The sequence below is a fragment of the Polaribacter sp. IC066 genome (assembly GCF_007997085.1).
Taxonomy (GTDB): Bacteria; Bacteroidota; Bacteroidia; order Flavobacteriales; family Flavobacteriaceae; genus Polaribacter.
This window is the reverse complement of the sequence record NZ_VORR01000023.1, coordinates 1-57,671: the sequence shown is the minus strand read 5'-3', so window position 1 is coordinate 57,671 and position 57,671 is coordinate 1. Positions and strand designations below refer to the sequence as shown.

The window sequence follows — 57,671 nt, the reverse complement described above, 5'->3', positions numbered from 1 at the left end:
TTTATACTAGAGAATTCCCCCCCTATGTTTACGGCGGTGCTGGTGTTCATGTAGAATATCTTGCAGCTGAATTATCTAAATTGATGGATGTTGAAGTTAGGTGCTTTGGCGATCAAGAATCAAAAGAAGGGAGTTTAAGTGTAAAAGGATTTCCTTACGACAATTCGGTTTTTGAAAATGCCGACGATCAATTAAAAGCTGTATTTAAAACTTTAAGTACAGGACTGCATATGAATGCAGATGTTATTGATGCAGATGTTATTCATTGCCACACTTGGTACGCACATTTTGCCGGAATCATGGCTAAACTTTGCTATGGAATTCCTCTTGTAATTACAACACATTCTTTAGAACCACTTCGCCCTTGGAAAAGAGAACAATTGGGTCGTGGTTATGACGCATCTTCTTGGATTGAAAAAACAGCTATTGAAATGGCAGATGCGCTAATAGCAGTATCTCAAGAAACCAAACAAGATGTTTTAAAACATTTTAATGTTGATGAAAAGAAAGTAAAAGTTATTTACAACGGCATCAATCTTCAACAATACATAACCACCCCAGCATCTAATACTTTAGATGACTATAAGATAGATAAAACAAAACCTTACGTACTTTTTGTTGGCAGAATAACCAGACAAAAAGGTATTATTCATTTGGTAAATGCTATACAATATATTGATTTAGATACTCAAATAGTGCTTTGTGCAGGTGCGCCAGATACCAAAGAAATTGGGTTAGAAATGGAAGTAGCTGTTCATGAAGTTCAAAAAACACGTAAAAATGTTATTTGGATTGATAAAATGGTTACCAAAGAAGAAATTATTCAGCTATATTCTCATGCGGATGTTTTTTGTTGCCCATCTATATATGAGCCATTCGGAATTATAAATATTGAAGCAATGGCCTGTGATACAGCGGTTGTTGCAAGTGCTGTTGGTGGTATAAAAGAAGTCGTTGTTCATGGCGAAACTGGTATCTTAGTTCCGGTAGCACAGCAAGAAACTGCTCCTTTTGAACCTGTACATCCAGATAAATTTGCTAGAGATTTAGCAGATGGTATTAATACCTTAATTAAAGATCCAGTTTTAAGAAAATCGATGGCAAAAAAAGGAAGAAAAAGAGTCGAAGATCATTTTGATTGGATTGCAATTGCAAAGCAAGTAGAAGAATTATATAAATCAGTAAAAAACTAATTAAATGATAAACGACAAAGCACTAGGAATTATTTTAGGAGGCGGCCAGGGGTCAAGATTATACCCACTAACCAAAGACAGGTCTAAACCTGCCGTGCCCATTGCTGGTAAATATAGATTGGTAGATATTCCTATTTCTAACTGTATTAATTCTGATATCAAAAGAATGTATGTTTTAACGCAATTTAATTCGGCTTCTTTAAATAAACATATTAAAAATACCTACCATTTTAGTTTTTTTAGTGATGCTTTTGTAGATGTATTAGCAGCAGAACAAACCATACAAAGTGACCAATGGTTTCAAGGAACTGCAGATGCTGTAAGACAGAGTATGCATCATTTTCTGCAAAATGACTTTGAATATGCTTTAATTCTTTCTGGTGACCAATTATACCAGATGGATTTTAATGATATGATTAAGAGACATGAAGAAAGTGGCGCAGAAATATCGATTGCAACCTATCCTGTTAATGCAAAAGATGCCACTTCATTTGGTTTATTAAAAACCAATGATCAAGATATAATTACTTCTTTTATTGAAAAACCAGCTGCAGAACTTTTACCAAATTGGACGTCTGATGTTGGTGATGAAATGAAAGCTCAAGGTAGAGACTATTTAGCCTCTATGGGTATTTATATTTTTAACAGAGATTTACTCATTAAGTTGATGAAAAACCCAGATACCAATGATTTTGGTAAAGAAATTATACCACAAGCAATTGGTAAACATAAAACATTAAGCTACCAATATGATGGTTATTGGACAGATATTGGTAATATAGATTCTTTCTTTGAGGCTAATTTAGGTCTTACAGATGATGTTCCTAAATTTAATTTATATGATAACAAAGGCATCTATACAAGAGCGAGAATTTTACCTACTTCAAAAATTTCTGGAACTATTTTAAACAAAGCTGTTATTGGTGATGGATGCATTATTCATGCAGAAAAAATAGAAAGATCTGTAATTGGTATTCGTTCTAGAATTGGTACCAACTCTTTAATTTCTAATACTTATATGATGGGTAATGATTCTTATGAATCTCTTGATTTTATCCATAAAAACAACGTAGATATTGTTATGGGAATTGGCAATAGATGTTACATTCATAATTGTATCGTTGATAAAAACTGTAGAATTGGAGACGATGTTAGAATTAATGGTGGCAGACATATAGATGATGTAGAAACAGATACTTATTTGGTTAAAGATGGTATTGTAGTTATTAAGAAAGATGCAACAATACCGAGAGGAACCAGTATTGGATAAATAAAAATATCTTACTTTATTAGTATAAAAATTAACGTAATAGAATGCAAAATCAAAGTAGAATTGTTATCGAAAATATTGCTCCACAATTAAACCAAGGAACAGTATCTATAAAACGTATTGTAGACGAAATTGTGCATGTAACCGCAGATGTTTTGGTTGATGGTCATGATGTACTGCAAGCAAGTTTACATTACAAACACGAATCAGAAAAATCTTGGTCAGAAACACGCATGCATCCAACTTCTAATGACGGATATATGGCGAGCTTTCAAACTACCAAGCAAGGTTCTTATTCTTATAAAATAGAAGGTTGGGTAGATTATGCTTTAAACTGGCAACACGGAATTGGCCGAAAAATTGATGATTACCAGCATGTAAATTCAGAATTATTAGAAGGCGCAGAACTTTTATCGACCTTATTAGACAGGGTTCATACAGAAGAAAAAGAGTATTTAGCTCATCTTATTCTTATTTTTAAAGATAAAGAAAAGTATGCCGAAGCAGTAAAAGAAGCTGTTTCAGAAAAACTTACCAGCATCCTTAAAAATAACCCAGAGAAATTATTAACTCAAACTTCAGCAGACTATAAAGTATATGTAGATAGGTTAAAGGCGAGATTTTCTACTTGGTATGAATTCTTTCCGCGTTCTGCATCAGAACAAGAGGGCAAACATGGTACGTTTAATGACTGCCATAGATTATTACCAAGAATTGCCCAAATGGGATTCGATACTTTATACTTCCCTCCTATTCATCCTATTGGTGAAGTAAACAGAAAGGGCAAAAATAATACGACAGTTGCCCAAGATGGCGATGTGGGCTCAACTTGGGGAATTGGCTCTAAACATGGCGGTCATAAAGACATTCATCCAGAATTGGGTTCTTTAAACGACTTTAAACATCTTGTTGCAACAGCAAAAGAATTAGGGATTGAAGTTGCTATGGATTATGCGTTGCAAGCTGCTCCAGACCATCCTTGGGTAAAAGAACATCCGGATTGGTTTAAATGGAGACCCGATGGAACGGTACAATATGCAGAAAATCCGCCAAAAAAATACCAAGATATTTTACCTATTTACTGGGAATCTGAAGATTATAAAAATCTTTGGCAAGAGTGTTTAGATACTTTTTTATATTGGATTGATTGCGGAATTAATGTTTTTAGAGTAGATAATCCGCATACAAAACCCTACTATTTTTGGGGTTGGGTAATCGCTGAAATAAAAAGACAACATCCTGATGTTTTATTTTTAGCAGAAGCATTTACCAGACCAAAAATAATGCATCAACTAGCAAAACAGGGCTACACACAATCGTATACCTATTTTACTTGGCGAGATTCTAAACATGAATTAATTGAATACATGAATGAATTGACTCAAACCAATCAAAAAGAATATATGCGACCTAATTTCTGGCCAAACACACCAGATATTAATCCGTATCATTTACAAGGCGCACCTGAAAGTAAATACCTACAACGATATGCTTTAGCAGCAACATTAAGTTCTAATATAGGAATTTATGGTCCTGTTTTTGAGCAAATGATCGATACACCCATTGCCGGTAAGGAAGAATATTACATGTCAGAAAAGTTTCAGTTATGCAATTATGACTGGTTTAAAGAAAACAAAGTTACCTTTCTAATAAGTAGAATCAATCAAATTAGAAAAGAAAACGAGTCGTATCAACAAACCAATAATATTCGCTTTTTAGAAACTGGCAACGAAAAATTAATCGCTTTTTATAAATGGAATGATGATCGATCTAATGAAACCTTAACAGTAATTAGTTTAGATTCTTATCACTCACAAGCGGGTTCTGTTCAAGTACCCTTAAATGAATTAAGAGTTGCCCACGGTCATAAAGTAGAAGTTGTAGATTTAATTACAAAAAATTCTTATAACTGGTATAATGAGTGGAATTATGTAGAATTACATGCTACTTTACCGTTCCATATTTTTAAAATTAATAAATAATGACAACCAAAACATTTACAAATTCTGATGCTGTTATCTTCTCATCCAATAAAAAATGGGAAGAATTAATAGACGATAAAGTGTTTGTAAATGTATTATTGTCTGATGTTTTAGAAAAATATATTCAAAAACAACGCTGGTTTGCAGGCAAATCTAGCCAACTAAAGTATATCGAATTAAGCGAGTATTTTAAAATTCAGCAAGATGGCGAAATCTACTTTGGCTTACTTCTAGAAGTAAACTTTAAAGAAGCTTTTTATCACCATTACTTTATACCCATTGCATTTACTTCTGATGCTAGTATTACTCCAGAAAGTAAAATTCTTTCAATTTCCTTGAACAACCAAAAAGGATTTATTGTAGACGCAATTTATTTAGCATCTTTTAGAAAAGTAGTTTACGACAGAATTAGTACAGCTTTGCCCGTTGATAAAACGCCTGTTCAATATCATAAAACAGAAAGTTTTAACTTTCCTTTGTATGAATCTTCAAAATTTATAGGCGTAGAACAAAGCAATACCTCCATTATTTATAATGATGCTTTTATTCTCAAATTTTTTAGAAGAATTTATGCTGATAAAAATCCAGATTATGAAATGAGTCGTTTTTTATCAGATAAAACAGCCTTTAAAAACACGCCTCCTTATTTAGGTAGTATTAATATTATTGATTCAGACAACATCAACATTACGATTGGTTTAATGCAAAAGTTAGTACCTAATAACGGTGATGCTTGGGAATATTTTTTAAAAGAAATTCATAAAATATTTTTAAATATTGATTTAAAAAAAATTTCTCTTAAAGATTTACCTGACGTAGAAATGTTTGAACGCTTAAAAATTGAAGAAATTTCTCCTCAAATTATCGATTGGGTGGGACTTCATTTATTGAATAAAGTAAAACTACTCGCTAAAAGAACTGCAGAAATGCATGCGGCTTTGGGTTCTGAATTTGCCGAAACTTCTTTTACACCCACTCGGTTTAATGGCGATTATTCCGTTTGGTTAAAAAATAGATTAACGTATCAGTTTCAAAATAGATTAAGCCTCGCAGAAAATAATTTGCATACATTAGAGGGATACTCTTTACAGTTGGCAAAAGAGTTTTTAGAACAAAAAAATGAGATTAGAAAACGCTTGGTAAATTTTGATTGGACAAAATTTAAAGGAGAAAGAATCCGAATTCATGGGGATTATCATCTGGGACAAATTTTGGTGCAAGATGACGATTTTTGTATTTTAGATTTTGAAGGCGAACCAGAAAGTAGTATTCGTGATCGTAAAGTAAAACAGCCACCGCTAAAAGATGTTGCCGGTTTGTTTAGATCTTTTCATTACGCAATTTATGCTACTATTTTTAATCATCAAAAAGAATACGAAAAAAATCAAGAAGCGGTATTCGATTACGGCGAACTCCTCTATAAATACATGATTGCCGTTTTTATGGAAACCTATGTAGAAACTACCAAAAATGCAAACCTACATATTGGCTATAGAAACGAAAGAATATTTTTATTGAAATATTGCTTATTAGAAAAAGCAATTTACGAGTTAGGATACGAACTTAATTCAAGACCTAAATGGACAATCATTCCATTAAAAGGCATTGCAAACATTATGAATTCATAAAATTATGGCACAAACACAAGCACACACGCTCTTTACAGAGTTTGATATTAATTTATTTAAAGCTGGCAAACATTATCGATTATACGAAAAATTTGGCTCGCATATTACAACCGTAAACGGTATTGCAGGAACTTATTTTTCAGTTTGGGCTCCTGGTGCAAAATCGGTTTCTGTTATTGGAGATTTTAATTTTTGGATAGAAGGAGAACATCACTTAAATGTGCGTTGGGATGGCAGCGGAATTTGGGAAGGTTTTATTCCAGCAGTTGCTAAAGGTGCTATTTACAAATATAAAATACGCAGTTCTAATAGTGATATTACTACTGAAAAAGCTGATCCTTTTGCAAGAAGATGTGAACATCCACCAAAAACAGCTTCGCAAGTTTGGGAAGATAATTACCAGTGGAAAGATAAAAAATGGATGAAAAATAGAAAGAAGCATAATGCGTTAGATGCGCCTTTTTCTGTTTATGAAGTTCATTTAGGTTCTTGGAAAAAACAAACCGAAGAAAATAGGTTTTTAAGCTATTATGAATTGGCAGACGAACTGGTGAATTATGTAGCCGATATGAATTTTACACATGTAGAGTTTATGCCCATCATGGAGTATCCGTATGACCCAAGTTGGGGATATCAATTAACCGGTTATTTTGCACCCACATCTCGTTTTGGGTATCCTGATGAATTCAAATTTTTGGTTGATAAATTTCACGAAGCAGGTATTGGCGTATTACTAGATTGGGTTCCTTCGCATTTCCCGTCAGACGATCATGGTTTAGGGTTCTTTGATGGTTCACATTTATATGAACATCCAGATAGAAGAAAAGGCTACCATCAAGACTGGAAAAGTTTAATTTTTAATTATGGCAGAAATGAAATTAAAGCATTTTTAATTAGTAACGCTATCTTTTGGTTAGACCAATACCATGCAGATGGTTTAAGAGTAGATGCCGTTGCATCGATGTTATTTTTAGATTATTCTAGAGAAGAAGGTGAATGGGAACCAAATATGTTTGGTAGTAACGAATATTTAGAAGCCATCGATTTTATTAAAGAAATGAATGCTGCTGTTTATGAGTCGTTTCCTGATGTGCAAACCATTGCAGAAGAATCTACTTCTTTTCCGAAAGTTTCTAAACCAATCTATGATGGTGGTTTAGGTTTTGGTATGAAATGGATGATGGGCTGGATGCACGACACTTTGGGTTATTTTGCAAAAGACCCCATGTATAGAAAACATCATCAAAACGATTTAACATTTAGTTTAAACTATGCGTTTACAGAAAACTTTATGCTGCCGTTATCTCATGATGAAGTGGTGTATGGTAAAAAATCTATCGTTGCTAAAATGCCTGGTGATGAATGGCAAAAATTCGGAAACTTAAGACTTCTGTATAGTTTGATGTACACGCATCCAGGAACAAAATTACTATTTCAAGGTGGCGAATTTGGGCAAACTTCTGAATGGGATTTTGACGGAAGTTTAGATTGGCATTTATTAGCCTACGATTATCATAAGGGCGCACAAAGTTTAGTAAGAGACTTAAATAAATTATATAAAGGTGAACCTGCGCTGCATCAAAAGCAATTTTCTCATGAAGGTTTTGAGTGGATAGATCATGGAGATCACCAAAACTCGGTAATGACCTATATTAGAAAAGGAGAACATGAAAAAGAGAATATAATTGTTATTTTAAACCTTACACCAGTTCCTAGAAATGAGTATAGAATAGGGCTGCCTAAAGCGGGTTCTTTAAAAGAAATATTTAACAGCGATAGCAAGCAATATAATGGCACAGGCGGTTTTACGAATAAAAACTTAAAATCAGATACAAAGGTATGGAACAATAGAGAACACTCAATTGAACTAAACTTGCCACCTTTAGGCATGTTAGCCTTTAAATTCAAATAAAAAATGCGCTCTTTTGTTATGGTATTCCTAAAAAAAGAGTGTGTTTTTTTTACACTTTATAAAAAAAGACTTTCAATTTATGGCTTTCCAAATTCTTTATAGATGCATAAAAATGAACGTATTTATCAATTAATTATACATAAATAAGCAATACTTTTACCCAATATTAAGACTATTACCGAATTGTAAAGAAAATTTTAAAATTGATTTTTTAGGATTTCTTTACAGTTTTCATAAGCAAAAAATCAAACAAATCATGATTGTTAATACAGAGTTAGAACAAAAAGGAAATTTATTTCCTTCAGAAATAATAGATTATAAGAAAGATGTAGATACCCTATATTTTACTACCAAAAACAATGTTGTTTTACAAGTTACCGTTGTTAGAGATAGTGTTATTAGATTTAGGTATGCTACGTCTGGTAAATTTGAAAAAGATTTTTCTTATGGTGTAACGATACACGCATCACGAGGTTATAATTTTTTAGATGTCAGTGAAGACAAAACACATTATAGTATAAAAACGTCTAAACTAATTTGTAAAGTAGAAAAATTAAGCTTGCAAGTAAGCTTATACGATGCCATCGATTTAAAGCTAATTAATCAAGATGAGATTGGTTTTCATTGGGAAGAAAGTTACGAATATGGTGGCGATATTGTAAAAATGAGTAAAACTTGCCAAAAATCTGAAAGTTTTTACGGTTTAGGCGATAAACCTGTAGAAGTGAACTTAAAAGGAAAACGCTTTGAAAACTGGGCAACAGATTCTTACGCGTTTGGTAAAAATACAGATCCTATTTATAAAGCCATTCCGTTTTATACAGCAATTCAAGATAACAAAGCATACGGTATTTTCTTTGACAATACTTTTAAAACACATTTCGATTTTGCACATGAAAGAAGAAATGTAACTAGTTTCTGGGCACAAGGAGGCGAAATGAATTACTATTTCATTTACGGTCCGCAAATGGAAGACGTTGTAAAAAACTATACAGATTTAACGGGGAAGCCTCATGCTTTACCTCCTTTATGGGCTTTGGGGTTTCATCAATGTAAATGGAGTTATTACCCAGAAAGCAATGTAAAAGAAATTACAAAAACCTTTAGAGACTTACAAATTCCTTGTGATGCTATCTATTTAGATATAGATTACATGGATGGTTTCCGTTGTTTTACTTGGGATAAAAAATACTTTCCTGACCCAAAAAGGATGGTAAAAGAATTAGAAGATGATGGTTTTAAAACGGTTGTAATTATAGATCCAGGAATTAAAATAGATTTAGAATACGATGTTTTTAAAGAAGGTTTAGAGAAAGATTATTTCTGTAAACGTGCAGATGGTCCTTATATGAAAGGTAAAGTTTGGCCTGGAGAATGTTATTTTCCTGATTATACAAAACCAGAAGTTAGAGAGTGGTGGTCTGGTTTGTTTCAAGAATTAATAGAAGATATTGGCGTAAAAGGTGTTTGGAATGATATGAATGAGCCTGCGGTGATGGATGTTCCTAACAAAACTTTTCCGGATGATGTTCGTCATGATTATGATGGAAATCCTTGTTCACACAGAAAAGCACACAATATTTACGGAACGCAAATGGCGCGTGCCACCTACCATGGTTTAAAGAAATATGCATATCCAAAAAGACCTTTTGTAATTACAAGATCTGCTTATTCTGGCGCACAACGTTATACCTCTACTTGGATGGGAGACAATGTTGCCACTTGGGAACATTTAGCCATAGCAAATAACCAAGCACAAAGAATGGCCATGTCTGGTTTCTCTTTTGCAGGATCTGATATTGGTGGCTTTGCAGAGCAACCTCAAGGAGAACTTTTTGCAAGGTGGATTCAATTAGGCGTTTTTCATGCTTTTTGTAGAGTTCATTCTTCTGGAGATCACGGAAATCAAGAACCCTGGGTTTTTGGTGAAGAAATTACCGATATTGTTAGAAAGTTTGTAGAAATTAGATACCAACTTTTACCGTATTTATACACTGCTTTTTGGAATCATATCGATAAAGGAACGCCAATTTTAAAGTCTTTGGTCTTATTTGATCAAGAAGATGTACATACACATTATAGAAGTGACGAATTTATTTATGGTGAACACCTTTTAATTTGTCCTATTCTAGAGCCAAACGCTAAAGGAAGAAGAATGTATGTTCCTAGAGGTAATTGGTATAATTTCTGGACTGATGAAATTGTACAAGGCGGAAAAGAAATGTGGGTAGATGCAGATTTAGATAGCATGCCAATCTTTGTAAAAGAAGGTGCTGTAATTCCTAAATATCCTGTGCAACAATATGTAGACCAAAAGAAGTTTGATGAAGTTACTTTAGATGTTTATTACAAACTTGGTAAAGAAAAATCTCAATTATATGATGATGCTCACGATGGATATGATTATAAGAAAGGAAGATATAGTTTACGTAATTTTAAATTAACTGGAAAAAAGAAAGAATTTATTTTGCAGCAATTTAAAGAAGGTACATTCGATGCAGCCTACAGTAAATTTAATATTGTTTTGCACAATTTACCTTTTACGATTACTTCTGTGCAAATAGACAACGTAGAAGTAGAAATAAATCAATCTGAAACGAGTACATCTCAATCTATCACTGTAAATAAAGAATTTACAGAATTGCATTTATTTGGTAAATAATCAGCTTTATGTATTAAAAGTTTTAGAGACGTCTCCTTGTAAACAGGGAGGCGTCTCCCTGTTTACAAGGAAACGTAAATATCATGGTAAACAGGGATTATGTAGTATTAAAATGTAGTGTAGCTTTGTTATATAATTATTAATCCCCCAATAATTTAATTGTTTTTAGAATTGTATTTTAATTATTTGATTTAAAAAGAAGCAACTTATAGTTCCCTAAACTAGGGTTGCTTTTTTTTCGGTTTACAATTGCCTCCACAAAAATTATCATTTATTTGGTACTCTTTGTATTTTAAAAATCCGATTTTAATTTTCGTCTCTTAATAATTTTAATGCCTTTTGGTAGCTATCAATTCATCAAAAGTTTTCTAAAGATCACCTTTCATCATATATAGATTTTGTCACGACGAACTAATACCAATTTAGTTTTATAGTGACGTGCAACTAAATTGAATTATTTTTTGATTAATTGAAATGAAAAGTAATTAGCATAGCATCGTTACGGTAATTATTTTTGATGAAGGGTAAGCGAAAAAGAAACGATTTATTACGGCATTATTAGCCTAATTTGGTATAAATTATAGTATCAGAACAATCTCTATTCTTAAGCATCCTTAAAATTGCTCTAACCCTTTACATCTATAGCTGCCAAAAAGCAACCAAGCTTACACTATCTTCTATATTCTTCTAAAATTAATAGTGTTTTACAGCCTTCATCTTTTAGACTTACGTCTACTCAAAATAATAAAGTAAAAAGTAAATCAATCTAAAATACGTTAACCTCTGCCAAAACTTAAAAAAACTAGTTACAGAGCCACATTTGGTTCATAAATAAAAACCTTTATTTATTAAATTTTTAGAGGCGTCTCCCTGTTTACATGGAGGTGTCTCCTTGTTTACATGGAGAGGCAAATATCATGGTAAACAGGGATTGTGTACTTCTAAAATGTAGTGTAAATTTGTATTATAATTATGTACCCCCAGTAATTATGCTTTGAAAAAGAAGCGACCTCTAGTTCTAGAACTATGGTCGCTTTTTTTTTATTTTAAAATATGATTGTCAGATAAAAGACTCAAGAGTGCTCCGCTTCTAGAACCGAGAAGCAATACTTGATCCTAACTATCTGACAAAAACACATAATTTGAAATAAAACCATTTACTTTATCCTTATGAAGTTATTTTCAAAAAAGTAAGGTATCTTTAAAAAATTCGTTGAACCCTTTATTTCAGCAAGGTTTATTAAACTCATAAATATTTTTAATCAGGCATTAATGATTTTAAAATTTTACCCATAAAAAAACCTCAATACAAGTTTTGAGGTTTTTTTATGGGTAAAGACAAGAACTTAAATTCCGTCTGCTAATGACTTTAATTTTTCTGTATTTTCTGCTAGCATCAATTCGTCAATAATTCTCTGAATATCACCATTTACAATATTAGGTAAATCATATAATGATAATCCAATTCTATGGTCTGTAACTCTTCCTTGTGCATAATTATACGTTCTAATCTTTGCACTTCTATCTCCTGAAGAAACCATAGAACCACGCTTTAAAGCGTCTTCTGCATTTTTCTTTGCTAACTCCATATCATATAAACGAGAACGCAATACTTTAAAAGCTTTCTCTTTATTTTTATGCTGACTTTTCTGATCTTGACACTGCGCAACCAATCCGGTTGGTGTGTGTGTTAAGCGAACTGCAGAATACGTTGTATTTACAGACTGACCTCCTGGTCCTGAAGAACAGAAAAAATCAATTCTTACGTCTTTCGGATTTATTTCTACATCAAACTCTTCTGCTTCCGGAAAAACCATACAAGTTGCTGCAGATGTATGCACACGTCCTTGTGTTTCTGTTTGCGGTACTCTTTGTACACGATGCACACCGGCTTCAAACTTCAAAGTTCCGTAAACATCCGCTCCATTTACTTCAAACTGAATTTCTTTAAAACCACCATTTGTTCCTTCAGAATAATCTACTGTAGAAACTTTCCAACCTCTACTCTCACAATATTTAGAATACATTCTAAACAAATCTCCTGCAAAAATACTTGCTTCATCTCCTCCGGTTCCTGCCCGTAATTCTACCACGGCATTTTTAGAATCTTCTGGATCTGTTGGTATTAATAAAAACTTAATTTCATTTTCTAGTTCTGGAATTCTATTGTTGGCCTCATCGATTTCCATCTTTGCCATCTCGTTCATTTCTGCATCCGAGCCATCTGCAAGAATTTCTTTTGCCTCTTCTATATTGTTTATTAAAGTTTGATATTCATCGCCCTTTCTAACAACCTTGCCTAAATCTTTGTACTCCTTCATCAGTTGCGCATAACGCTTCTGATCCATGATAATTTCTGGTTGAATAATTAAATCAGAAACTTCATCATAACGTTGCTTAACAATTCTTAATTTATCTAACATTTTCTACGCATTTCTTGGTTTGCGAATTTACAAATTTTATGGGTATATTTATAAAAACATTCTTTTTTATGAGAGCGGCACTTTTAGTATGTTGTTTTATATTTTTCTTGTCTTGCCAAAACGAAAAAAATAAAACTCAAAAACCTTCTTTTTTAATTGGACATTGGATGCGTTTAGATGACAAACCTGAAAATAAAACCTTTGAAACGTGGAACTCCAATTTTAAGGGTTTAAGCTACACAAAGCAAGGAACCAAAACTAATATTAAAGAAATATTGAGTATTGTTTCTATAAATGACACCTTACATCTAACCGTAGAAAGGGCTAATGAAGAACCAACTTTATTTAAGTTTATACAACAAACAGCAACTTCTTTTGTTTGTGTAAATGCGGAAAACGAATTCCCGAAAAAAATAAAATACTCTCTAGAAGATGAACAATTAAAAGCTATTATTTCTGCAGATGCTTTTAGAATTGATTTTGTTTTTGAGAAATTACCACTACTTCAATAGTAACATCATACCCGATAAAAAAAGTAACGCTAAAACACCTCTTTTTAAAACGACCTCGTTTAATTTAGCGTATGCTTTTTTTCCTAAATAAATAGCTACTATAAAAAACGGCATTATATACAATGAATAGTATACTTGGTTCATATTTAAAATACCCGCTGTATAAAGCGAAGGAATTCTAATAGCCGTTATTAAGCCCAATATGCCAAACATTGTTGCCCTAAAACTTTTCATTGTTACCGCTGAATTCTTAACAACTATAACATATAAAGGACCGCCTGTTGAAAATAAACCTGAAAAAAAACCACCTGCAAGTCCAAATAAAAACTCGAGTTTAGGCTGTTTAAATACTTTATCTTTTGCGTAAACGCTATACATAACATACGCTAAAATAAAAACACCCAAACCCTTTTTTAAAAACATGGGTTTGCCATGTGCTAAAACCCAGGTACCTAAACCTACTCCTAAAATTGTAGCTAAAGTTAGTTTTAAAATAATTTTTCTATCGATATGTTTCCATTCTTGCGCAATTAAATAAACACTCGAAAAAAAATAAAATATAGAAATATAAGCGATGGCATCTTGCAAACCCAAAACAAGGAGCAAAATAGGCAAAGCGATTAAAGCGCCTGCAAAACCGCTTAACGTTTGAATAAAAAAACCTGCAAAAATACCCAAACCCACAACTAATAAAATCATCAAACTCATTCTTACTCCTATTTACGTTTCTATACGCGTCAAAATTACCCATTGCTTTACGATTTATAAAATTGATTCCGTGAAGTAAGTGGATTTATTATATTAAAAAAATGTATTTTTACAATAAAAATAATTGAATCAATGGTAGATGGAATAGATCACAAAATAATCAATGAATTAAAACAAAATTCTAGGGCTTCTTTTGCTGATATTGGCAGAAAAATACACCTTTCACCATCTTCGGTAAGAGAGCGTATTCAAAAATTAGAAGATGCTAAAATTATTAAGGCCTATTCATTGCACGTAGATTATGCTAAATTAGGTTTTGCACTAGAGGTAATTATTATTTTGAAATTGTTTAGCGGAAAAATTAAGTTATTTATTGCAGATGTGAATCAGTATTCAGAAATAAAGGAAGCCTACAGAATAACAGGCTCGCAAAATATACACATTCGAGCTGTTTTAAAAGACCAATTGCATTTGCAACAATTTATAGATAAATTGATAGAGTATGGAGATACGATGACCCACCTTATTTTATCAGAAATAAAAAAAGACAAAACTTTATAGTTTGCTTTAAATAAAAATGGTGAATAAAATAGCAGTTTATAAAATTACCAATCCTTTATTTTACATCAATCTAAAAAAAGAACTTCCTGCTTCGGAATTGTAAAATAAAAAGTAGTTCCTATTCCTTCCTCGCTTTCTAACCAGATAACACCTTTATAAAATTGGATAATTTTTTTCACAATAGAAAGCCCGATTCCTGACGAAGAACTAATACTTTCTAATTTGGTAAAAACCTTAAAGATCTTTTCAAAATAGTCTGAATGAATCCCTATTCCGTTATCTTTTATAAAGAACTCAAAATATTCTCCTTTTTCAGAGGCACCAATTTCAATGACACCTTCTTCTTTATCACTATACTTAATAGCATTTTGAATTAAATTCTGAAAAACTTGTTTAAATTTCAACGCATTTCCGAACAAAACGGGTAAGTTTTCTTGAACCGTAATTTTTATATGAAAAGGAATTAAAATCGTTTTTAAAACCTCCTCCATCATTGCATTCAAATCGTTTTCTCTGTCTTTTGATTCTAACCTGTCTACGGTTGAGTAATCAAGAATTCCTTTTATCAAAAAATCCATTTTTTCAACATTAAATAATACTTGGTCTAAAGGTGCTAAAAGGCTTTCTCCCATTGCCTCTTTATTGTCATCGATAAACCAATTAATTAGCGTGTGAATATTTACTAATGGTGCTTTTAAATCGTGAGATACAACTTGAGCATATTCATTTAACTCTTCATTTTGAAGCGATAAATCTCTTAATAATTCTTCTTTTTTCTGTTCTTGTTGTTTTATTCGTTCTTCATGTTCTTTTCTTTGAATAACATTTACAAACATATTTGCAAAGACAAAAAGAATATCTTTTTCATTTTTAGTGTATTTGTGAATTTTTTTAACGGAATCAAAACCAATAAAGCCAATTAATTCGTTGTTTTTTATTTTTGGTATGGTCATTAAGCTTTGAATTCCTTGCGCTTCTAAAATAGCCCGCAAACCAAACTCACCACCCTCGGGCAAAAGACTTACATCTTCGCAATAAAAAGCCTTCCCATTTTTATGAGCATCTAGCCATTGCGTAACAAAACCATCTAAATTTAAATGTTGTAAACTATCTATTTCTGGCTGTATACCTTCGGCACACCATTCAAAGGTGTTGCTCGTGGTATAATTTATAAAATCATAAGAAAAAATATAACTTCTGTCTGCTTTTACGAATTCGCCTACCTGTTTTAGAGACTTTTGAACAAGTTCATCAATATCTGATAAATCTGCATTGATAAATGTTGTAGAAATACTAATTAATAAATCTTGTAAACGCAGCTGCTGTTTAATGATTTCATCTTTTTCCATATGTTTAAAATTTAGGTCAGAGACCAAAGGGGGGTTTTGTTAAAAGATTATAATAATTCTTTTAATAAAAGGTTTAAACAGGTTTAATTTTAACACGCAAACACTTTTTTAAGCTCTAAAGATATGATAAAACTATTTAAATTAATTTACTTTTTTAAAAATTGCTATTGATCAGAAATATTTTAGAAATCTAATTATTATTCTAAACCATAGCAACAAAACGCTTTGCTATTAGAACCTACCTGCCGGCAAACAAAGAAACTAAACTAGATTATAACTACTTTTAAATCAGTTAAACAAAGCACTAATTTTTTATTTTTAAATTAATGCTAAAAACAAATGAAATCTCTAACTTTTAAAACGATTTATGAACCTAAACTATTTTTAATCAGACACCACTAAAATATACTGTTTCTTATAATTTTCTGTCTCCTTTAAAAAAAATATCTTTTTTTAAAGCGATAGCATCTGAAGATATCGTTAAAAAATATTACGTGTATTTAAAAATTCAGAGCCCTGTTCGTTAAGTAGTTTCTCTTTTTTTCTAAATTAATATTCAAATACGCCAAACTCACTTTTAATCGTTAGCTTCTTATCCTTTTTTAAATGCGCCTCTAACGCCTCTACCCTCCCAACAATTTTGGCAGCCACATTAAAAGATTTAGAAATGGCAATAATAGCTGCTGCAACTTCTGGAGAAACATAAATTTCCATTCTATGTCCGCAATTAAAAACTTGATACATTTCTTTCCAGTCTGTATTTGATTGTTCTTGTATCAGTTTAAATAATGGCGGAATTGGAAACATATTATCTTTTACAATATGTAAATTGTCTATAAAATGTAAAATTTTAGTTTGAGCGCCGCCAGAGCAATGAATCATTCCGTGAATTGTGTCTGAAGTATATTTCGATAAAATTTCTTTTATAATTGGTGCATAGGTTCTTGTTGGTGATAACACTAGTTTACCGGCATCAATAGGAGAATTCTCTACTTTATCAGTCAGTTTTGTAGTGCCTGCATACACTAATTCTTCAGGAACAGCGGCATCAAAACTTTCTGGATATTTTTCTGCTAAATATTTATGAAACACATCATGTCTTGCAGATGTTAATCCGTTAGAACCCATTCCGCCGTTATATTCAGTTTCATAGGTTGCTTGTCCAAAAGACTCTAAACCAACAATTACATCGCCAGGTTTTATGTTTGCATTATCAATCACTTCAGAGCGTTTCATTCTTGCAGTTACGGTAGAATCTACAATAATAGTTCTTACCAAATCGCCAACATCTGCAGTTTCGCCTCCTGTAGAATGAATGGTAACACCAAAACCTTTTAAATCTGCGATAATTTCTTCTGTCCCGTTTATAATTGCAGATAACACTTCGCCAGGAATTTTACTTTTATTTCTACCAATAGTAGAGGATAACATAATATTATTGGTTGCGCCAACACATAATAAATCGTCAATATTCATTATTAAAGCGTCTTGTGCAATGCCTTTCCACACAGAAATATCGCCAGTTTCTCTCCAATACATATACGCTAAAGAAGACTTTGTTCCTGCACCATCTGCGTGCATAATCAAACAATAATCAGCATCATTTGTTAAATAATCTGGTACAATTTTACAAAATGCTTTTGGAAATAAACCTTTGTCTATATTTTTAATGGCATTATGAACATCTTCTTTAGATGCCGAAACGCCTCTTTGTGCGTATCTTTTAGAAACTTCTTGACTCATGTTGTTGTGTTGTCTGGCAAATTTAGGCTTTTGATTAAAAAAAACAGTAGAAAACAAAATGAATTTGTTTGAAGGAAACCTGACCACACAGAAACAAACATCTTCTTGTACTTTTAAATGCACTAAATCATGGGCAGTCAGCGGAAAAAAATTTATTTTTAGTTTGATGAAAGTCAGTATTTTAAAAATTTTCTCTTGACCACCGATGCATCGCGTAAGGGGAATTCTATCGCTTAAAAGACCTCACCGGCTTTTGATACTGAATCGAGTTCAGCACAAGAGCCGGTGAGGTCTAAAAATTCTATAACTTCTTTTGATGTACTTTCTTTGTAAGCTTGCCATATGCGTTAGGGATTGAAACGGCATCCTTTTTTGTTTTTCACAAAAAAGATACAGTGAAAAGCCCGTTAAAACGCCCATATTTCGAAAAACTCAGTATTCACTGTTATTTACCTCGTAAACAACAACTCCCTATACTTTGTTAATGGCCACAAATTATCATCGACCAGGGTTTCTAGTTTATCGCAATGATATCTAATTTCCTCAAAAAACGGTTTTACTTTATCGCAATAACACTGTGCTGCTTTTAAGCCGATCAGTTTGTTTGCTTTTCTGCGTTCACCGATCATTTTTAATGTTAGCGCATTTATTTCGGTAATATGATTAGAAATTACCATGATAAATTCTATCTGCTCTTTTGCAATACTTTTATATTCCTCGCCAAAAATTTCTTTTAAATTCTTGGTATTTTCTAGTAATGTATTTTGATAAATAATAGCGGTAGGCACTACATGATTTCTTGCAATATCGCCTAAAACTCTGCTTTCTATTTGAATTCGCTTGGTATATTCTTCTAAATCAATCTCATAGCGAGCCTCTAACTCAATCTTATTCATCACATCCATTTCCTCAAACAAATCAATAGTTTTTTTAGAAACTTTTACTTTAAGTGCCTCGGGAGTTTCTTTGTTATTGCTTAAACCTCTCTTTTTTGCTTCCTTTTCCCAAGAGCCGCCATAACCATCACCTTCAAAACGAATTTTTTTAGAGTCTTTAATATACTCTCTTAATACATTAAAAATAGCTTCGTCTTTTTTAAGATTTTTATCGTCGACCAAAGCATCTACTTCAATCTTAAATTCCTTTAATTGTTTGGCAACAATCGTATTTAAAACGGTCATTGGCTTTGCACAATTGGCCCAAGAGCCCACCGCTCTGAACTCAAATTTATTTCCTGTAAAAGCAAATGCAGAGGTTCTGTTTCTGTCTGTGTTGTCCAATAAAATTTCAGGAATTTTACCGATGATATTTAATTTTAAATCCGTTTTTTCTTGCGGTGATAATTTGCCTTTTGTAACGTTTTCTAACTCATCTAAAACAGCTGATAATTGACTACCAATAAATACAGAAATAATTGCAGGTGGCGCTTCGTTTGCTCCTAGCCTATGATCATTGCTTGCAGATGCAATTGAGGCTCTTAACAATTCTTCATATTCATACACCGCTTTTATGGTATTGATAAAAAAAGTTAAAAACTGTAAATTTTTCATAGGGGTTTTTCCTGGACTCAATAAATTTGTTTCATTAGCAGTAGCCAAAGACCAATTATTATGTTTCCCAGAGCCATTGATGCCTGCAAATGGTTTTTCGTGAAATAATACTTTAAAATGATGACGTCTTGCTACTTTTTCCATCACATCCATGAGCAGTGAATTATGATCTACTGCTAAATTTGCCTCTTCGAAAATAGGTGCTAATTCAAACTGATTTGGCGCAACTTCATTATGTCTTGTTTTTAAAGGAATGCCTAATAACATACATTCTTGCTCTAAATCTTGCATAAAACTCATGGCTCTTGCAGGAATACTTCCAAAATAATGATCGTCTAATTGTTGCCCTTTTGCAGAAGAATGCCCTAATAAAGTTCTGCCAGTCATTAAAATATCGGGTCTAGAAAGTGCTAAAGCATCATCAATTAAAAAATATTCTTGCTCCCAACCTAAAGTTGCGTTTACTTTTGAGGCGTTTTTATCAAAATATTTACAAACTGCAGTTGCATGCGTATCAATAGCTTGCAAAGCTCTTAATAAAGGTGTTTTATTGTCTAGAGCTTCTCCCGTATACGCCACAAAAATTGTAGGTATACACAAAGTTGTCTCATATATAAATGCGGGTGATGTAGGATCCCAAGCGGTGTAACCTCTTGCTTCAAACGTGTTTCTAATGCCGCCATTAGGAAAACTAGAAGCATCGGGCTCTTGTTGCACTAACTGTTCGCCGTCAAACTTTTCCATGGCCAAACCGCCGTTGATTGATTCGAAAAAAGCATCGTGTTTTTCTGCGGTAGCTCCCGTAAGTGGCTGAAACCAATGTGTATAGTGCGTTGCGCCTTTAGAGATTGCCCAATCTTTCATACTTACGGCAACCTGATCTGCAATTTTTCGATCAATTTTAGTTCCTTTACCAATCGCATTCATCACACTTTCGTATGCAGCTCTGGTAAGGTACTGTTGCATAGCGTATTTATTAAAAACGTTTTTAGCAAATAAAGCAGATCTTTTTTCAGTTTCGATCACCTTTATCGGTTTTCTGTTTAAGGTTTCTTGTAATGCCGAGAATCTAATTGTTGACATAATATGATTTTTAATAGGTTATTTTAGTATTACCACAAATATACCCTATATAAATTAGGGATAAAACTATTTTTAAGTAACAATCAAAATTTAACCCCTCATTTTTTTGATATGTTAGGAAAATATTACATTTTTGTATTCTCAACATTACTATAAGATACTATGGCAAAAATTAAATTAGAATACATTTGGTTAGATGGATATTTTCCAACTCAAAACATGAGAAGTAAAACCAAGGTTGAAGAACATGAAGACTTTAAAGGAACAGTAGAAGAACTAGACCTGTGGTCTTTTGATGGATCCTCTACAAAACAGGCTTCAGGCGGTGCTTCTGACTGTTTACTAAAACCAGTTGCTATTTACCCCGATCCTACAAGAATAAATGGGTATCTTGTAATGACAGAGGTTTTAAAGGCAGATGGAACTCCACACATTTCTAACGGAAGAGCTACTATAGATGACGATGACAATGATTTCTGGTTCGGTTTTGAGCAAGAATATTTTATTATGGACACCAAAACACAATTGCCTTTAGGCTTCCCTATTGGTGGTTATCCGGCACCACAAGGAATGTATTACTGTTCTGTTGGTGGTAAAAATACACATGGTAGATTAATTGTAGAAAAGCACGCTGACCTGTGTATTGATGCAGGTTTAAACTTTGAAGGAATTAACCAAGAGGTTGCTTCTGGGCAATGGGAATACCAATTATTTGCAAAAGGAGCAAAACAAGCTGGTGATGAAATTTGGGTTTCTCGCTACTTATTAGATAGATTAACAGAACAACACGGTTATTATATTGAATACCACCCAAAACCATTAGGTAAAGATATGGACTGGAATGGTTCTGGTATGCACGCAAACTTCTCTAACAATGTTTTAAGAACTTGTGGTTCTCAAGAAACATATGAGAAAATTTGTGAAGCTTTTAGACCTTTGGTCAAAGAACATATGGCGGTTTATGGTGAGTTTAACGATCAGCGTTTAACTGGTGATCATGAAACAGCTTCTATTCACGATTTTTCTTACGGAGTTTCTGATAGAGGAGCTTCTATTAGAATTCCGATTATTACAGTAGAAAGAGGTTGGAAAGGTTGGTTAGAAGACAGAAGACCAGCTTCTAATGGAGATCCATACAAGATTGCAGGTAGAATTATTAAAACTGTAAAATCTGCAAATATTAGCTAGATTTTAAATTTATATTCAAAATTTGAAAACTCCGAAGTTTACGTTTCGGAGTTTTTTATTTTTTAAGTTTCAAATAGGTTATTTAGCAAAAGAGTATGTAGTTATTGTATTTTATCCTACATACTTCAAATAAAGTTGATTTTTTGAAGTCCAAAATAGCTAGCTCATTAAACTCTTTGATTATTTTTTTATGGAATTCAAATCATCAAAATAACATTTTCATTAGCCAAAAAATATTTCTATAAGAAAATAAAATAGTAACTTTTCATTTGAGATCATAAATACGAAATATAATTGTTTGATAAATTATTAATTACTTCAAAAAAACTTTAATCTGTCTAAAAAATGAGTGTTAAGAAATGGATTTTACTAATTATTAATAGTTTAGTAATTTTAGTTGTGATCATACTTTCTTTAATTTTTTACTTTGAATTTTCGAAGGTTTTAGACAAACGTATCTTATTTCACTTAAACTCAATTAAAACACTTAAAAAAATTCAAGTAGAAGATCTAATTCAGAAAGAATGGAACACTTTCAAGTATTCTAATGATCGGTTTATTGATAGCAGTGAAATTAAATTACCAAAAGACAAGTACTTACATGCTGGTATTTACGACTTAACGCATTTACACCCCACAAAAAAAACTTCGATTAGTTTAATTCGAATTAGAAATAACCAAAGAGAGTTAAAGGTAATTCCATATCCAAAAATAAAACAAATTCTATTAGAACGAACAGGAATGGGCGCTAGCGGAGAATCTTATATTGTTGGTAATGATTATAGACTTCGCTCTCAATCTAGATTTTTTCCAGAAACCACCCCTTATAAAATAAAAGCAAAAACAATAGGTGTATTAGATGCACTAAACCAAAAAGAGGGAGAAGGTCTTTTTTTTGACTATAGAAAAGTTGATGTGTATAGTGCTTATAGTTCTTTAAAAATAGATTATTTACACTGGGTTATTTTGTCAGAAATCGATGTTAATGAAGTTACGATTCCGCTAAAAGAAATGCGTCATAAGCTATTTTTATTCACGCTAATAATCATTTCATTATCAAGTATACTTTCTTTATTCTTAACCAAAATTATTACAAACCCTATTAAAAAGATACAAGAAAGTTTGCTTACAATGGCTAAAGGAAATTATAATCAAAAGTTGATTTTAAAAAAAAGTCCGACTGAAATAATGGAAATGTTTCATGCTTTAGAAAACTTAAGAATCGCTATCGATGGTGCTGTTAATTTCTCTGTTGATATAGGAAAACTAAATCTCTCTACCTCTTATACACCAAAAAGCAAGAACGACTTACTTGGCAAAAGTTTGATAAAAATGCGCGGCAAACTAGAAGCGTATAGAACTGCAGAAAACAAAATAAATTTAACGAATAAGCGCTTATTAGTAGGTAATTTAGAAAACGAAAGAAGAAGACTAGCAAGAGAACTTCATGATGGCGTTGGCCCTTTATTAACAACTATAAAGCTTTACGTTCAAAACAAAATTGATTCTGGCGAACATAAAGAAAGTTTAAAAGAAATGATTGATACAACAATTAATGAAATTAGACAGATGACGAATGTTTTAATGCCTACAAGTTTAGATAAATTCGGAATTGGCGCTACCTTACATAGCTATGTAGAAAATATTCAAAAATCTATTAAAGCCTCTATTCGTTTTGAAGATTTAACAAAAGAAGAAGCATCTCTAATAAGTAAAGAACAAGAAATAAATATCTTTAGAATTGTTCAAGAATTAATTAACAACTCAATTAAACACTCAAAAGCAACGAAAATAAGAATCTCATTAACCGAATTTGATAATTTTTTGTCCTTATATTATTTTGATAATGGCACTGGCTTCGATTTAAAAAAAGTAAACCTAGGTTCTGGTATTAAAAACATTAAAGAACGTGTAGAAATTTTTGATGGTACTTTACAAATTGAGTCTGCAAAAAAAACAATTATTGAAATTGAAATGCCAATAAAATTATGATTAAAATTGTGATTACTGATGACCATAAGCTATTTAGAATTGGACTATCTGAATTACTAAAAAAGCAAAAAGACATAGAAGTTGTGGCAGAACTATCTAACGGAAGAGAGTTTTTAGATTTCATATTAAAAAATTCTGATATTGATATTGTTTTGCTAGACATAACCATGCCCGAACTAGATGGTTTTGAAGTTTTAGATAAACTCGCTGAATTAAAAAGCTCTATAAAACCAATTATAATTTCTATGTTTGATGACGGTAACTATATTGCAAAATGCGCAAAAAGTGGTGCCTTTAGTTATCTTTTAAAAAATACGGATGAATATGAGTTGATAAAAGCGATAAGAATTGTAGCCCAAGGGAAAAAGTATTTTAATCAGGTAATTTCTGAAAAAATGATTAATTTTATGTCTACACAACACACAAGTGTTAAAAAGCTTTCTAATAAAGAATCAGAAATTTTAATCTTAATAAGTAAAGGATTCACGACAAAAGATATTGCTTTAAAATTATTCATTAGCACGCGTACCGTTGAAACACATCGTGCAAATATTCTAAAAAAATTAGAAGTTAAAAATACTGCATCTCTCATAAAAAAAGCAACAGAAAACAAACTTATATAAACATAAATACGTATAAATACGGATACAAAATACCAAATTTCTTATAAGAGCAAAACCTTCTTTAAAGGTGTAACTTTGTGATAGCTAATTAATAGTATTTAGCTAAACTTAAAAACATCTATTATGAAAAACTTAATTTTAGTTTTCGCATTTATTTTTATCACTACGGCTGCTTTTGCTCAAAAAAGAAATGATTTACAAGGGCCAGAATTTAAAAATTACAAACCTTGGATGCATAAAATAGAAGCTATTGTAATATATACAAATACTACTAAAAATAAATTAATTGGTTCTGAATTTAAGAATTACAAAATCTGGGAAAATAAAAAAGAAGATACAGAATTGGTTACTATTGTAAAATCAAAAAGATCTAAATTAACAGGCCCAAAATACAAGAACTTCAAACATTAAATATACAGTGCAATTTTAAAGTAAACTATAAAAATAAAACTCCGAAATGTAAATTTCGGAGTTTTTTGTATGCACACAACCTCAATAATAAGTGCCTCCAAGTAAAAAATTAAAAAAAAATTAGAAACTAAATAATTTCAAATTCCATTCGTATCCGATTAAAAATAGTGTAAGGTCATAAAGCGCTTTAAAATAAAGGGATTACGATTGTTTTAAGAAGATACCTTGTTCTTGAAATTAATTTTGAAATAAAAAACTATCCTTATTTTTATCTGGCTTTAAGTTAGTGATAATCTAGTCTTGTTTCTTGTTTCTTGGTTCTTGTTTCCTGTTTCTTGCCTTTTGACTCTAAAAGCAAAGCGCTCTTATTTCTCTTTTCCGAAAACAATGTTTAAATTCAGTTATTTTTTACTTTTTTCTGGCGGAAATCGAGAAATAATTTCTTTTACAAATTCTTTAATTCTAGCTTCTTTTTTCTCTCTATCCTCAATTTTTAAAGCTCCTGTGCCTATTCCCTGCCAAACTAATTCTTTTTTCTCTCTGTCAATAAAATCGACAAACAAGGTACCTTCTGTAAATTGCGAAACATTTACGTTGTTGTTATTCATTCCTCCCATCATCCAAGGATTCCAGCCCATGCCCCAACCAAAACCAAAACCCATATTGTTTTGATTTTGATTCACGTTTACACGTTCTCTAGACTTTGTAAAAAAACTAACTAACATATCTGGATTATCTGACTTTACAAAACCTTGTAACAATAATTCTGCTTCAATAGCTCTTAAAACTCTTTTTTTATCCAAATTAGAAATATCGGCTTTGTCTATTCCTGGTTTGTAAAAAGCGAATGTGTTAAATCTCGAAAAATCTACTTGAGTATCATAATCTGTGGTAACTTTTATAGCGCTGCAAGAGGTTAACATTAACGCAAATACAACAATTATAAATTTAAAATATTTCATAAAAAAGTTTTATAGGTTTTTTAATAACACATCATCTACTAGGTTAGGAATGGTAACTTTTAGATTTTTTTCTGATTTCATAGCTCTTTTAATGGCAAAAATAGCTTCCTTATTTCTTGCCCAATTTCTTCTTGAAATTCCGTTGTTTACATCCCAGAAAAGCATTGATTCTAAACGTTTTGCCGCTGACTTACTACCATCAATAAGCATGCCGAAACCTCCGTTAACAACTTCTCCCCAACCAACGCCACCGCCATTATGTATAGAAACCCACGTTGCACCTCTAAAACTATCTCCTATTACATTCTGTATCGCCATATCTGCCGTAAATTTAGAACCGTCATAAATATTTGATGTTTCTCGATAAGGAGAATCCGTACCAGAAACATCATGATGATCTCTTCCTAGAATCACGTTTCCTATTTTTCCTTTTTTGATGGCTTTGTTAAATGCCTTGGCAATTTTTATACGTCCTTCTGCATCTGCATATAAAATTCTTGCTTGAGAACCGACCACCAGCTTGTTTTCTTTCGCGCCTTTTATCCATTGAATATTATCGGCCATTTGTTGCTGAATTTCTTTTGGAGAATGTTTCTTTATTTTCTCTAAAACTTTACAAGCAATTTTGTCTGTTTTTGCTAAATCATCTGGCTTCCCTGAAGCACAAACCCATCGAAACGGACCAAAACCATAATCAAAACACATGGGTCCCATAATATCTTGTACATAACTGTTATATTTAAAATCGATATTATTTTCTGCCATTACAGCTGCTCCTGCTCTGCTTGCTTCTAATAAAAAAGCATTTCCATAATCGAAAAAATACGTTCCTTTTGCCGTATGTTTATTAATTGCAGTTGCATGCCTTCTTAAGGTTTCTTGTACTTTTTCTTTAAATAAATTCGGATTTTCTGCCATCATTATATTGGCTTCCTCAAAAGAAATTCCTGTAGGATAATACCCTCCAGCCCAAGGATTGTGCAACGAAGTTTGATCTGATCCTAAATCTATATGAACGTTTTCTTCGTCAAACTTTTCCCAAACATCCACAATATTTCCTAAATACGCTAGCGAAACAATTTCTTTATGCTCTTTTGCTAATTTTACTCTAGCAATTAATGCAGCTACATCTGTAATTTTTTCATCGATCCATCCTTGCTCTAAACGAACTTGTGTAATTTTCGGATTTACCTCTGCACAAACCGTAATACAACCAGCTATATTTCCTGCTTTTGGTTGCGCGCCAGACATTCCGCCTAGTCCGGCCGTTACAAATAAATTCCCTGCTGGTTCTTTGTTTATTTTTCTAAAAGCATTTAACACCGTGATTGTTGTTCCGTGAACAATTCCTTGCGGACCAATATACATATAACTACCTGCCGTCATTTGTCCGTATTGTGAAACACCCAACGCATTCATTTTCTCCCAATCATCTGGTTTTGAATAATTCGGAATTACCATTCCGTTGGTAACCACAACTCTTGGTGCATTTTTGTTAGATGGAAATAATCCCATAGGGTGACCAGAATACATTGTTAGTGTCTGTTTATCTGTCATTTCTGATAAATATTGCATCGTTAATAGGTATTGTGCCCAATTCTGAAAAACGGCGCCATTTCCTCCATAGGTAATTAATTCATAAGGATGTTGCGCTACAGCATCATCTAAATTATTCTGAATCATTAACATAATCGATTTTGCTTGTTCAGATTTCCCTGGATATGCGGTAATAGCTCTTGCGTATATTTTATAATCTGGTTTAAAGCGATACATATATATACGACCATACTTTTTTAACTCATCAGCAAATTCAGGCAATAATTCTGCATGTTGTTTTGTATCAAAATAACGCAGGGCATTTTTAAGTGCCAACTTCTTTTCATCCGCAGATAATATTTCTTTTCTTTTTGGCGCATGATTTATAGCGACATCGTATTCCTTTTTTAAAGGTAAAATAGTAGGAATTCCTTGTTGAATTTGTTCTTTAAAAGTCATATGTTCAGCTTAAAAAAGTGATCGAAAAACAAATATATTTCTTTTTTAGAAATCATATTTTAAAAATGCTAAAGATTTACGGTATTTTTTAAGATTTTCGTAAATTGCACTCTTAAAACCTAACATTTATTACGAATGAAACAAATACCACCTTATAAACCTACCCATAAAGTTAGAATTGTAACTGCAGCTGCTCTTTTTGATGGCCATGATGCTTCCATTAATATTATGCGAAGAATTATACAGTCTACAGGAGTTGAAGTGATTCATTTAGGCCATGATAGATCTGTAGAAGAAGTCGTTAATTGTGCCATTCAAGAAGATGTAAATGCCATTGCAATTACTTCTTATCAAGGAGGACACAATGAGTACTTTAAGTATATGTACGATTTGTTAAAAGAAAAAAATGCAACGCATATCAAGATTTTTGGTGGCGGTGGTGGCGTAATCCTTCCTGAAGAAATTAAGGAATTAATGGAGTATGGGGTAACGAGAATTTATGCACCAGATGATGGGCGCTCTATGGGTTTACAAGGAATGATTAATGATTTGGTACAAACAGCTGAAAAAGCCCAACCCGAGATTAAGAAAGGACAAAAGCAAGTATCTGACCCAAAAGTTTGTAATGAAGACGGTTCCTGGTTGTTCGAGTTAGGAGATGATAAAGTTTTAGAAAACTTAAAAAATAAAGATGCAAAAACAATTGCCCGATTGATATCACTTGCAGAAAATAACCATATAGATTTTCAGCAAATATTCCATAAAGATTGGAGTTCCTCCCATTCAGGGAAGCTAGAAGGGGCTTCTACTCCTGTTTTAGGAATTACAGGAACTGGTGGTTCTGGTAAATCTTCTTTAGTTGATGAATTAGTTCGTCGTTTTTTAGTTGATTTTCCTGAAAAAACTGTAGGTTTAATTTCTGTTGATCCTTCTAAAAGAAAAACTGGTGGCGCACTTTTAGGCGATAGAATTCGAATGAATGCCATTAATAATGAACGTGTTTATATGCGTTCTTTGGCAACGCGTCAATCTAATTTAGCATTATCTAAATATGTAAATGAAGCGGTACAAGTTTTAAAAGCGGCTGAATTCGATTTAATTATTTTAGAAACTTCGGGAATTGGACAATCAGATACCGAAATTATCGAACATTCTGATACTTCTTTGTATGTAATGACACCCGAGTTTGGTGCTGCAACACAGTTAGAAAAAATTGATATGCTTGATTTTGCCGATTTGGTTGCCATTAACAAATTTGATAAAAGAGGTGCTTTAGATGCTGTTAGAGATGTAAAAAAGCAATATATGCGGAACAATAATTTGTGGCATATTCATATGGATGATATGCCTATTTATGGCACCATTGCATCGCAATTTAACGACCCAGGAATGAATACTTTGTACAAAGGTATTATGGATAAGTTGGTCGAAAAAACTGGCGTTGATTTAAAATCGACCCTAGAAATTACGAAAGAAATGTCTGAAAAGATTTTTGTAATTCCGCCAGCAAGAGTTCGTTATTTATCTGAAATCGCAGAAAGTAATAGAGCCTATGACAAAAACGTTGATACACAAGTTGTTGTTGCTCAAAAATTATATGGAATTTATCAAACGATTTTATCAATACTAGAAGATCCTATTTCATTGCAAGGAGCAGAGCACTCTTATATTATAAAAACAGGACTTGACGAAGAAGAAATTCTTGCCTATTTTAAAAATATCGAACCTAGTACCATTCAGACAAATGGAGAAAAAATTGATCAAGAATCTCAACTATTTTTCTTAAAATTACTGCTAGCGCAGTTCGAAAAAATAAAACTAAATTTTGATCCTTACAATTGGGAAATTATTTTAAACTGGAAAGAAAAGGTTCAGAAATATAAGGATCCTATTTATACCTTTAAAGTTCGTGATAAAGAAATAAAAATAGAAACACACTCAGAATCTTTATCGCATTCTCAAATTCCGAAAATAGCCTTACCAAAATACAAAGCTTGGGGAGATTTATTGCGCTGGAATTTACAAGAAAATGTTCCTGGAGAATTTCCTTTTACAGCAGGTTTGTATCCGTTTAAAAGAACAGGTGAAGACCCAACAAGAATGTTTGCTGGTGAAGGCGGCCCAGAAAGAACGAATCGTAGATTTCATTATGTGAGTTTAGGAATGGACGCAAAACGTTTGTCTACTGCGTTTGATTCGGTTACTTTATATGGAAATGATCCTGGACACAGACCCGACATTTACGGTAAAATTGGAAATGCAGGTGTATCTATCTGTTGTTTAGATGATGCTAAAAAATTATATTCTGGTTTTGATTTAAGTCATCATATGACTTCTGTTTCAATGACAATTAATGGGCCCGCGCCAATGCTCTTGGGTTTCTTTATGAATGCGGCTATTGATCAGAATTGTGAGAAATACATTACAGAACATCAACTAGAAAAAGAAGTTGAAACGAAATTTAAAGAAATTTACGATTCAAAAGATTTAGAAAGACCCTTATATCAAGGAAAATTACCAGAAGGAAACAATGGTTTAGGATTGATGCTTTTAGGGTTGACGGGAGATTTAATTTTACCGCAAGAAGTTTATCAACAGATAAAAAAGGAAACTTTAGCGCAAGTTAGAGGAACAGTACAAGCAGATATTTTAAAAGAAGATCAGGCACAAAATACCTGTATTTTTTCTACGGAATTTGCGATACGTTTAATGGGTGATGTACAAGAATATTTCATTGAAAAGCAAGTTAGAAACTTTTATTCGGTTTCTATTTCTGGGTATCATATTGCGGAAGCTGGTGCAAACCCAATTACACAATTGGCATTAACCCTGTCTAACGGATTGACCTATGTGGAATATTATTTATCACGTGGAATGGACATCAATAAATTTGGACCGAACTTATCGTTTTTCTTTTCAAACGGAATTGATCCTGAATATTCTGTAATTGGTCGTGTTGCCCGTAAAATTTGGGCAAAAGCGATGAAGTTAAAATACGGCGCAAACTCAAGAGCACAAATGTTAAAATATCATATTCAGACTTCTGGACGCTCTTTACACGCGCAAGAAATTGATTTTAATGATATTAGAACTACGTTGCAAGCGTTATATGCAATTAATGACAACTGTAATTCTTTGCACACCAATGCCTATGATGAAGCAATTACAACGCCAACCGAAGAATCTGTAAGAAGAGCAATGGCAATTCAGTTGATTATCAACAAAGAATTGGGATTGACAAAAAATGAAAATCCGATTCAAGGTGCGTTTATCATTGAAGAATTAACCGATTTAGTAGAAGAAGCAGTGTTGTTAGAATTTGATAGAATTACAGAACGTGGTGGCGTTTTAGGTGCCATGGAAACCATGTATCAGCGTTCTAAAATACAAGAAGAAAGTATGTATTATGAAACGTTGAAACACAATGGAGAATTCCCGATTATTGGTGTGAATACCTTTTTGAGTTCTAAAGGATCGCCAACAGTGCAGCCAGAAGAAATAATCAGAGCAACCGAAGAGGAAAAGCAATATCAGATTAAAACAAAAGAACAGCTAAATAAAGCAAATATTGAAGCTGTTAAAGAACAAATTGAAATTTTACAAGAAACAGCGATTCAAAATGAAAATTTATTTGACAAATTAATGGAAGCAACCAAAGTTTGTTCTTTAGGGCAAATTACGGAAGCTTTATTTAAGGTTGGTGGACAATATAGAAGAAACATGTAAGCAGAGAACCAATAATGCTTTTCGCATTATTGTGTGAATCGCTTATGCCGCTTTTGGGCGGTATCTGTTTGTGAAATCTCGAAAACATAGAATCGTTAAAACCTAATCTAATTAATAAATTGGAATATATAAATTTTAATTTCGCTATTCATAAATGAAAATCAATTAAATATATGATAAAAGCTTTACAGTTGGATTAAATTATAACCTTTAGTATATAGATTCCAAATAAGGTTTCTTCATAACAGACCTCACAGGTTTTAAAAACCTGTGAGGTCTTCTTTATAAATTGAAATATGTGATTTTTCTCTTTTCGCATTATTGTGTGAATCGCTTATGCCGAATTTGGGCAGTATCTGTTTGTGAAATCTCGAAAATATAGAATCGTTAAAACCCAATATCATTGATAAATTGAAATATGTAAATTTTTAATTTCGCTATTCATTAATGAAAATCAATTAAATATATGATAAAAACTTTATAGTTGGATTAAATTATAACCTTTAGTATATAGATTCCAAATAAGGTTTCTTCATAACAGACCTCACAGGTTTTAAAAACCTGTGAGGTCTTCTTTATAAATTGAAATATGTGATTTTTTCTCTTTTCGAATTATTGTGTGAATCGCTTATGCCGCTTTTGGGCGGTATCTGTTTGTGAAATCTCGAAAACATAGAATCGTTAAAACCCAATATCATTGATAAATAAGAATATCTGATTTTTTCACTTTTCGTGAAAAGCGCGTGAATCGCTTATGCCGCTTTTGGGCAGTATCTGTTTGTGAAATCTCAAAAATATAGAATCTTTAAAACCCAATATCATTGATAAATTGAAATATGTAAATTTTTAATTTCGCTATTCATAAATGAAAATCAATTAAATATATGATAAAAACTTTATAGTTGGATTAAATTATAACCTTTAGTATATAGATTCCAAATAAGGTTTCTTCATAACAGACCTCACAGGTTTTAAAAACCTGTGAGGTCTTCTTGATTGATTTCAGTTCCTATTGGTCAATTAATTATTTTCCTAAATTCAATAGACCATCCCGCTATTAACATCGAAGTAATTATACTTTAAAGCTGTCTTACAATTTTATTCATTTTTATTTTCCATTGACCTTTCGACTTCGCTCAAGATAAATTCCAAGAAACAAAAATCTAGACTTCTGATAATTTTATTGAATTCTACAAGATATTTTGCTATCGTGTCCAGACCGCAAAACGGCTGCAGGACAGGCAGCCGCTTCATATCTTTTGAATTCTTACTAAAATTATCGTATGTCGGCTTTAGATTGTGATTGCTATATTCTGAAACTTCGGTAGTAGAAATCTGTCATCTAACACACGGAACTGATGATGTCCTTTAGCAAAATTGGTTCTTTAAAAAGTAAACTTCTATTGATGCGAATTTAATAGATACTGAAACCAGTTCAGCACAAACCGAAATTAGTTCAACTCACAATTTTAATTTCATAGCTTTGTTATTCCTTAAAATTGAGTTTCACTAAAAAAAATAAAATTTTCTGTAATATATTTAAAAAATCAAATACTAATTAAGAAAACAATATTGTGAGTAACGATTTTTATACAACATCAATTTTACCTCATGCGGGTATTATTATCAAAATTTGCAGAGCGTATACAGATTCTCAAGAGAATTTTGAAGATTATTTTCAAGAAGTGTGTTTACAAATTTGGAAAAGTAGAAATGCTTTTCAAGAAAAATCTAAATGGTCTACTTGGATCTATAGAATTACGCTAAATGTTTGCTTGACTTTAACAAAAAAAAGCAAGAAAAAAGGGTATTCTAAAGAATTTACATCCGAAGAAATTACTAAAAACGACGCTTTTGAAAATGAGAATTTGAATTTATTATATGATGCCATCAAAAAATTATCGGAATTAGACAAAGCAATTATTTTGTTGCATCTAGAAGAGAATCCGCATAAAGAAATCGGCTTGATTACTGGATTAACACCCAACAATGTCGCCGTAAAAATTAACAGAATTAAAAAACAACTTAAAATTTTATTAGATGGAAAAATCAATTAACGACATTTGGACAAAAGGATTTGAGAATTCAAACGAATTATCATCACCAAAAATAATGAATCTGTACAATCAAAAATCAAAATTATTGATTAATAAGATCAAAAAAACATCTCAAACGGATAATAAAAGTTTACTACCCATTGCCATTCTTTTTGCCGTGGCCTTTGGCATTGCTGGCCATATCTTACTAGGTTTTTATGGAATGATGCTGATAATAGGATTGTTCTTCTTTAATAGAAAACTATTATCTACTTTAGAAAACATCAAAATAACTTCTAGTAATTATGATTATTTAATTGCTTACAAAAAAGCAATAGATAAAATTATTACAGCTACTTTTAACTTATTAGGATTTGGTTTGCCAATTATCCTTATTACAGGATTGTGGCTGTATTTTAGAAGCTCTAGCAAATATGCTACTTTCATAAATAACTATTCATTCTTAAACATCGTACTCATCATTATCGCCTTGGCAACAATTATTTCTCTTGTAGGAATCTCTATTTATAAAATAACAAACCATACGTTGTATCGCAAACATTTAAAGGATTTGAATAGTATAATTTCTGATTTAAAAAATATGGAATAACCATTTAAAAATTTAATTTAAAAAAATCCGTACCAATTGGCGCGGATTTTTTACTATATAAATTCAAAAAACTAATATTTTTCATATTGGGTTTTGCCAGATTTCAAATAATTAATAATATGTGTAATAGATCTTTCCTTTGCTTTTTGTAAAGTTTTTGTAAAGTTAAATAAGAAAACAGCTTCTTCACCAATTACCACAAAATCTAAAATTTCTTTATTATTTATGGTATCATAAATCTCTACCTTCACACTAATAACACAATATTCTATAGAGGTTGAGCTTTGCATTCCTCCCATACCATTCATTCCCATTCCGCCAGTTTGCTGAAATTCTATTCTATTAGAAATTTCAAAATTTGAAAAATGAATAACGTAATCCACGTATTCTGTATTCAAGGAAGAATATGTTGAATTTAGAACATCTACTGAAACATTAGAAAAAAGGTCGCTGCTTTTTGCCTCCTGTAAAAAGTCGTTTAAATAACTTGCTGTAAACTCCTTTTTATCTGTAAAGTTTTTCTGGAACGTTTTACTAAATTCATTTACTCTAACATTTTCGGTAGCAAAAACGAGTACGTTTTTTGTTTGCGGTTCTATAATTTCTTCTTTGCTAGATATGTATTGCACGTACTGTTTAGAAACTATGCAAGAAGTAAAACTTAAAAGACAAAAAACAGCGATTAGCAATAAAATATTTCTTTTCATAAAAATAAAGCTTGTGTGTAAAACTAGTGAATTCATAGAAATTATTTAAGCAAGAAAATAAAACCTTTTTCTGTTAATTTTTTTAAAATATTTGCATCCTATCAAACAAAAAATATTTTCAAAAATACAGCACTTATATAAGTCCAAAAGATGGTAAACACTGTATGCATTAATGTTTCAAACTTCTTCCCTTTCTTTAGTTTTGGGGAATATACGAAAAGCTGGAACACCAATCTTATCAGCCAAAAAACACCAATACCTAAAGAAATTTTTTTGCCTAAAGTTATTTCTACTAATGCTACTTTAGAAGCACAGCAAAGTAACCCTATTAGAAAAACAAGCTTAAATTTAAGAAAAAAGCGATTAAGATTTCACATTAATTTTATAATTATTTATCTTTGTAGAAATAATTTAATTGATGAAAAAAATACTTTTACTCTTCATTTTAGCGATTAGCTTTTCTTGTTCTGATGACGAAATAGATTACACGGAACAAAACGACATTGATATTGCTGCCTACATTGAAAAAAACAACTTAAACGTTCAAAAAACAAGTTCAGGATTATATTATACGATCAATTTAGATGGTAACGGCGCTTCGCCTTCATCAAATTCTAATGTCACGATCGGGTACAAAGGTTACCTTTTAAACGGTGAGGTTTTTGATCAGTCCGACAATGCTACTTTTAATATTAGAGGTGTTATTGCAGGCTTTGGTGAAGCAGTTCGTCTGCTAAAAACAGGGGGTTCTGGTACTTTTATTTTACCTGCTAGATTGGGTTATGGTAACAGCGGTTCTGGCAGTCTTATAAAAGGGGGTGATGTTATTGTTTTTGATATCAATCTCATCAGTTTCGACTAAATTTTATTTGTGAAACTTATTTCTGTTTCAAAACGGTATATGTTACCTAAAATCAACAATACATATACATGAAATTATTAGAAATTAGATCTAGAATAGATTCTCTAGATTTTGGTGTAGGCGTTATGACCAATCTAACAAGATAACATTACTGGATTATTTTATAAAAAACGGTTTAGAAATTATTGAAATTGATAGCAATTTTAAGGTGATAGAAACTGTTGAAGTTGATACTATAAAGTTTTCACGAAGTAGAAAAGTCTTTAAAAAAGATTTTTCAAAAATGGTCTGATCTTGCAGAAGTTTCGTCTTTTGCCGATAAATTGAAAGAAGGAACTTTTATTTTAAGGTATGCGGATGCTAATTTGTCTGATAAAGAAATTCCTGTGAATACATTTTTTTATGAAATAGTAATGGTTCGAGATCGAATTCGTGTTGTGGAGCAAAAAATAAATTCAAGTAAAAAACTAGAAGATCAATGTAAAATTGATTTAAAGCGGTATACAACCAGAAACTATGGAAGTTTAACCACGTTTAATGTGTTATTTCAATTAAAATCTGACCATTTTATTGGAGAAGGATCTAAATAATGCAGCTTTATAAAGTAAACCTCGTTTACTTTTAAAACAACATGCACCATCAATCTTTAAAAACAGCATTTTATCATCAATTACAGCTGGGTAAAATACTTTGAAAAACAATGAGTTCGAAGCCTCTTTTTATCATTTTGAAAATGCTAATATTTTAAGGCAAAAACATATCATTCGAAACATAATAGCCACTATTGAATATTTTTTTTACAGTATAAAATCGAAAAACAACAAAGAAATTATGGGCAATTGATAAGAATTATTGCTTCTATATTATATACATATATCTGGGTTCCTGCCGAAAAAACCGGTGGCACAAATATTTCACCGATAAAGTCTATTCCGATTAGAACAGAATTGCAAAAATACTTTTAGTTAAATGCGTCTTTTTAGAAATTTAAGAGTCTATTATATGAACATTAAAAAGTATGATCATGAAAAACGATAAAAATCAATGCACATGTGCATGCCAAGGTTGTAAAACCGGAGATTGTAAAAATTGCACGTGCACAAATTGCACTTGTAGCAATTGTAATTGTTAAATTAAAAGCTCTTTAAGAGGCACGAAGTAATTTGTAGTTCCATAAACAGACATGCCTTGTGCCTCACAAAGATCAAATTTTTTAAAAAAAACTAAATCTAATTAGTTTTTAAAATGATCACAACATTCTTATGAACACAAAACAAGTTTGGATTTCCTATTCTGAAGATTTAAAAAGATTTATCAACAGCAAAATAAAAGACCACACAATTGCAGATGATATTTTACAAGACACTTTTATAAAAATTCATACCAAACTTCATACTTTAAAAGATACTACAAAATTAAAAGCATGGTGCTTTGCCGTGGCTAGAAATTCAATTTTAGATTACTGGAAATCTAAAAATAGTACTTTTAACATCGCAGATTTGCACACGGAAACTCAAGTAGGCAAAACAACTTCTGAAGTTCAAGAAAACTCGCATACCGAAGAAGATTGTTTAAAGCAGATTTTAAAAAACTTGCCCATAAAATACAGAAAACCCTTGTTTTTATCAGATATTAAAGGATTAAAACAGCAAGAAGTTGCAGATCAATTACATCAAAGTTTATCGACTACAAAGTCTCAAATACAAAGAGCCAGGAAATTAATTGCTCAAGGTTTTATAGATTGCTGTGGTTTTGTGCTCAATAAAAAAGGAAATTTGGTGGGCGAAATTCAAGAGAAAGCAGATTGTAAAATCTGTAATTAAGCTATTTATGTACTAATTTATCTGCGAACTATTAGAGAACTGAATAATCACGAAAAACACTTAAATCTATATAAATCCTGAAAATAGACGATTTTTTCAGATGGATTTTTCCTTTACAAGGCTATTTTCTCCTCTTCAGAGAGATTATCTATATTCGATTGAATTTGTGAAGTATATTTGGACAAAGAAAACAAAATGCTTAAGTCTAGAACTCTTATGAAATTATTGTTATTATTATTGTTATTATTGTTAGTTGCCTTAACATTTAGTTTTATTAGTTGTGAAGAAAACGAATTAGTTGGTCTACAACCTGACAAAGTTATCGGAGAATGAGAAATATATACAAACGAAAAATGAGAACCTACACTAGACGAGTGGACAGAAACAGAATGAACGATGATAGAAAAATGGTTGAAATTTATTAGAGATAACCCAATGATTACTCTTAAATTTAACGAAGATGGTACTTTCGTAGATTCTTGTGAGGGGGTACTTACAGGCAGTGGTCAATGACAAAAAATAGATTACGCTCGATACTCTTTTGAATATAACCAAGATTCAGACAATATAAATGACAGACTTCTACACAAAAGATATATTACTTTTCACTGTAACAATACCTATTCTGTTCAAACAAAGAAGATACTAGAAATATTTCTTATTACAAATAGATATTACCCTACTGCATCAGTGCCCTACAAGGTAACTGATCAAATAGAAGTAGAGTAAACATATATCTTTTACGACTTAAACATACTTAAATCTATATTGTATTGCCGTGAAAAAGAATAATTAAAAAGATGCCATACAATAGTTGACATCTTTTTATTGCTACTTCAAGGAATAAAAATAACAAAAATTATTTTGTAAATAAGTTTATAAACAGCCCCATTAAGGGGCGCATAAAAAAAAGTAATTTTAAGTGCTTTTATAAATTTATGTCGATCAAGTAGAAAGAATACAGTTGATTTAGTTAAAGAAATCTAAAAAAAGTAGCCTACTCTATTTGTAATTGATCATTTAACATTTTTATGTACAATTTTTTTTATAATTTAGCTCTTTAATGAAATTAAGTACAGTACTATATGAGAAATAAGCTATCAAATATGATGTGTTTAGATTTATTTTTAGCTTCACAAAGTGAAGAAGATTATAAAGCTATAGAACCTCACATAACTCCTTCTGAATCCATAAAATTTCCGTTAAAAAGTTTTGGCTTATATGCTGATTATTTTTCTGCTGAAATGAATAATTTAGACAGAGAAAATGATATAAATGCAGTAAAAGAATTTGCTTCTAAATATAACTGGAATGATAATTTAGATACTATCTTTAAAAACGAAGATTTTGAGGCGATTGTTCTTACCAACAAAAAACAAGAAATTATTTGGGTAAATGATGGTTTTAAAGAAATGACTGGCTTTAACAAAAGCTTTGCTCTTAAAAAGAAACCATCCTTTTTACAAGGCGACAATACTTGTGCAAAAACAAGAGATCGCATTAGAGAAAAAATTCAGTTAAACAAACCCTTTATAGGTACTGTTATAAATTATAAAAAAAATAATACTCCTTATAAATGTGAGATTAAAATTTTTCCGTTGTTTAGTGAACATACTACACATTATATTGCTTTAGAAAAAGCGGTATAAAAAACGAATACCCTTTTACTACTATTATTTTATTATCTTAGTTGAAAATCTAAAATTATTTAAATTTTTAGCAAGATGAAAGAACTTAAAAAAGAAGACATCAGTCAAGAAGTCTTCGATCTATATGATGACTACGCGCACAATAAACTAGATCGAAAAGAATTTTTAAAAAAGCTTTCTTTATATGCGGTTGGCGCCATCACCTTACCTGCTCTTTTGAGTTTTATTTCTCCAAATTATCTAGATTCTGTAACGATACAACCAAATGACCCAAGGTTAAAATCAGAAATTATCAGTTATGAATCGCCCAAAGGCGGTAAAAAAATGAAAGGATTACTGTTTATCGAAAAAGATACGAAAGTAAAATTACCGGGCATTCTTGTGGTGCATGAAAATAGAGGATTAAATCCTTATATAGAAGATGTTGCTAGAAGAGCTGCTTTAGAAAGTTACATCACATTAGCGCCAGACGCACTTTCGCCTTTAGGTGGTTATCCTGGCAATGACGATGACGGAAGGGCCATGCAAAAGAAAAGAGATCAAAATGAAATGCTAGAAGATTTTATTGCGGGGTATCAGTATCTAAAAAATCATAAGGATTGTAACGGAAAAGTTGGCGTTGTTGGGTTTTGTTTTGGTGGTTGGATTTCAAATATGATGGCGGTAAAATTGCCAGATTTAAATGCCGCTGTTCCTTATTATGGCAGACAACCTTCAGATGAAGAGGCTGTTCATATAAAATCTCCTTTATTATTACAATATGCTGGTCTAGACAAAAGAGTCAATGCGGGTTGGCCTGCTTTTGAAAAGGTTTTAAAGGCAAATAACATTGCTCATGAAGCGCATTTTTATCCTGATGTAAATCATGGCTTTCACAACAATACCACTCCAAGATATGATAAAGCTGCCGCAGATTTGTCTTGGAACAGAACAATTGCTTTTTTTGAGAAGCACTTAAAGACATAAAAAATTATTTCACATAAAAAAACAGCGTATTCATAACTGAATACGCTGTCTTTTTTTATTTAGGAACATTTATTTCGCTTCCTAAAAATAAGGCATTTAAAAATAATTTATTGGTTCCATACCATGCACCTCTAAAATTAGGGTTATCGGCAAATAGGACCGCTCTGCCCTTACCTATCGGACTTACCAACAATGATGCAGAGGGTTTGATAAAATTTTCTAAATTATTTTTAGATATAAAACCATCTATGAGCGGATTTTCTGTGTATTTAGCGACTGTAGCATACGGGTTTTTACTTGGCGCTAAAAACACCCTATTATTTTTATAAACAGGTAATCTTGAAGACCGATAACCAAATCCTAAAGGATGAGTAATATCTAAATCTACTTCAAAAATTGCACCTCCTACACGCTCTCTTCCTAAATGTTCTGAAGCTTCTACATACGGCAATCTCTTTATTACTTTTTTCTCCTTTTCTTCTTTTGATGTTGGCTTTTTTGTCAAACTTTCTTCGACCATTTTTTTGTCTATCATCCATTTAGAACCTCCTGCAATCGTAATTAGTGTATTTCCTTTCGTTGTCCAGTTTTTCAGCTTTTGTCTTTGCACAGAATCCAATACACTATAATTTCCTGACACCATAACCAGCGTATTATACTTATCTAAATTGGCGCTATTATAATTCGTCATTCTAATTTTAGTAATGGGCATATGAACTCTAGTATCTAACAAATGCCAAACCTCACCTGCTTCATAAGAATTAACTCCTTCACCTATTAGCATGGCAACTTTTGGTTTTTTCAAAACTCTAAAATTATTACTTCCTAAATCAATTCCTTTCATACTATATCCACTATCTGTTCCAAATACAGGAACTTTAAACTTTTCTTGAGTATCTAAAACAATTTGATAGACTTCTGCACTCGTTTTTTTCTGTTTGCTAACAGGAATTAATAAGCTTCCGTAATTGAAATTAATTGCTCCGTTAGTGGTATTAATCGTAAATGGTTTGAAAGCCGAAGCTACTTTTAATCCTTTAGATTGCATATAGTATAAGGCAGCAGGCGAATTATAATCATCCCAATTTACAATGTATGCGTATTCAGATTTTTCAATTTTTGCATTCTCTACAATTCCTTTTACATTAGTAACTTCTGAACCTAATTTTACAGATCTTACACCTTTATATTTGATGTTGTAAAAGTTAGCAACACTCCAAGCAGACGCATCATAAAAAACACTATCTCTAAATTTATCATAGGTCTCAAACATCGTTTGCACCATTCTATATTGAGCCTGCTTCAAAGGAACTGTATAGGTATCGCCTTCTTTGTAGACTTTAATTTTATGCGTTAATAGTTGTTCTATAAATGCTTTCTTTCTATTCTGATCATATTTTTCTTCAAATTCATAGCCTGCAAATCCTGATTTTGCCTTTTTAGTTAGTGAAGATTTAAAAAATTCTTGTTGGTATTTTCTCAAATATCCTTTATTTTCAACAGCTGCTTTAATCGTTGCAAACGTAGAAATGTATTGATTTCTAATGGTAAACGGAAAGGTGATTTTCCCATAATCTGTATCTTGAACATGACCGCGAGAACTAGCTTGTTCAAAAAGCAATGCCAAACCTCCTTGCAAATCAGGATAGGAAGATCCATAACCTGGATAGGTGCCATCAAAAGATTCTTTCGTGTAATACAAAGAACCAATTTTATCTAATGCATTTGCAAAATATGGCGCAAATAAATTATTTAAATCTTCATAATTCTCCTTTGGCATGATGGGATCCAAAGAACCGATTGGCTTCATAGGCTCAAAAAAGTGATGACTATTGGTTCCCATTTCATGAAAATCTGTCACTACATTTGGATACCAAGTATGCATCCATTTTAATTTTCCTTGACTTTCTGGATGCACCGCCAATAACCAATCTCTATTTAAATCAAACCAATAATGATTGGTTCTACCTCTTGGCCAAGCTTCCGTATGTTCTGCATCCATATTATCTGAAACCAAGGTTTTTGCTTGGTATTGGTTGACCCACTGTGTATGCCTATCCCTTCCGTCTGGATTAATTGTGGGATCTATAAAGATGACAGATTTTTCTAAATAATTTAGAACTTCTGCACTATTCGACGCCACCAAAGTATAGGCCGTTAACAAAGCAGCTTCAGAGCTAGAGGGTTCGTTTCCATGAACATTATATCCTAACTGAATGATTACGGGAACGTCATCATAACTTTTAGGGTTCTCTGCCAAGTTTACAAACTGTAAATGATCTGATTTTATCGTTTCTAAATTCTTTAAATTCTCTGGAGAGGTTACGGTAAGCATCACCAACTTTCTCTTTTCATGGGTTTTACCATAAATTTCGATGCTTGCTCGATCAGAAATTTCTGCCAATTTGGTTAAATAAGCCACTATTAAATCATGTCTTGTATGATGTTCTCCAATGGCATATCCTAAAAATTCTTCAGGAGTTGGAATATCAGCATTAAAGGGTGTTTTGTCTTTAAAATAATAATCTTGCGCCGATATTGAACTTATAACTAGAAAAGCGCAAATTAGTGTGAAATAATACTTGGTCAGTTTCATCCTTTTATTATTGAATTTATAGCTCTAAAAATAACATTTTATTACTAGAAAATTTAAAATGGCTGCTACTCATTTGATTTAACTTTCAAATTAATATGATACATTTGAAGCTAATCTTGCTAAATTAAAAGATTTCTATTTAAAATGAATCCGATAAAAATGAATAAAGGAGATAAAAAACTAATTAGTAAAGAGTTAGAAAATTTTTATAATAAAGCTTCAGAAGAAACCAGACTCGAAAAAGGAATGGGGATTTTTGAATTTGAACGCATCAAAGAATTGATTCAATTGCATCTTTCAAATCCAACAGCTACCATTATTGATGTTGGCGGAGGAACTGGTAAATATGCTGAATGGTTATCCAAAAACGATCACCAAGTTCATCTAGTAGAACCTGTTTTAAAACATATAAAATTGGCAGAAAAAAGAGCCAAGAAGTTAAAGAATCCGTTTTCTGTTACTATTGGTGAAGCTAAAAAATTACCCTACAAAAATGATACTGCAGATTTGGTAATTTTGCACGGACCCTTATATCATTTACAAAAACGAGAAGACCGAGTTACCGCAATCTTAGAAGCGAAAAGAGTCTTGAAAAAAGGAGGAGTTATTCTGGGTTTTGCGATCAATTATACCGCTTCGACACTAGTTGGTTTGATGAATGGAATGATTCATGCCAATTCATTTTTTGACATGTGTAAAGAAGAACTTACCACCGGAGTTCATAATGCACCAAAAGATTTTCCTTTTTTATTAGCGGATGCTTATTACCATAAACCACAAGGTTTAAAGGATGAATTTTTAGAACAAGATTTAGAGTTCATCAACTTATTTGCGGTAGAAAGTTTGATTTGGTTAGACAGTGAATATTTTGCCAATATGATTGATCAAAAGAAATCGAAAACCCTAAAAGAGTTGCAGAAACTGACTCAAAATGATGAGTATTTGTTGCCTTTTAGTCCGCATATGATGATTGCTGTTAGGAAGTAAAAAAATATTTTCTCACTATAATTTCTGATAACTTTACCAATTAGAATCTAAAACTCATTTTGAAACACTTTCAACATTTTAAAAAAGATATTTCTGGAATTTCACTTCCAGAAAAATTTACTTTTCCGTTTTATTACCAACCTCATCTTTTGGCTAAAATTGCTACCGAAGAGTTACAAGCCTATTTAGAAAATCAAACAGATTTTGAGCATAATTTTGGACTCACTGCTGCTGATAAAGAATTAGCTATTGGTAAAATGTTTGGTGTTTTAGTTGTTAAAAATAAGCATAACAAACTTGGATATATAGCTGCTTTTTCAGGAAAATTAGCAGATAAAAGTTTGCCAATAAAATTTGTTCCTCCTATTTTTAATATGAGAACAGAAGGTAGCTTTTATATCAAAGGAGAAAAAGAAATTGAAAAATTAGGCGAAGAAATTGAAACTTTAAAAAGTGATACCATTTATCTTTCTTTAAAAATATCCGTTAAAAAAATCAAACAAAATATTGAAGAAAATTTAGCCTTTCAAAGAAAGAAAATGAAAACGGCTAAACAGCAAAGAAAGATTCGAAAGAGAAATGCTGAAGCCGAATTGAATCAAAAAGAATTTGAGATTTTTAAGACATCATTAATTCAAGAAAGTTTTAATCAGCAATTTTTCTATAAAGAGTTGGTGGCGTATTACGAGCATAAAATTGAAAAAAGCAATCAACAATTTCTCAATTTTGAAAATCGAATTTCTGAATTAAAAAAACGAAGAAAAGAGATTTCTGCAAATCTCCAAAACACATTATTTGGTAAATATCAATTTTTAAATCAACAAAAAGAACAAAGGGGATTGTTAGCTATTTTTGACAATCCTGAAATTAAACCGCCTGCTGGCGCCGGCGATTGTTCTGCTCCAAAATTATTACAATATGCTTTTCAGAATGATTTAACGCCAATTTGTATGGCAGAGTTTTGGTGGGGAATTTCGCCCAATTCGGAAATCAGAAAACATCAAAATTTTTATCCTGCTTGTCAAGGTCGATGCAAACCTATTTTACATCACATGTTGGCAGGTATTGATATGGATGAAAATTTATTGCTTGAAAATCTAGGAGAAAAACAAGAATTAAAAATTGTTTACGAAGATGATGCCATTATTATTGTGAACAAACCACCAGAATTTTTATCCGTTCCTGGCAAAGAGATTAAAGATTCTGTGTATACCAGAATGAAAAAGGAATATCCATTAGCAACCGGCCCAATTATTGTGCATCGATTAGACATGTCTACTTCAGGAATTTTAGTTTTAACTAAAACGAAAGAAGCTAATAAAATAGTGCAAAGTCAGTTTATCAACAGAACTGTTAAAAAAAGATATATTGCGTTGTTAGACGGAAATTTATCCGAAGAAATTGGCATTATAAATCTTCCTTTGCGTTTAGATGTAGACGACAGACCAAGACAATTAGTAGATTTTACACACGGAAAAAATGCTAAAACACAATGGAAAGTTATCGAACGAAAAAACAACCAAACACGCGTTCACTTTTTTCCAATTACAGGAAGAACGCACCAATTAAGAATTCATGCCGCTCATAAAGATGGTTTAAACGCTCCTATTGTTGGTGATGATTTATATGGTAAAAAGCAAAATAGATTGCATTTACATGCAGAGTTTATTGAGCTTTTACATCCAACAACTAATAAAGTTATTAGTTTTACTGTTGATGCGGATTTTTAAAAATCGTATAAAATAGTCAAGTATGTCGGCATCGAGCAAAACAGCAAACTGAATACTACAATTTTAATAAAACTAAAAATCAACGTAAAACAATAAATAGTCTTTATCATTTTACGCTGATTTCTGTAAAAACTAAATTCATTAATTCTTCATTCCAGGTTGCGTCAATTTCCAGTTGGTTTTTGCTTTTTCCGCTTCAACCATTTTTTGAACATCAGCAAGTAATCTTTTGGCATCATAAATAATCCCATCTTTAATGGTATATTTTACACCACCAGCTCTAATCACTTCATTCTCTTCTGTCAATTTAACAGCCCCTGTTCCGTATAAAACCTTCAAATTAGCCAAAGGATTTTCATCAACAATAACAAAATCGGCCAATTTACCAATTTGGATAGAACCAATTTTATCGTCCCAACCCAAAGCATCTGCGCCGTTTAAGGTCGCTGCTCTTATCACTTCTAACGGATGGAAACCTGCTTCACGTAACAACTCCAACTCTCTGATGTACGCAAAACCGTATAGTTGATAAATAAATCCAGAATCAGAACCTGCGGTTACTCTACCACCTCTATTTTTATATTCATTTATAAACGTCATCCATAATTGATAATTTTTTCTCCAAGAAACCTCTTGTTCTGTTCCCCAATCATGCCAATAAGAACCATGCGATATTTTACTTGGTTCAAAAAATTTCCATAAAGAAGGTAGCGTATAGGTTTCATGCCATTCCGCTCTTCTTGCTCTGTGTAAATCTCTACTCGCTTCATAAATATTAAAAGTAGGATCTAATGTAAAGTCCAATGCTAACAATTCATTCATTACTTTGTTCCAATGATTTGAATAAGGTTCTGCTGCTTGTGCCCATAATTTTCCTGCTTCTTCAAAACGATGTTGTTCATTTAAGTAATTATAATCTAATGGATAATTTTGAACAGTTCTATCTTCAAACAAGGCTTCTGGCAAACCGTACCAATGCTCCATCGATGTTAAACCTGCTCTTGCAGAATGTAAGACATTCCAGCGTGCAACACTTAATTGTGCGTGATGACAAGCAGAACCTAAACCTAATTTTTTATTTTCAGCTAGTGCCGCTGCCATAATTTCTGGCTCCGCACCAAAAAATTTAATACCATCGGCACCATTTTTAGCATTTTGTCTTACCCATGCTCTCGCTTCCTCTTCTGTAGAAATAGGATTTTTAGCACCTTGACCAAAGCCTGTATACCCAAAAATTCTTGGCGCTACAATTTCATTATTGTTACTTTTTCTCTTTAACTCATTTACTTCCTTTACACTTCTTCCACTAGGTTGTCTAATCGTGGTAATTCCATGCGCCATCCATAATTTAAAAACATACTCGGGGTTTGCTCCTTGTGATTCACCACCAATATGCCCATGCATATCTATAAAACCCGGTAATAAATACATACCATTTGCATCTAATTCTTTGCCACCTTTTTTTAATTTAGGTCGATCGCTTTCTTTGATTGCAACACCTGGATAACCAACATTATTGATACTTATAATTGTATTATTTTCGACAACAATATCAACAGGACCTAGCGGCGGTGAACCATCTCCATTAATTAGCGTAACTCCTCTAATAATTAATTGATCAAAAGGACCTTCGCCTAAATAACTTTCTTGAGAAAATGTATGAAAAGTAAAGAGTAGGTATAAAAGGATAGATAGTTTTTGAATCGTTTTCATTGGTTATAATTTTAATCTGCTTAAAAGTAATGATAAAAACCGAGACCCTTTAAGAAAACATAAAATGGTGGATATTTGTTCTGGTTTTGTTGCATGATGATCGTTTATCTACCTAAATAATATATATTCATAAAAATATTTAAAACATTGCAACAACAACTATTTTTGTTTCATGAAAAAAACGATTTCCATTATTGGAGGCGGAGCTTCTTCTTTTCTTCTTGCTGCTTTTTTAGATATTGAAAAATTCGACATCACGATCTATGAAAAAAACAAAACGGCTGGTCGTAAATTTTTGGTTGCAGGTAAAGGCGGATTCAACTTAACACATTCAGAAACGATTGAGCAGCTTATCAAACGATATACAGCAAATAATTTTTTAGAAAATTCTTTACATCAGTTTACCAATACTGATTTTAGAAATTGGCTTGAACAAATAGGAATTCCAACGTATATCGGAAGCAGTAAAAGAGTCTATCCAATAGCAGGAATTAAACCTATAGAGGTTTTAAATGCGATGCTAAAACACCTTGAAGAAAAAGGAGTTCGTATAAATTATAATCAAACTTTTTCTGATTGGGACGACAACAAGAACCCAATTATCAATTCTAAAACCATTCAGGCAGAGTACACCGTTTTTTGTTTAGGCGGAGGAAGCTGGAAAATTACAGGTTCTGATGGAACTTGGCTCGATACTTTTTCTGAAAAAGGCATTAAAACAAAAGCATTTCAAGCCTCTAACTGCGGATATCAAATTGACTGGGAATCTAATTTTATTCAAAAACATGAAGGAATTCCGTTAAAAAACATCGCTATTTCTTGCAATAATGTTGTTCAGAAAGGAGAAGCTGTTATTACCACGTTTGGATTGGAAGGAAATGCCATTTATGGATTAAGTCCGCAAATTAGAAAGCAGTTAAACGTAAATTCAAAAGCGACCATTTTTATTGATTTTAAACCTTCGTTAACAGTAGAAAATATTCTATTGAAAATAAAAGTATCAAGTTATAAAAATACGACACAGATTTTAAAAAAAGAACTCAAATTAACAGCAGCTCAAATCGATTTACTAAAAACAAATCTTTCTAAAGAATCTTATTTAAATCCAAAGTCGTTATCAGAAAATATTAAAAGATTTCCTTTAGAAATTATCAACACCGCAACAATTGATGAAGCTATTTCTACGGTTGGCGGAATTGATTTAAATTCCATTTCTGAAAACTTTGAACTCAAAAAAATGCCCAACCAATATTGTATTGGCGAAATGTTAGATTGGGACGCACCCACTGGTGGTTATCTTTTACAAGCTTGCGCGAGTATTGGTGTTTACTTGGCAAATCATTTAAATAATCATTCAAATTAGTTTTATCAACCTTAAAATTACAATACATAAAAAAGTAAAAGCTTTAAATTTTTACTTTTCTTCAAATAGATTTTAATTTTAGTAGTTAAAAATACCAAATTGGTAACATTTTACTATCTTTGAAGAAAACAAGTCTACCTTGAGAATCATTGCAAAACGAACTTTAAGAGATTTCTGGACCCTATATCCTGATGCTGAACAACAACTTACAGCTTGGTTTAGAGAAACAGAAAAAGCTAATTGGCAATCGTTAAATGATTTAAAAAAAGAATACCCAAGTGCAAGTATTTTAAAAGAAAGTCGCGTCGTTTTTAATATTAAAGGAAATAATTACAGATTAATAGTAAAGTTTAATTTAGAATATCAATTGTGTTGGATCCGTTTTGTTGGAACCCATACAGCGTATGATAAAATTAATGCAAACAAAATTTAAAATGAATATATCACCCATAAAAAACGAAATAGATTATACCAAAGCTCTTCAAAGACTTGAACTTATTTTTGATGCTAAAAAAGGAACAAAAAAAGGAGATGAATTAGAGATACTTTCCATTTTAATCGATAAATATGAAAACGAGACTTTTCCTATTGGCTTTCCTGACCCAATTGAAGCCATCAAGTTTAGAATGGAACAAATGGGTTTAAAGCAAAAAGATTTAGCAGAAGTTATTGGTTTTAAAAGCAGAGTTAGCGAAATTTTAAATAAAAAAAGAAAACTAACTTTAGACATGGTCCGAAACTTAAATCTCAAATTAAATATTCCAACGGAAGTTTTAATAAGAGATTATTAGCCTGAAACCTATCGCCTATTTTTAGGAGCTCTGCTCACCTTCTTCTTTCTTTTATTAAAAGGAATGGCGTCATCAAAAGTATGTTGCGCTACTTTATGACTTGTTTTGTTCTTTTTCCAAGAATTATTTTCTGGCAATAAAACTTGCAATAAATCAGATCGACCAACTTTGGTTAAGGTGTTTTTAATCCAATCTTTATTTTCTTTTTTATACCAAAAGAAAAATTTATGCTGATCTTCTTTCTCCTTTTTTGTCTTCGGAGTTTTGGTTGGTTTTAAAGTATACGGATGGTATCCTGAATAATAAATTACCGTTGCAACTGTCATTGGTGTTGGTGTAAAACCTTGTACTTGCTCTAACTGAAAGCCCATATCTTTGGTTTCTGCTGCCAGGTTTGCCATGTCTTCTACTTCACTTGCTGGGTGACTCGAGATAAAATATGGAATCAATTGTAAGTTCAATTTCTTCTTGATGTTTATTTTATCAAAACGCTCTTTAAACATATGAAAATATTTAAAAGATGGTTTACGCATCAACTTTAAAACAGGATCAGAAGTATGCTCTGGTGCAACTTTTAATCGCCCAGAAACGTGTTTTGTCATCACCTCTTCTGTATATGCATCTAACTCTTTCGGGTCTGCGTTTTTATTAAATTCAGGTACTAACATGTCATGTCTTATACCACTACCAATAAAAGATTTTTTTATCTTCGGATGTTTATCTACCGCTTGGTATAAATCTGTTAAAGGTTTGTGAGAGGTATCTAAATTAGAACAAATTACAGGCGAAATACAACTAGGTGCAACACATTTATCACAAATAGATTGTACTTTTCCTTTCATCTGATACATGTTTGCAGAAGGTCCGCCAATATCAGATAAATAGCCTTTAAAGTCTGGCATATTTGCCACTTTATCAATTTCTTTTAAAACAGATTCTTGACTTCTACTCGCAATAAATTTTCCTTGGTGTGCAGAAATGGTACAAAAACTACAACCTCCAAAACAGCCACGATGAATATTTATTGAGAATTTTATCATTTCAAACGCAGGTATCGGTCCACGCTTGTTATATTTTGGATGCGGTAAACGCGTAAAAGGCAAATCGAAAGAACCATCAATTTCCTTTTCTGTCATGGTAGGAAAAGGCGGATTAATCACCAGCGTTCTTCCTTCTACTTCCTGCAAGATTCTTCGTGCTTTTAATTTATTCGACTCTTGTTCTATCGTCTTAAAATTAGAAGCAAATGTTTTTTTATCCTTTAAACACGCTTCGTGAGAGCTAATGGTTACATCTTCCCAACCATTTACCACAGGCAATTTTTCTATTTTTTGATCGATTAAAACAGCGGTTTGTTTAATGTTTTTTAAACTAGAAAACGGAACGCCTTTTTGCAATAATTCTACAATTTCTCGCAAAGGTTGTTCGCCCATTCCATACACCAACATATCAGCTTTAGAAGTCTCTAAAATAGTTGGCAATAACTTATCAGACCAGTAATCATAATGCGTTACACGTCTTAGCGAAGCTTCAATGCCGCCAATTAAAACAGGAACATCTGGGAATTTTTCTTTTAATATTTTCGAATATACAGAAGTTGCATAGTCAGGTCTAAAACCTTTATCGCCGTTTGGGGTATACGCATCTTTATCTCTACGTTTTTTACTCGCGGTGTAATTAGAAACCATCGGATCCATACACCCCCCGGTACAACCAAAAAACAATCTTGGTTTTCCTAATTTTTCAAAATCTTGCAAGTTGTCTGTTACACTTGGCTGCGGCACAATTGCCACACGCAAACCATAACTTTCTAAAATACGACCAATAACGGCTGGTCCAAATGATGGATGATCTACATAGGCATCTCCACTAAAAAGAATGACGTCTAGTTCTTCCCAACCCCGAATTTTTACTTCTTTGTTTGTTGTTGGTAACCAGTCGGTTAATTGATGTGTATTCGTATCTTGCATAGTTTTGCGAATTTACGAGAATTTTAGTTGAAAAAAATTATTTTTTTTTGCTTTAGAAAACAAAATTTAAAGTTTTGTTAAATACCTTAAAATTACTCTAGAAACTCTTAATATTGCGTCGAATTAAACAGAAATTATGAGAAAAATATTCATTACAATCATCACGATTGCCTTTCTAGGAAGTTGTGCAAGCTTAAAAGTAAACTCAAATAAGAAAAAGCTCATTGAAGTAGCTATAAATTTAAATACTGTTGTTGATGACAAAGTTCAAGTTGAAGTAAATCCTAAAAAAATTAAAGAAAACACAATTGTGTATCAAATCCCTGCTATTGTCCCGGGAACCTATGCAATAAGCGATTACGGGAAATTTATCTCTGATTTTAAAGCCTTTGATTATGAAGGCGCAGAAATGACTGTTACGAAATTAGATACCAATTCTTGGCAAATAGAGAATGCCAAAAAAATGGACAAAATAACGTATTGGGTAGATGATACTTTTGATTCTGAAAAAGAACATGGTATTTATGTGATGTCAGGAACCAATATCGAAGAAGGTAAAAACTTCTTTTTGAATCTGCCTGGCTTTGTTGGGTACTTTAAAGGTAAAAAAGAATCTCCGTACACGTTGTCAATAATGCATCCTGCAGATTTGTATGAAACTTCTTCTTTAATCAATAAAAACACCACGAAAGAAGACAATACTTTAGATGTTTTTTCCGCGAGTAGATATGATGAAATATCTGACAACCCAATCATGTACGCACCTTTAAATACTGTAAATTTTACTGTAGGCGGTGTAGACGTTTCTATGGCAGTATACTCTCCAAATAATATTCATTTGGCAAGTGATATGGAAGAAGATCTAAAAAAAATGGTCTTGGCACAAACGAACTTTTTAGAAGGTTTTAAAACAACAAAAGAATACAACATTTTAGTGTATCTATTTGATCCAACTGTTAATAAATGGAATAGTTTTGGCGCTTTAGAGCACTTATCTTCTACAACAGTTGTGTTTCCAGAAACATACTCTAAAGAGCAATTAGCAAACGGAATGATTAATGGTACTATTTCTCATGAGTTTTTTCATATTGTAACGCCACTTTCTGTACATTCAGAAGAAATTCATTCTTTTGATTTTAACGAACCAAATATGTCTAAACATTTATGGATGTATGAGGGCGTTACAGAATATTTTGCAAATCTTTTTCAGGTAAATCAAGACTTGATAACTGAACAGCAATTTATTGATGAAATGAAAGGTAAAATTGCAAGTTCATTAATGTATAATGACACTATGTCTTTCACTAAAATGAGTAAAAATATTTTAGAAGGTGAATACGCTAAAAATTATGGAAATGTATACCAAAAAGGTGCTTTAATTGGGATGTCTTTAGATATTCTTTTAAGAGAAGAAAGTAAAGGTGCATACGGAATTAGAAATTTGATGAAAGATTTATCTAACAAATACGGGCAGTATAAGCCTTTTAAAGATGATGAAATTCTTGACGAGATTGTAAGCATGACGTATCCTTCTGTTGGTGTATTTTTCGACAATCATTTAACAGGAAATGTACCTATCAACTATTCAGAATTCTTTAATAAGGTTGGTGTTGCTAATAAAACGAAAACGATTGCTTCTTCTTATTTATTAGACAGTTCAAATCAATTGTTTATAACTGCGAATAGTAAAGAAGAAATTCTATTTTTAGACAGACAAAACACGGGATTAACTAATTTAGGTGTGGAAGCTGGTGATATTCTAAAAACTATAAACGGAGAGAAAGTAGATTTAACAAACATAAGACCCACCATTGGCAAATCAATGCAATGGAAAGAAGGCGATTCGTTAGTTTTTGAAGTTATGAGAGCAGGTGAAACTATTAAATTAGAAGGAAAAGTAATAAAAGGAAGCACAGACATTGAGGAATTAGTCCTTGAAGATCTATTAGAAAGCGATCCTAAAAAAACATTGAGAACTGCTTGGTTAAAATCCTTATAAAAAAGCAATTTTAAATAAAAAAGGTTCTCAATAGAGAACCTTTTTTATTTTGTATAATTAATATCCGATTAAAAATATTTTTAGGTAGATAAGCCCTTTTAAAGTAAGAGATTCCACGAACTTTCTAGACGAAACTTCGCTTTTTTAAAAATAATTTCATCAAGATAAAGTGGTTAACTTTATTTTAATTTAGTACTTTTTTTCAGGTAGTTAGAGTCAATTCTTGGTTCTTTGCTCTTTGCTCTTTGCTTTTTGCTCTTGTTTCTTGTTTCTAAAAGCAAAGCAATCTTGAGTCATTTATCGCACAGAAATAATTTTATCCAGACTTTAATTTTGTACTTCATTAACGAACTTGGGCAACAATTTTAACCGCTTCCATGGCTTCTTTTACATCATGCACTCTTAAAATATTTGCGCCATTTAATAACGCTATTGTGTTTGCTGATGTTGTTGCATTCAACGCTTCTTGTGCAGAAATATTTAGTGTTTTATAGAGCATCGACTTTCTTGAAATTCCGGCTAAAATGGGCGCATCTAAATTTTCGAAAAGTGATAAATTTTTAAGAATCTCAAAATTATGGGCATTTGTTTTTCCGAAGCCAAAACCCACATCAATAAGTACATCATTTAATTTTAGTTGATGTAACTTAAAAATCTGCTCTGCGAAAAAAGAAATAATTTCTTGGGTTACGTCTTTATAAACAGGGTTTTTCTGCATGTTTTGTGGTGTTCCTAACATGTGCATTACAATATAAGGAACTTGTAAATTTGCAACCGTTTCAAACATTTTAGTATCCATTTTTCCGCCAGAAATATCATTAATCATTGCCGCTCCAACAGCAATCGTTTCTTTGGCTACGCTGCTTCTAAACGTATCTACAGAAATAATAATTTCAGGAAAATGTTTCATCAACAAAGTAAGAACAGGGAGTATTCTTTTTAATTCTTCCTCTTCAGAAATATGCTGTGCTCCTGGTCTTGAAGAATACGCGCCAACATCTATAAAAGTTGCACCTTCAAAAAGCATTTTTTCTACCTGATGTAAAATTTCAGGCTCATTTTTGTATTTACCACCGTCATAAAAAGAATCTGGTGTGATATTTAAAATCCCCATCACTTTTGGTGAAGATAAATCGATTAAAGTTCCTTTACAGTTTATTGTCATTTACCGAACTACTTTATTAATTATGTGTGTAATTTCTGGTGCTTTATAATCGTTCATTTTTCGCATTAATTCATTAACTGTGGTTGCTACAATCAATAAATTAAGGTTTTGAGGTTTGATATATCCCTCTGAAACCATTTTATCTATTTGAATTAAAATAGCATCAAAAAAACCATTTACATTTAAAAGTCCGATTGGCTTTTGCTCAATATGCAATTGCCCTAAAGTAAGTGCTTCAAAAAGCTCATCTAAAGTACCAAAACCGCCGGGAAGCGTAATATAAGCGTCTACTAATTTGCTCATAATTACCTTGCGTTCACTCATCTTTTTGCAAATAATCATTTCTTCTACACCCGCATGCACCACTTCTTCTTTTTCTAAAAGTTTCGGAATTACACCAATAACTTCTCCATTTAAATCGAGAATTGTATCAGAAAGAACGCCCATCATCCCTATTTTTCCGCCGCCGTAGACCAAACCGATTTTATGCTTTACAAAATAAGTACCGAGCTCAATAGCAGCTTCTTTATACACAGGATTAAAACCCAAACTTGAGCCACAAAAAACAACAATTCTATTCATTTTTATAGTTGATAAATTCACTGTAAAAATAAAGGAATTGCCTGTAAGAAGATATAAAAAAGTAAAAAAATAAAGACAAAGTATATTGTATTTGTTACTTTTACAAAGAGTTCAACAATTCTTTAAAACGGCGCAATTTATGTTGGTTTTAAATAATATACTTAATACAAAAAATGCAAAATACATCAAACCAATATGATGCTGTAATTGAAGATTGCAGAAGTTTATTTATCAAGAAAATGTCTGATTATGGATCTGCTTGGCGTATTTTACGTTTGCCATCCTTAACAGATCAGATTTTCATAAAAGCCCAAAGAACCCGTCAATTACAAGAAAATGAGGTTCAGAAAGTAGATGAAGGAGAAAAATCTGAATTTATTGGGATTATCAATTATTCTATAATGGCGCTAATTCAATTGGAAAAAGGAGTTGTAGAAACACCAGATTTATCAACCGAAGAAGCCACTATTTTGTATGACAAACACAGTAAGATTGCTAAAGAATTAATGATGAATAAGAATCATGATTATGGTGAAGTTTGGAGAGAAATGCGCGTTTCTTCTCTGACAGATTTAATTTTACAAAAATTATTACGCGTAAAACAAATTGAAAACAACCAAGGCAAAACGATAGTTTCTGAAGGAATTGATGCCAATTACCAAGACATGATCAATTATGCTGTTTTTGCTATGATTCATTTAGGTGAGTAAGTTTAGTGGTTAAAATTTTGACTTTAAAGTTGGGAGTTTCGTCATTACGAGGCACGAAGCAATCTCTTTATCATTTGACAAACTACCTTAAAAAAGCGCAAAATTAAAGAATTACAGTTTTTGATGCACTATTTAGGAAATTATAAAACACAGTTATACACAGGGTGTGTGGGCAATTAAATATTAAATTAAATTATGAAAAAGTTAGTTTTATCCTTTGGCCTTAATCGTGAAATCACATAAAGTTATATTATTTTGGAATTTAGTATTATGGGATTTCTCCTAAAGTCGAAATGACAAAATAGTGTGGTTTTCTGTTAATTGATATACAAATAATTTCAATGATATTTTTAAGCTAATCTTTTTATCCATTAGTTTAATAAAAAATAAACAACTAAAATTCTCTACGCAATGCCTAGAAAATTATAAAACACAAATATGAAAATACTAGTACAGATTGTAAGAATTATAGTCGGAGCCTTATTTATATTTTCGGGCTTTGTAAAATTAGTAGATCCTGTTGGGTCTCAATACAAATTTGAAGAATACTTTTCTGAAGGCGTTTTAAATCTAGAATTTTTAATTCCGTATGCATTGCCTTTTGCCATCTTTTTAGTTATCTCTGAAATTGTTTTAGGTGTTGCTCTTTTGGTAGGCTGGAAAGCTAAATTTACGGTTCGAAGTTTACTGCTAATGATTCTAGTATTCTTATTTTTAACTTGGTATTCTGCCTATTATAATAAAGTTACAGATTGTGGCTGTTTTGGCGATGCTATCAAATTAAAACCTTGGGAAACCTTTACAAAAGACGTAATTTTAACTATTTTAATTCTCTTTTTAAGTTATAAAGTAGGCTTTATAAAACCGATTAAAAGAACATTTTTACCCGGAAAAATAGTTTTTTTCTCTCTTATTTTATCCTCTTTTATAACCTATTATGTTTTAGCGCACTTGCCAATTATAGATTTTAGAGCCTATGCAATTGGTAAAAGTATTCCTGAAGGAATGAAGTATAAGGATGATGGCGAAATACCTCCTGTACACGATTTTATGTTAGAAAACACTCAAAATGATTTAGCTCCACAGATTTTAAAAATGGACAAAGTGATGCTCGTTATCATGTCTAGTTTAGAAAAATCTGAATACGAAGCCTTCCCTGAAATTAAAAAAATTGCAGATGAAGCGATCAAAAAAGGGTATAAAGTGTATGGTGTTTCTGCCTCTTTTTCTAATATTATTCAGTTAACAAAGAAAAAATTTCAACTTCCTTTTGAGGTGTTGTTTTGTGATGAAACTACTTTAAAAACCATGATTAGAGCAAATCCTGGAATTATGATTTTGAAGAAAGGAATTGTTGTTGAAAAGAAAAACTGGAAAGATATTGACGATTTAGAGCTATAATGAAAAATTTAATTCTTGTATTTATTGGCGGTGGTTTTGGCAGTGTTTTACGTTTTTTAATCGGTAAATGGCTAAACAATTCAGAAAACGGAATTCCGTACGGAACATTTCTTGCCAATATTCTAGGGAGTTTGTTCATTGGTTTTATTTTGGGCTATGCAGCAAAAAGTGAAACCTTGAGTCAAAATCATACCTTATTATTAGCAACGGGCTTTTGTGGCGGCTTTACCACCTTCTCTACTTTCGCTTATGAAAATCATTTGTTTTTAAAATCGGGAGATTTCACTTCTTTCGCGTTTTATACCATTGCGAGTTTTATTATTGGCTTTTTGGCCGTTTTTACAGGAATGTATTTAGTAAAATTTGTGTAAAAAATTATATAGCGTTGTAACAAAATAAGGTAATCGTCTGCTTATACCTTAAATCCGCAAGTAACATATTAGGATAGTTGAGTTCATTTTAGTTGTATTTAGAATGATGCAACTTTTCAATTAATTGCTATTTCAACGTTCGTTTTAACTTATTTTTTACCTTTATT

The 57,671-nt window shown here is 31.9% G+C and carries 42 protein-coding genes and 1 pseudogene (1 of these 43 running past the window's edge); 30 read left to right on the top strand and 13 right to left on the bottom strand.

The window, feature by feature from the left end; translation table 11 throughout:
• From glgA to ES044_RS09520, 6 genes are all read left to right on the top strand, one after another.
• Nucleotides 1–1,193, top strand: partial view of a glycogen synthase gene (glgA, locus tag ES044_RS09545; protein ID WP_147117850.1) — the 3' portion only. Its footprint begins 13 nt before the window's first position; 1,193 of the gene's 1,206 nt are visible here — the last part of the coding sequence; its start codon lies beyond the left edge, outside the window; its stop codon occupies nt 1,191–1,193.
• A 4-nt stretch (nt 1,194–1,197) separates the two neighbouring features.
• The gene (locus tag ES044_RS09540; RefSeq protein WP_147187055.1) at nt 1,198–2,463 is read left to right on the top strand and encodes a glucose-1-phosphate adenylyltransferase; all 1,266 of its coding nucleotides are present in this window, start codon (nt 1,198–1,200) and stop codon (nt 2,461–2,463) included.
• A gap of 44 nt (nt 2,464–2,507) precedes the next feature.
• Nucleotides 2,508–4,445 carry an alpha-1,4-glucan--maltose-1-phosphate maltosyltransferase gene (locus ES044_RS09535; RefSeq protein ID WP_147117848.1) on the top strand — a complete coding sequence of 646 codons (1,938 nt, stop codon included), beginning with the start codon at nt 2,508–2,510 and terminating at the stop codon, nt 4,443–4,445.
• Nucleotides 4,445–6,073 (top strand): trehalose synthase, encoded by a 1,629-nt coding sequence (locus ES044_RS09530; RefSeq protein WP_147117847.1) that lies wholly within the window; start codon nt 4,445–4,447, stop codon nt 6,071–6,073. Before ES044_RS09535 ends, ES044_RS09530 begins: the two co-directional genes overlap by 1 nt.
• A 4-nt stretch (nt 6,074–6,077) precedes the next feature.
• Nucleotides 6,078–7,985, top strand: a complete 1,908-nt coding sequence (glgB, locus tag ES044_RS09525; RefSeq protein WP_147117846.1) for a 1,4-alpha-glucan branching protein GlgB — start codon at nt 6,078–6,080, stop codon at nt 7,983–7,985.
• Nucleotides 7,986–8,241: 256 nt separating this feature from the next.
• Entirely contained in the window at nt 8,242–10,647 is a 2,406-nt protein-coding gene (locus tag ES044_RS09520; RefSeq protein WP_147117845.1) for a glycoside hydrolase family 31 protein, read from the top strand.
• A gap of 1,346 nt (nt 10,648–11,993) precedes the next feature.
• Here the strand turns inward: ES044_RS09520 and prfA are convergent.
• Complete coding sequence (gene prfA, locus ES044_RS09515; RefSeq protein WP_147117844.1) at nt 11,994–13,070, bottom strand: peptide chain release factor 1; 1,077 nt, start codon at nt 13,068–13,070, stop codon at nt 11,994–11,996.
• Nucleotides 13,071–13,138: 68 nt separating this feature from the next.
• On the opposite strand from prfA, the gene ES044_RS09510 reads away from it, so the two are divergent.
• Nucleotides 13,139–13,582 (top strand): hypothetical protein, encoded by a 444-nt coding sequence (locus tag ES044_RS09510; RefSeq protein ID WP_147117843.1) that lies wholly within the window; start codon nt 13,139–13,141, stop codon nt 13,580–13,582.
• On the opposite strand, the gene ES044_RS09505 is transcribed toward ES044_RS09510, so the two are convergent.
• Entirely contained in the window at nt 13,571–14,281 is a 711-nt protein-coding gene (locus ES044_RS09505; RefSeq protein WP_317131209.1) for a sulfite exporter TauE/SafE family protein, read from the bottom strand. The genes ES044_RS09510 and ES044_RS09505 overlap by 12 nt on opposite strands.
• A gap of 141 nt (nt 14,282–14,422) precedes the next feature.
• Between ES044_RS09505 and ES044_RS09500 the strand changes: the two genes are divergently transcribed.
• The gene (locus tag ES044_RS09500; RefSeq protein WP_147117841.1) at nt 14,423–14,851 is read left to right on the top strand and encodes an Lrp/AsnC family transcriptional regulator; all 429 of its coding nucleotides are present in this window, start codon (nt 14,423–14,425) and stop codon (nt 14,849–14,851) included.
• A gap of 65 nt (nt 14,852–14,916) precedes the next feature.
• On the opposite strand, the gene ES044_RS09495 is transcribed toward ES044_RS09500, so the two are convergent.
• The 3 genes from ES044_RS09495 to ES044_RS09485 all read right to left on the bottom strand — a co-directional run bounded on the left by ES044_RS09495 (nt 14,917) and on the right by ES044_RS09485 (nt 20,576).
• Nucleotides 14,917–16,200 carry an ATP-binding protein gene (locus ES044_RS09495; RefSeq protein WP_147117840.1) on the bottom strand — a complete coding sequence of 428 codons (1,284 nt, stop codon included), beginning with the start codon at nt 16,198–16,200 and terminating at the stop codon, nt 14,917–14,919.
• 549 nt (nt 16,201–16,749) lie between these two features.
• On the bottom strand, nt 16,750–17,943 hold the full coding sequence (locus ES044_RS09490) for an AIR synthase related protein (protein ID WP_147117839.1): 1,194 nt from the start codon (nt 17,941–17,943) through the stop codon (nt 16,750–16,752).
• A gap of 449 nt (nt 17,944–18,392) precedes the next feature.
• Nucleotides 18,393–20,576 carry a glutamine synthetase III gene (locus ES044_RS09485; protein WP_147117838.1) on the bottom strand — a complete coding sequence of 728 codons (2,184 nt, stop codon included), beginning with the start codon at nt 20,574–20,576 and terminating at the stop codon, nt 18,393–18,395.
• 162 nt (nt 20,577–20,738) lie between these two features.
• Between ES044_RS09485 and ES044_RS09480 the strand changes: the two genes are divergently transcribed.
• The 4 genes from ES044_RS09480 to ES044_RS09465 all read left to right on the top strand — a co-directional run bounded on the left by ES044_RS09480 (nt 20,739) and on the right by ES044_RS09465 (nt 24,790).
• Nucleotides 20,739–21,764: a glutamine synthetase beta-grasp domain-containing protein gene (locus tag ES044_RS09480; RefSeq protein ID WP_147117837.1), complete on the top strand. Its 1,026-nt coding sequence runs from the start codon at nt 20,739–20,741 to the stop codon at nt 21,762–21,764.
• A gap of 345 nt (nt 21,765–22,109) precedes the next feature.
• Nucleotides 22,110–23,756 (top strand): sensor histidine kinase, encoded by a 1,647-nt coding sequence (locus tag ES044_RS09475; RefSeq protein WP_147117836.1) that lies wholly within the window; start codon nt 22,110–22,112, stop codon nt 23,754–23,756.
• Nucleotides 23,753–24,379, top strand: a complete 627-nt coding sequence (locus tag ES044_RS09470; protein WP_147117835.1) for a response regulator — start codon at nt 23,753–23,755, stop codon at nt 24,377–24,379. The genes ES044_RS09475 and ES044_RS09470 overlap by 4 nt, the downstream gene beginning before the upstream one ends.
• 123 nt (nt 24,380–24,502) lie before the next feature.
• The gene (locus ES044_RS09465; RefSeq protein ID WP_147117834.1) at nt 24,503–24,790 is read left to right on the top strand and encodes a hypothetical protein; all 288 of its coding nucleotides are present in this window, start codon (nt 24,503–24,505) and stop codon (nt 24,788–24,790) included.
• Nucleotides 24,791–25,191: 401 nt separating this feature from the next.
• On the opposite strand, the gene ES044_RS09460 is transcribed toward ES044_RS09465, so the two are convergent.
• Together ES044_RS09460 and ES044_RS09455 are read right to left on the bottom strand one after the other, a co-directional pair.
• Nucleotides 25,192–25,752 carry a DUF4136 domain-containing protein gene (locus tag ES044_RS09460; protein WP_147117833.1) on the bottom strand — a complete coding sequence of 187 codons (561 nt, stop codon included), beginning with the start codon at nt 25,750–25,752 and terminating at the stop codon, nt 25,192–25,194.
• Between the two features lie 9 nt (nt 25,753–25,761).
• On the bottom strand, nt 25,762–27,747 hold the full coding sequence (locus tag ES044_RS09455) for a urocanate hydratase (protein ID WP_147117832.1): 1,986 nt from the start codon (nt 27,745–27,747) through the stop codon (nt 25,762–25,764).
• Nucleotides 27,748–27,882: 135 nt separating this feature from the next.
• Here ES044_RS09455 and ES044_RS09450 point away from each other — a divergent pair, with 135 nt between their 5' ends.
• The 3 genes from ES044_RS09450 to ES044_RS09440 all read left to right on the top strand — a co-directional run bounded on the left by ES044_RS09450 (nt 27,883) and on the right by ES044_RS09440 (nt 34,119).
• The gene (locus tag ES044_RS09450; RefSeq protein ID WP_147117831.1) at nt 27,883–31,473 is read left to right on the top strand and encodes a methylmalonyl-CoA mutase family protein; all 3,591 of its coding nucleotides are present in this window, start codon (nt 27,883–27,885) and stop codon (nt 31,471–31,473) included.
• 1,574 nt (nt 31,474–33,047) lie between these two features.
• Complete coding sequence (locus ES044_RS09445) at nt 33,048–33,530, top strand: RNA polymerase sigma factor (RefSeq protein ID WP_147117830.1); 483 nt, start codon at nt 33,048–33,050, stop codon at nt 33,528–33,530.
• Complete coding sequence (locus tag ES044_RS09440; RefSeq protein WP_147117829.1) at nt 33,514–34,119, top strand: hypothetical protein; 606 nt, start codon at nt 33,514–33,516, stop codon at nt 34,117–34,119. Before ES044_RS09445 ends, ES044_RS09440 begins: the two co-directional genes overlap by 17 nt.
• A gap of 71 nt (nt 34,120–34,190) precedes the next feature.
• Here ES044_RS09440 and ES044_RS09435 read toward each other — a convergent pair whose 3' ends face one another.
• Complete coding sequence (locus tag ES044_RS09435; protein ID WP_147117828.1) at nt 34,191–34,862, bottom strand: hypothetical protein; 672 nt, start codon at nt 34,860–34,862, stop codon at nt 34,191–34,193.
• A gap of 382 nt (nt 34,863–35,244) precedes the next feature.
• Here ES044_RS09435 and ES044_RS09430 point away from each other — a divergent pair, with 382 nt between their 5' ends.
• The 6 genes and pseudogenes from ES044_RS09430 to ES044_RS09400 all read left to right on the top strand — a co-directional run bounded on the left by ES044_RS09430 (nt 35,245) and on the right by ES044_RS09400 (nt 40,126).
• Entirely contained in the window at nt 35,245–35,688 is a 444-nt protein-coding gene (locus ES044_RS09430) for an FKBP-type peptidyl-prolyl cis-trans isomerase (protein WP_147117827.1), read from the top strand.
• 323 nt (nt 35,689–36,011) lie between these two features.
• Nucleotides 36,012–36,278, top strand: a complete 267-nt coding sequence (locus tag ES044_RS19365; protein ID WP_317131208.1) for a hypothetical protein — start codon at nt 36,012–36,014, stop codon at nt 36,276–36,278.
• Nucleotides 36,279–36,378: 100 nt separating this feature from the next.
• A pseudogene (locus ES044_RS19490) lies at nt 36,379–36,653 on the top strand (DUF3703 domain-containing protein).
• A 297-nt stretch (nt 36,654–36,950) separates the two neighbouring features.
• A complete protein-coding gene (locus tag ES044_RS09410; RefSeq protein ID WP_147117825.1) occupies nt 36,951–37,511 on the top strand; it encodes a sigma-70 family RNA polymerase sigma factor in 561 nt (186 codons plus the stop codon).
• Nucleotides 37,512–38,596: 1,085 nt separating this feature from the next.
• Nucleotides 38,597–39,160, top strand: a complete 564-nt coding sequence (locus ES044_RS09405) for a PAS domain-containing protein (protein ID WP_147117824.1) — start codon at nt 38,597–38,599, stop codon at nt 39,158–39,160.
• Nucleotides 39,161–39,235: 75 nt separating this feature from the next.
• Nucleotides 39,236–40,126: a dienelactone hydrolase family protein gene (locus ES044_RS09400; RefSeq protein ID WP_147187053.1), complete on the top strand. Its 891-nt coding sequence runs from the start codon at nt 39,236–39,238 to the stop codon at nt 40,124–40,126.
• A 55-nt stretch (nt 40,127–40,181) separates the two neighbouring features.
• Here ES044_RS09400 and ES044_RS09395 read toward each other — a convergent pair whose 3' ends face one another.
• Entirely contained in the window at nt 40,182–42,722 is a 2,541-nt protein-coding gene (locus ES044_RS09395) for a M14 family zinc carboxypeptidase (RefSeq protein WP_147117822.1), read from the bottom strand.
• A 144-nt stretch (nt 42,723–42,866) separates the two neighbouring features.
• Between ES044_RS09395 and ES044_RS09390 the strand changes: the two genes are divergently transcribed.
• On the top strand, nt 42,867–43,709 hold the full coding sequence (locus tag ES044_RS09390; RefSeq protein ID WP_189663163.1) for a class I SAM-dependent methyltransferase: 843 nt from the start codon (nt 42,867–42,869) through the stop codon (nt 43,707–43,709).
• 59 nt (nt 43,710–43,768) lie between these two features.
• On the top strand, nt 43,769–45,439 hold the full coding sequence (locus tag ES044_RS09385; RefSeq protein WP_147117821.1) for an RluA family pseudouridine synthase: 1,671 nt from the start codon (nt 43,769–43,771) through the stop codon (nt 45,437–45,439).
• Nucleotides 45,440–45,580: 141 nt separating this feature from the next.
• On the opposite strand, the gene ES044_RS09380 is transcribed toward ES044_RS09385, so the two are convergent.
• Nucleotides 45,581–47,152 (bottom strand): amidohydrolase family protein, encoded by a 1,572-nt coding sequence (locus tag ES044_RS09380; protein WP_147117820.1) that lies wholly within the window; start codon nt 47,150–47,152, stop codon nt 45,581–45,583.
• 172 nt (nt 47,153–47,324) lie between these two features.
• Between ES044_RS09380 and ES044_RS09375 the strand changes: the two genes are divergently transcribed.
• The 3 genes from ES044_RS09375 (at nt 47,325) to ES044_RS09365 (ending at nt 49,306) form a co-directional block, all read left to right on the top strand.
• On the top strand, nt 47,325–48,515 hold the full coding sequence (locus ES044_RS09375; protein ID WP_147117819.1) for an NAD(P)/FAD-dependent oxidoreductase: 1,191 nt from the start codon (nt 47,325–47,327) through the stop codon (nt 48,513–48,515).
• Nucleotides 48,516–48,654: 139 nt separating this feature from the next.
• Nucleotides 48,655–48,948, top strand: coding sequence for a type II toxin-antitoxin system HigB family toxin (locus ES044_RS09370; RefSeq protein WP_147187052.1), 294 nt, complete (start codon nt 48,655–48,657; stop codon nt 48,946–48,948).
• Nucleotide 48,949: 1 nt separating this feature from the next.
• Nucleotides 48,950–49,306 (top strand): type II toxin-antitoxin system HigA family antitoxin, encoded by a 357-nt coding sequence (locus ES044_RS09365; protein WP_147117817.1) that lies wholly within the window; start codon nt 48,950–48,952, stop codon nt 49,304–49,306.
• 8 nt (nt 49,307–49,314) lie between these two features.
• Here the strand turns inward: ES044_RS09365 and ES044_RS09360 are convergent, their stop codons facing one another.
• Complete coding sequence (locus ES044_RS09360; RefSeq protein WP_147117816.1) at nt 49,315–51,276, bottom strand: YgiQ family radical SAM protein; 1,962 nt, start codon at nt 51,274–51,276, stop codon at nt 49,315–49,317.
• A 136-nt stretch (nt 51,277–51,412) separates the two neighbouring features.
• On the opposite strand from ES044_RS09360, the gene ES044_RS09355 reads away from it, so the two are divergent.
• Complete coding sequence (locus ES044_RS09355; RefSeq protein ID WP_147117815.1) at nt 51,413–53,275, top strand: peptidase M61; 1,863 nt, start codon at nt 51,413–51,415, stop codon at nt 53,273–53,275.
• A 343-nt stretch (nt 53,276–53,618) separates the two neighbouring features.
• Here the strand turns inward: ES044_RS09355 and folP are convergent, their stop codons facing one another.
• Both folP and ES044_RS09345 read right to left on the bottom strand, forming a co-directional pair.
• Nucleotides 53,619–54,440, bottom strand: a complete 822-nt coding sequence (gene folP / locus ES044_RS09350; RefSeq protein ID WP_147187050.1) for a dihydropteroate synthase — start codon at nt 54,438–54,440, stop codon at nt 53,619–53,621.
• The gene (locus ES044_RS09345; RefSeq protein WP_147117813.1) at nt 54,441–55,022 is read right to left on the bottom strand and encodes a TIGR00730 family Rossman fold protein; all 582 of its coding nucleotides are present in this window, start codon (nt 55,020–55,022) and stop codon (nt 54,441–54,443) included.
• Between the two features lie 173 nt (nt 55,023–55,195).
• Here ES044_RS09345 and ES044_RS09340 point away from each other — a divergent pair, with 173 nt between their 5' ends.
• The 3 genes from ES044_RS09340 to crcB all read left to right on the top strand — a co-directional run bounded on the left by ES044_RS09340 (nt 55,196) and on the right by crcB (nt 57,504).
• Nucleotides 55,196–55,732, top strand: coding sequence for a DUF1599 domain-containing protein (locus ES044_RS09340; RefSeq protein ID WP_147117812.1), 537 nt, complete (start codon nt 55,196–55,198; stop codon nt 55,730–55,732).
• Nucleotides 55,733–56,170: 438 nt separating this feature from the next.
• Complete coding sequence (locus tag ES044_RS09335) at nt 56,171–57,133, top strand: DoxX family protein (RefSeq protein ID WP_147187048.1); 963 nt, start codon at nt 56,171–56,173, stop codon at nt 57,131–57,133.
• Entirely contained in the window at nt 57,133–57,504 is a 372-nt protein-coding gene (gene crcB, locus ES044_RS09330) for a fluoride efflux transporter CrcB (protein WP_147187046.1), read from the top strand. Before ES044_RS09335 ends, crcB begins: the two co-directional genes overlap by 1 nt.
• The last annotated feature ends 167 nt before the right edge of the window (nt 57,505–57,671 follow it).

What these genes read in the sequence shown, in the direction of transcription:
- ES044_RS09480 (WP_147117837.1), top strand. Translation starts at nt 20,739, where the DNA reads ATGGCAAAAATTAAATTAGAATACATTTGGTTAGATGGATATTTTCCA.
- ES044_RS09540 (WP_147187055.1), top strand. Translation starts at nt 1,198, where the DNA reads ATGATAAACGACAAAGCACTAGGAATTATTTTAGGAGGCGGCCAGGGG.
- ES044_RS09505 (WP_317131209.1), bottom strand. Translation starts at nt 14,281, where the DNA reads ATGATTTTATTAGTTGTGGGTTTGGGTATTTTTGCAGGTTTTTTTATT.
- ES044_RS09490 (WP_147117839.1), bottom strand. Translation starts at nt 17,943, where the DNA reads ATGAGTCAAGAAGTTTCTAAAAGATACGCACAAAGAGGCGTTTCGGCA.
- glgB (WP_147117846.1), top strand. Translation starts at nt 6,078, where the DNA reads ATGGCACAAACACAAGCACACACGCTCTTTACAGAGTTTGATATTAAT.
- ES044_RS09375 (WP_147117819.1), top strand. Translation starts at nt 47,325, where the DNA reads ATGAAAAAAACGATTTCCATTATTGGAGGCGGAGCTTCTTCTTTTCTT.
- ES044_RS09410 (WP_147117825.1), top strand. Translation starts at nt 36,951, where the DNA reads ATGAACACAAAACAAGTTTGGATTTCCTATTCTGAAGATTTAAAAAGA.
- ES044_RS09435 (WP_147117828.1), bottom strand. Translation starts at nt 34,862, where the DNA reads ATGAATTCACTAGTTTTACACACAAGCTTTATTTTTATGAAAAGAAAT.
- ES044_RS09440 (WP_147117829.1), top strand. Translation starts at nt 33,514, where the DNA reads ATGGAAAAATCAATTAACGACATTTGGACAAAAGGATTTGAGAATTCA.
- ES044_RS09395 (WP_147117822.1), bottom strand. Translation starts at nt 42,722, where the DNA reads ATGAAACTGACCAAGTATTATTTCACACTAATTTGCGCTTTTCTAGTT.
- ES044_RS09535 (WP_147117848.1), top strand. Translation starts at nt 2,508, where the DNA reads ATGCAAAATCAAAGTAGAATTGTTATCGAAAATATTGCTCCACAATTA.
- ES044_RS09335 (WP_147187048.1), top strand. Translation starts at nt 56,171, where the DNA reads ATGAAAATACTAGTACAGATTGTAAGAATTATAGTCGGAGCCTTATTT.
- ES044_RS09390 (WP_189663163.1), top strand. Translation starts at nt 42,867, where the DNA reads ATGAATCCGATAAAAATGAATAAAGGAGATAAAAAACTAATTAGTAAA.
- ES044_RS09405 (WP_147117824.1), top strand. Translation starts at nt 38,597, where the DNA reads ATGAGAAATAAGCTATCAAATATGATGTGTTTAGATTTATTTTTAGCT.
- ES044_RS09360 (WP_147117816.1), bottom strand. Translation starts at nt 51,276, where the DNA reads ATGCAAGATACGAATACACATCAATTAACCGACTGGTTACCAACAACA.
- ES044_RS09345 (WP_147117813.1), bottom strand. Translation starts at nt 55,022, where the DNA reads ATGAATAGAATTGTTGTTTTTTGTGGCTCAAGTTTGGGTTTTAATCCT.
- ES044_RS09340 (WP_147117812.1), top strand. Translation starts at nt 55,196, where the DNA reads ATGCAAAATACATCAAACCAATATGATGCTGTAATTGAAGATTGCAGA.
- prfA (WP_147117844.1), bottom strand. Translation starts at nt 13,070, where the DNA reads ATGTTAGATAAATTAAGAATTGTTAAGCAACGTTATGATGAAGTTTCT.
- ES044_RS09400 (WP_147187053.1), top strand. Translation starts at nt 39,236, where the DNA reads ATGAAAGAACTTAAAAAAGAAGACATCAGTCAAGAAGTCTTCGATCTA.
- ES044_RS09495 (WP_147117840.1), bottom strand. Translation starts at nt 16,200, where the DNA reads ATGGAAAAAGATGAAATCATTAAACAGCAGCTGCGTTTACAAGATTTA.
- ES044_RS09485 (WP_147117838.1), bottom strand. Translation starts at nt 20,576, where the DNA reads ATGTCAACAATTAGATTCTCGGCATTACAAGAAACCTTAAACAGAAAA.
- crcB (WP_147187046.1), top strand. Translation starts at nt 57,133, where the DNA reads ATGAAAAATTTAATTCTTGTATTTATTGGCGGTGGTTTTGGCAGTGTT.
- ES044_RS09465 (WP_147117834.1), top strand. Translation starts at nt 24,503, where the DNA reads ATGAAAAACTTAATTTTAGTTTTCGCATTTATTTTTATCACTACGGCT.
- ES044_RS09430 (WP_147117827.1), top strand. Translation starts at nt 35,245, where the DNA reads ATGAAAAAAATACTTTTACTCTTCATTTTAGCGATTAGCTTTTCTTGT.
- ES044_RS09460 (WP_147117833.1), bottom strand. Translation starts at nt 25,752, where the DNA reads ATGAAATATTTTAAATTTATAATTGTTGTATTTGCGTTAATGTTAACC.
- ES044_RS09510 (WP_147117843.1), top strand. Translation starts at nt 13,139, where the DNA reads ATGAGAGCGGCACTTTTAGTATGTTGTTTTATATTTTTCTTGTCTTGC.
- ES044_RS09455 (WP_147117832.1), bottom strand. Translation starts at nt 27,747, where the DNA reads ATGACTTTTAAAGAACAAATTCAACAAGGAATTCCTACTATTTTACCT.
- folP (WP_147187050.1), bottom strand. Translation starts at nt 54,440, where the DNA reads ATGACAATAAACTGTAAAGGAACTTTAATCGATTTATCTTCACCAAAA.
- ES044_RS09365 (WP_147117817.1), top strand. Translation starts at nt 48,950, where the DNA reads ATGAATATATCACCCATAAAAAACGAAATAGATTATACCAAAGCTCTT.
- ES044_RS09500 (WP_147117841.1), top strand. Translation starts at nt 14,423, where the DNA reads ATGGTAGATGGAATAGATCACAAAATAATCAATGAATTAAAACAAAAT.
- ES044_RS09520 (WP_147117845.1), top strand. Translation starts at nt 8,242, where the DNA reads ATGATTGTTAATACAGAGTTAGAACAAAAAGGAAATTTATTTCCTTCA.
- ES044_RS09475 (WP_147117836.1), top strand. Translation starts at nt 22,110, where the DNA reads ATGAGTGTTAAGAAATGGATTTTACTAATTATTAATAGTTTAGTAATT.
- ES044_RS09380 (WP_147117820.1), bottom strand. Translation starts at nt 47,152, where the DNA reads ATGAAAACGATTCAAAAACTATCTATCCTTTTATACCTACTCTTTACT.
- ES044_RS09450 (WP_147117831.1), top strand. Translation starts at nt 27,883, where the DNA reads ATGAAACAAATACCACCTTATAAACCTACCCATAAAGTTAGAATTGTA.
- ES044_RS09530 (WP_147117847.1), top strand. Translation starts at nt 4,445, where the DNA reads ATGACAACCAAAACATTTACAAATTCTGATGCTGTTATCTTCTCATCC.
- ES044_RS09470 (WP_147117835.1), top strand. Translation starts at nt 23,753, where the DNA reads ATGATTAAAATTGTGATTACTGATGACCATAAGCTATTTAGAATTGGA.
- ES044_RS09355 (WP_147117815.1), top strand. Translation starts at nt 51,413, where the DNA reads ATGAGAAAAATATTCATTACAATCATCACGATTGCCTTTCTAGGAAGT.